The sequence below is a fragment of the Myceligenerans halotolerans genome, from assembly GCF_054782975.1.
Genome location: NZ_BAAGRL010000025.1, coordinates 57,480 through 113,376, shown reverse-complemented (window position 1 = coordinate 113,376; position 55,897 = coordinate 57,480). Strand labels below are relative to the sequence as shown.

The 55,897-nt window shown below is 71.4% G+C and carries 54 protein-coding genes and 1 pseudogene (2 of these 55 only partly in view); 21 read left to right on the top strand and 34 right to left on the bottom strand.

Features of this window, described 5'->3' with window-relative positions; all coding sequences use genetic code 11:
* Positions 1-1,873 carry the 5' portion of a DNA gyrase/topoisomerase IV subunit B gene (locus ACYVK5_RS17120; protein WP_460707159.1) on the bottom strand. 266 nt of this gene lie to the left of the window's left edge, so 1,873 of the gene's 2,139 nt are visible here — the first part of the coding sequence; its start codon is at positions 1,871-1,873; its stop codon lies beyond the left edge, outside the window.
* A 288-nt stretch (positions 1,874-2,161) separates the two neighbouring features.
* Between ACYVK5_RS17120 and ACYVK5_RS17115 the strand changes: the two genes are divergently transcribed.
* A complete protein-coding gene (locus ACYVK5_RS17115; RefSeq protein WP_460707218.1) occupies positions 2,162-2,359 on the top strand; it encodes a DUF7455 domain-containing protein in 198 nt (65 codons plus the stop codon).
* Positions 2,360-2,461: 102 nt separating this feature from the next.
* Here ACYVK5_RS17115 and ACYVK5_RS17110 read toward each other — a convergent pair whose 3' ends face one another.
* From ACYVK5_RS17110 to ACYVK5_RS17100, 3 genes are all read right to left on the bottom strand, one after another.
* A complete protein-coding gene (locus ACYVK5_RS17110; protein WP_460707158.1) occupies positions 2,462-4,183 on the bottom strand; it encodes an RNA polymerase sigma factor in 1,722 nt (573 codons plus the stop codon).
* A gap of 434 nt (positions 4,184-4,617) precedes the next feature.
* On the bottom strand, positions 4,618-4,974 hold the full coding sequence (locus tag ACYVK5_RS17105) for a universal stress protein (protein ID WP_460707157.1): 357 nt from the start codon (positions 4,972-4,974) through the stop codon (positions 4,618-4,620).
* Positions 4,975-5,130: 156 nt separating this feature from the next.
* Positions 5,131-6,351: a DUF4192 domain-containing protein gene (locus ACYVK5_RS17100; protein WP_460707156.1), complete on the bottom strand. Its 1,221-nt coding sequence runs from the start codon at positions 6,349-6,351 to the stop codon at positions 5,131-5,133.
* 141 nt (positions 6,352-6,492) lie between these two features.
* On the opposite strand from ACYVK5_RS17100, the gene ACYVK5_RS17095 reads away from it, so the two are divergent.
* Together ACYVK5_RS17095 and ACYVK5_RS17090 are read left to right on the top strand one after the other, a co-directional pair.
* Positions 6,493-7,167, top strand: coding sequence for a hypothetical protein (locus ACYVK5_RS17095; RefSeq protein ID WP_460707155.1), 675 nt, complete (start codon positions 6,493-6,495; stop codon positions 7,165-7,167).
* A gap of 9 nt (positions 7,168-7,176) precedes the next feature.
* A complete protein-coding gene (locus ACYVK5_RS17090; protein WP_460707154.1) occupies positions 7,177-8,319 on the top strand; it encodes a polyprenyl synthetase family protein in 1,143 nt (380 codons plus the stop codon).
* 136 nt (positions 8,320-8,455) lie between these two features.
* Here ACYVK5_RS17090 and ACYVK5_RS17085 read toward each other — a convergent pair whose 3' ends face one another.
* A complete protein-coding gene (locus ACYVK5_RS17085) occupies positions 8,456-8,827 on the bottom strand; it encodes an Rv2175c family DNA-binding protein (RefSeq protein WP_460707153.1) in 372 nt (123 codons plus the stop codon).
* Between the two features lie 118 nt (positions 8,828-8,945).
* On the opposite strand from ACYVK5_RS17085, the gene ACYVK5_RS17080 reads away from it, so the two are divergent.
* Positions 8,946-10,181 (top strand): protein kinase domain-containing protein, encoded by a 1,236-nt coding sequence (locus ACYVK5_RS17080; protein ID WP_460707152.1) that lies wholly within the window; start codon positions 8,946-8,948, stop codon positions 10,179-10,181.
* Positions 10,182-10,307: 126 nt separating this feature from the next.
* Here ACYVK5_RS17080 and lgt read toward each other — a convergent pair whose 3' ends face one another.
* The 4 genes from lgt to ACYVK5_RS17060 form a co-directional block, all read right to left on the bottom strand.
* Positions 10,308-11,339 carry a prolipoprotein diacylglyceryl transferase gene (gene lgt, locus ACYVK5_RS17075; RefSeq protein WP_460707151.1) on the bottom strand — a complete coding sequence of 344 codons (1,032 nt, stop codon included), beginning with the start codon at positions 11,337-11,339 and terminating at the stop codon, positions 10,308-10,310.
* Positions 11,340-11,423: 84 nt separating this feature from the next.
* The gene (locus tag ACYVK5_RS17070; protein WP_460707150.1) at positions 11,424-12,773 is read right to left on the bottom strand and encodes a class II 3-deoxy-7-phosphoheptulonate synthase; all 1,350 of its coding nucleotides are present in this window, start codon (positions 12,771-12,773) and stop codon (positions 11,424-11,426) included.
* Between the two features lie 8 nt (positions 12,774-12,781).
* Positions 12,782-14,002, bottom strand: a complete 1,221-nt coding sequence (locus ACYVK5_RS17065; protein WP_460707149.1) for a pyrophosphate--fructose-6-phosphate 1-phosphotransferase — start codon at positions 14,000-14,002, stop codon at positions 12,782-12,784.
* 169 nt (positions 14,003-14,171) lie between these two features.
* Positions 14,172-14,912: a lysophospholipid acyltransferase family protein gene (locus tag ACYVK5_RS17060; protein ID WP_460707148.1), complete on the bottom strand. Its 741-nt coding sequence runs from the start codon at positions 14,910-14,912 to the stop codon at positions 14,172-14,174.
* A gap of 67 nt (positions 14,913-14,979) precedes the next feature.
* Between ACYVK5_RS17060 and ACYVK5_RS17055 the strand changes: the two genes are divergently transcribed.
* The 3 genes from ACYVK5_RS17055 (at position 14,980) to ACYVK5_RS17045 (ending at position 16,899) form a co-directional block, all read left to right on the top strand.
* Positions 14,980-15,726, top strand: coding sequence for a hypothetical protein (locus ACYVK5_RS17055; protein WP_460707147.1), 747 nt, complete (start codon positions 14,980-14,982; stop codon positions 15,724-15,726).
* 62 nt (positions 15,727-15,788) lie between these two features.
* Positions 15,789-16,664 (top strand): hypothetical protein, encoded by an 876-nt coding sequence (locus ACYVK5_RS17050; protein ID WP_460707146.1) that lies wholly within the window; start codon positions 15,789-15,791, stop codon positions 16,662-16,664.
* 34 nt (positions 16,665-16,698) lie between these two features.
* A complete protein-coding gene (locus ACYVK5_RS17045) occupies positions 16,699-16,899 on the top strand; it encodes a hypothetical protein (protein ID WP_460707145.1) in 201 nt (66 codons plus the stop codon).
* Between the two features lie 90 nt (positions 16,900-16,989).
* Here the strand turns inward: ACYVK5_RS17045 and ACYVK5_RS17040 are convergent, their stop codons facing one another.
* Positions 16,990-18,816, bottom strand: a complete 1,827-nt coding sequence (locus ACYVK5_RS17040; RefSeq protein ID WP_460707144.1) for an AMP-dependent synthetase/ligase — start codon at positions 18,814-18,816, stop codon at positions 16,990-16,992.
* Positions 18,817-19,070: 254 nt separating this feature from the next.
* On the opposite strand from ACYVK5_RS17040, the gene ACYVK5_RS17035 reads away from it, so the two are divergent.
* Entirely contained in the window at positions 19,071-20,015 is a 945-nt protein-coding gene (locus ACYVK5_RS17035) for an ROK family glucokinase (RefSeq protein WP_460707143.1), read from the top strand.
* 125 nt (positions 20,016-20,140) lie between these two features.
* Entirely contained in the window at positions 20,141-22,039 is a 1,899-nt protein-coding gene (locus tag ACYVK5_RS17030; RefSeq protein ID WP_460707142.1) for a DEDD exonuclease domain-containing protein, read from the top strand.
* On the opposite strand, the pseudogene ACYVK5_RS17025 reads toward ACYVK5_RS17030, so the two are convergent.
* The 5 genes and pseudogenes from ACYVK5_RS17025 to ACYVK5_RS17005 all read right to left on the bottom strand — a co-directional run.
* A pseudogene (locus ACYVK5_RS17025) lies at positions 22,019-23,332 on the bottom strand (mannitol dehydrogenase family protein); the annotation flags it as partial. The gene ACYVK5_RS17030 and the pseudogene ACYVK5_RS17025 sit on opposite strands and share 21 nt — an antisense overlap.
* 38 nt (positions 23,333-23,370) lie before the next feature.
* Positions 23,371-24,249, bottom strand: a complete 879-nt coding sequence (locus ACYVK5_RS17020) for a carbohydrate ABC transporter permease (protein WP_460707141.1) — start codon at positions 24,247-24,249, stop codon at positions 23,371-23,373.
* Positions 24,246-25,133, bottom strand: a complete 888-nt coding sequence (locus ACYVK5_RS17015) for a carbohydrate ABC transporter permease (protein ID WP_460707139.1) — start codon at positions 25,131-25,133, stop codon at positions 24,246-24,248. Before ACYVK5_RS17015 ends, ACYVK5_RS17020 begins: the two co-directional genes overlap by 4 nt.
* A complete protein-coding gene (locus ACYVK5_RS17010; RefSeq protein WP_460707137.1) occupies positions 25,130-26,491 on the bottom strand; it encodes an ABC transporter substrate-binding protein in 1,362 nt (453 codons plus the stop codon). The genes ACYVK5_RS17015 and ACYVK5_RS17010 overlap by 4 nt, the downstream gene beginning before the upstream one ends.
* A gap of 598 nt (positions 26,492-27,089) precedes the next feature.
* Complete coding sequence (locus ACYVK5_RS17005) at positions 27,090-27,866, bottom strand: DeoR/GlpR family DNA-binding transcription regulator (protein ID WP_460707135.1); 777 nt, start codon at positions 27,864-27,866, stop codon at positions 27,090-27,092.
* 246 nt (positions 27,867-28,112) lie between these two features.
* On the opposite strand from ACYVK5_RS17005, the gene ACYVK5_RS17000 reads away from it, so the two are divergent.
* On the top strand, positions 28,113-28,394 hold the full coding sequence (locus ACYVK5_RS17000) for an Lrp/AsnC family transcriptional regulator (RefSeq protein ID WP_192863785.1): 282 nt from the start codon (positions 28,113-28,115) through the stop codon (positions 28,392-28,394).
* Between the two features lie 129 nt (positions 28,395-28,523).
* Here ACYVK5_RS17000 and ACYVK5_RS16995 read toward each other — a convergent pair whose 3' ends face one another.
* The 5 genes from ACYVK5_RS16995 to ctaE form a co-directional block, all read right to left on the bottom strand.
* A complete protein-coding gene (locus tag ACYVK5_RS16995; RefSeq protein ID WP_460707132.1) occupies positions 28,524-29,153 on the bottom strand; it encodes a superoxide dismutase in 630 nt (209 codons plus the stop codon).
* A gap of 97 nt (positions 29,154-29,250) precedes the next feature.
* On the bottom strand, positions 29,251-30,921 hold the full coding sequence (qcrB, locus tag ACYVK5_RS16990; RefSeq protein WP_460707217.1) for a cytochrome bc1 complex cytochrome b subunit: 1,671 nt from the start codon (positions 30,919-30,921) through the stop codon (positions 29,251-29,253).
* Between the two features lie 53 nt (positions 30,922-30,974).
* Positions 30,975-32,039 carry a cytochrome bc1 complex Rieske iron-sulfur subunit gene (gene qcrA / locus ACYVK5_RS16985; RefSeq protein WP_460707130.1) on the bottom strand — a complete coding sequence of 355 codons (1,065 nt, stop codon included), beginning with the start codon at positions 32,037-32,039 and terminating at the stop codon, positions 30,975-30,977.
* On the bottom strand, positions 32,036-32,815 hold the full coding sequence (qcrC, locus tag ACYVK5_RS16980) for a cytochrome bc1 complex diheme cytochrome c subunit (RefSeq protein ID WP_460707128.1): 780 nt from the start codon (positions 32,813-32,815) through the stop codon (positions 32,036-32,038). Before qcrC ends, qcrA begins: the two co-directional genes overlap by 4 nt.
* 112 nt (positions 32,816-32,927) lie before the next feature.
* Positions 32,928-33,581 carry an aa3-type cytochrome oxidase subunit III gene (gene ctaE, locus ACYVK5_RS16975; RefSeq protein WP_460707126.1) on the bottom strand — a complete coding sequence of 218 codons (654 nt, stop codon included), beginning with the start codon at positions 33,579-33,581 and terminating at the stop codon, positions 32,928-32,930.
* Positions 33,582-33,767: 186 nt separating this feature from the next.
* Between ctaE and ACYVK5_RS16970 the strand changes: the two genes are divergently transcribed.
* Positions 33,768-34,208 (top strand): response regulator, encoded by a 441-nt coding sequence (locus ACYVK5_RS16970; protein WP_460707124.1) that lies wholly within the window; start codon positions 33,768-33,770, stop codon positions 34,206-34,208.
* Between the two features lie 116 nt (positions 34,209-34,324).
* Positions 34,325-35,356 carry an anthranilate phosphoribosyltransferase gene (gene trpD, locus ACYVK5_RS16965; RefSeq protein ID WP_460707216.1) on the top strand — a complete coding sequence of 344 codons (1,032 nt, stop codon included), beginning with the start codon at positions 34,325-34,327 and terminating at the stop codon, positions 35,354-35,356.
* A gap of 175 nt (positions 35,357-35,531) precedes the next feature.
* Here trpD and ACYVK5_RS16960 read toward each other — a convergent pair whose 3' ends face one another.
* From ACYVK5_RS16960 to ACYVK5_RS16930, 7 genes are all read right to left on the bottom strand, one after another.
* Entirely contained in the window at positions 35,532-35,945 is a 414-nt protein-coding gene (locus tag ACYVK5_RS16960) for a cytochrome c oxidase subunit 4 (RefSeq protein ID WP_460707122.1), read from the bottom strand.
* Positions 35,942-37,771, bottom strand: coding sequence for an aa3-type cytochrome oxidase subunit I (ctaD, locus tag ACYVK5_RS16955; protein WP_460707120.1), 1,830 nt, complete (start codon positions 37,769-37,771; stop codon positions 35,942-35,944). The genes ACYVK5_RS16960 and ctaD overlap by 4 nt, the downstream gene beginning before the upstream one ends.
* On the bottom strand, positions 37,771-38,676 hold the full coding sequence (ctaC, locus tag ACYVK5_RS16950; RefSeq protein ID WP_460707118.1) for an aa3-type cytochrome oxidase subunit II: 906 nt from the start codon (positions 38,674-38,676) through the stop codon (positions 37,771-37,773). The genes ctaD and ctaC overlap by 1 nt, the downstream gene beginning before the upstream one ends.
* A gap of 196 nt (positions 38,677-38,872) precedes the next feature.
* Positions 38,873-39,322 carry a sulfurtransferase TusA family protein gene (locus ACYVK5_RS16945; protein WP_460707116.1) on the bottom strand — a complete coding sequence of 150 codons (450 nt, stop codon included), beginning with the start codon at positions 39,320-39,322 and terminating at the stop codon, positions 38,873-38,875.
* Entirely contained in the window at positions 39,319-40,458 is a 1,140-nt protein-coding gene (locus tag ACYVK5_RS16940; RefSeq protein WP_460707114.1) for a cysteine desulfurase family protein, read from the bottom strand. Before ACYVK5_RS16940 ends, ACYVK5_RS16945 begins: the two co-directional genes overlap by 4 nt.
* 256 nt (positions 40,459-40,714) lie before the next feature.
* Positions 40,715-41,068, bottom strand: coding sequence for an iron-sulfur cluster insertion protein ErpA (erpA, locus tag ACYVK5_RS16935; RefSeq protein ID WP_123813934.1), 354 nt, complete (start codon positions 41,066-41,068; stop codon positions 40,715-40,717).
* 266 nt (positions 41,069-41,334) lie between these two features.
* Positions 41,335-41,880: a hypothetical protein gene (locus tag ACYVK5_RS16930; RefSeq protein ID WP_460707112.1), complete on the bottom strand. Its 546-nt coding sequence runs from the start codon at positions 41,878-41,880 to the stop codon at positions 41,335-41,337.
* A gap of 195 nt (positions 41,881-42,075) precedes the next feature.
* On the opposite strand from ACYVK5_RS16930, the gene nadA reads away from it, so the two are divergent.
* The 3 genes from nadA to ACYVK5_RS16915 all read left to right on the top strand — a co-directional run bounded on the left by nadA (position 42,076) and on the right by ACYVK5_RS16915 (position 44,627).
* Positions 42,076-43,281 carry a quinolinate synthase NadA gene (gene nadA / locus ACYVK5_RS16925; protein ID WP_460707110.1) on the top strand — a complete coding sequence of 402 codons (1,206 nt, stop codon included), beginning with the start codon at positions 42,076-42,078 and terminating at the stop codon, positions 43,279-43,281.
* 103 nt (positions 43,282-43,384) lie between these two features.
* Complete coding sequence (locus ACYVK5_RS16920) at positions 43,385-44,035, top strand: DJ-1/PfpI family protein (RefSeq protein WP_460707108.1); 651 nt, start codon at positions 43,385-43,387, stop codon at positions 44,033-44,035.
* Positions 44,036-44,066: 31 nt separating this feature from the next.
* Entirely contained in the window at positions 44,067-44,627 is a 561-nt protein-coding gene (locus tag ACYVK5_RS16915) for an acyl-CoA thioesterase (RefSeq protein ID WP_460707106.1), read from the top strand.
* Between the two features lie 287 nt (positions 44,628-44,914).
* On the opposite strand, the gene ACYVK5_RS16910 is transcribed toward ACYVK5_RS16915, so the two are convergent.
* Positions 44,915-46,315 carry a M20/M25/M40 family metallo-hydrolase gene (locus ACYVK5_RS16910; protein WP_460707104.1) on the bottom strand — a complete coding sequence of 467 codons (1,401 nt, stop codon included), beginning with the start codon at positions 46,313-46,315 and terminating at the stop codon, positions 44,915-44,917.
* 39 nt (positions 46,316-46,354) lie between these two features.
* On the opposite strand from ACYVK5_RS16910, the gene ACYVK5_RS16905 reads away from it, so the two are divergent.
* Positions 46,355-46,966 (top strand): DUF3043 domain-containing protein, encoded by a 612-nt coding sequence (locus ACYVK5_RS16905; protein ID WP_460707102.1) that lies wholly within the window; start codon positions 46,355-46,357, stop codon positions 46,964-46,966.
* Between the two features lie 72 nt (positions 46,967-47,038).
* Here ACYVK5_RS16905 and ACYVK5_RS16900 read toward each other — a convergent pair whose 3' ends face one another.
* Positions 47,039-48,052: an aldo/keto reductase family protein gene (locus ACYVK5_RS16900; RefSeq protein WP_460707100.1), complete on the bottom strand. Its 1,014-nt coding sequence runs from the start codon at positions 48,050-48,052 to the stop codon at positions 47,039-47,041.
* A gap of 99 nt (positions 48,053-48,151) precedes the next feature.
* On the opposite strand from ACYVK5_RS16900, the gene ACYVK5_RS16895 reads away from it, so the two are divergent.
* Positions 48,152-49,207: an LLM class flavin-dependent oxidoreductase gene (locus ACYVK5_RS16895; RefSeq protein WP_460707098.1), complete on the top strand. Its 1,056-nt coding sequence runs from the start codon at positions 48,152-48,154 to the stop codon at positions 49,205-49,207.
* 190 nt (positions 49,208-49,397) lie between these two features.
* Here ACYVK5_RS16895 and yczR read toward each other — a convergent pair whose 3' ends face one another.
* Entirely contained in the window at positions 49,398-50,876 is a 1,479-nt protein-coding gene (gene yczR / locus ACYVK5_RS16890; protein ID WP_460707096.1) for a MocR-like transcription factor YczR, read from the bottom strand.
* Between the two features lie 60 nt (positions 50,877-50,936).
* On the opposite strand from yczR, the gene yczE reads away from it, so the two are divergent.
* The 3 genes from yczE to ACYVK5_RS16875 all read left to right on the top strand — a co-directional run bounded on the left by yczE (position 50,937) and on the right by ACYVK5_RS16875 (position 53,269).
* On the top strand, positions 50,937-51,611 hold the full coding sequence (gene yczE, locus ACYVK5_RS16885) for a membrane protein YczE (RefSeq protein WP_460707094.1): 675 nt from the start codon (positions 50,937-50,939) through the stop codon (positions 51,609-51,611).
* Between the two features lie 118 nt (positions 51,612-51,729).
* Positions 51,730-52,344: a flavodoxin family protein gene (locus tag ACYVK5_RS16880; protein ID WP_460707215.1), complete on the top strand. Its 615-nt coding sequence runs from the start codon at positions 51,730-51,732 to the stop codon at positions 52,342-52,344.
* A gap of 115 nt (positions 52,345-52,459) precedes the next feature.
* Positions 52,460-53,269 carry a pyridoxamine 5'-phosphate oxidase family protein gene (locus tag ACYVK5_RS16875; RefSeq protein WP_460707092.1) on the top strand — a complete coding sequence of 270 codons (810 nt, stop codon included), beginning with the start codon at positions 52,460-52,462 and terminating at the stop codon, positions 53,267-53,269.
* Between the two features lie 84 nt (positions 53,270-53,353).
* Here the strand turns inward: ACYVK5_RS16875 and ACYVK5_RS16870 are convergent, their stop codons facing one another.
* The 4 genes from ACYVK5_RS16870 to ACYVK5_RS16855 are packed head-to-tail and all read right to left on the bottom strand — an operon-like array spanning position 53,354 to position 55,528.
* The gene (locus ACYVK5_RS16870; RefSeq protein ID WP_460707090.1) at positions 53,354-53,575 is read right to left on the bottom strand and encodes a hypothetical protein; all 222 of its coding nucleotides are present in this window, start codon (positions 53,573-53,575) and stop codon (positions 53,354-53,356) included.
* Positions 53,572-54,675, bottom strand: coding sequence for a quinone-dependent dihydroorotate dehydrogenase (locus ACYVK5_RS16865; RefSeq protein WP_460707088.1), 1,104 nt, complete (start codon positions 54,673-54,675; stop codon positions 53,572-53,574). The genes ACYVK5_RS16870 and ACYVK5_RS16865 overlap by 4 nt, the downstream gene beginning before the upstream one ends.
* Entirely contained in the window at positions 54,672-55,193 is a 522-nt protein-coding gene (locus tag ACYVK5_RS16860) for a hypothetical protein (protein ID WP_460707086.1), read from the bottom strand. Before ACYVK5_RS16860 ends, ACYVK5_RS16865 begins: the two co-directional genes overlap by 4 nt.
* Complete coding sequence (locus ACYVK5_RS16855) at positions 55,169-55,528, bottom strand: hypothetical protein (RefSeq protein ID WP_460707084.1); 360 nt, start codon at positions 55,526-55,528, stop codon at positions 55,169-55,171. The genes ACYVK5_RS16860 and ACYVK5_RS16855 overlap by 25 nt, the downstream gene beginning before the upstream one ends.
* Before the next feature lie 257 nt (positions 55,529-55,785).
* Between ACYVK5_RS16855 and ACYVK5_RS16850 the strand changes: the two genes are divergently transcribed.
* Positions 55,786-55,897, top strand: the 5' portion of a protein-coding gene (locus ACYVK5_RS16850; protein WP_460707082.1) for an AfsR/SARP family transcriptional regulator. It continues 2,831 nt past the right edge of the window; only the first 112 of its 2,943 coding nucleotides appear in the window; the start codon lies at positions 55,786-55,788; its stop codon lies off the right edge, out of view.

Here is a 55,897-nt window from a genome sequence, read left to right as displayed (position 1 = left end):
GCAGCTCGGCCTCGGAGTAGGTGTAGATGTACTCCGTCTTGCGCTTCCCGCTGGCCGGCAGCTCGATCCGGTGAAGTGGCGGCACCGCCGCGAACACCCGGCCCGCTTCGATGAGCGGCTTCATGTAGCGGTAGAAGAGCGTCAGGAGGAGGGTGCGGATGTGCGCGCCGTCGACATCGGCGTCGGTCATCAGCACGATCTTGCCGTAGCGGGCCGCCTCGAGGTCGAAGGAGCGCCCGGAGCCGGCGCCGAGCACCTGGATGATGGCGGCGCACTCGGCGTTGCGCAGCATGTCGCTGATCGACGCCTTCTGGACATTGAGGATCTTGCCGCGGATGGGCAGCAGCGCCTGGAAGTCGCTCGAGCGGGCGAGCTTCGCGGTGCCGAGGGCCGAGTCGCCCTCCACGATGAACAGCTCGGACTTGTTCACGTCGTCGCTGCGGCAGTCGGCGAGCTTGGCGGGCAGGGAGGAGGTCTCCAGCGCGTTCTTGCGCCGGCTGATCTCCTTCTGCTTGCGCGCGGTGATGCGGGCGCGCATCTCGGCGACCACCTTCTCCAGGAGGAGCGCGGCCTGGGTCTTGTCGTCCCGCTTGGGGGAGGTCAGGTGCGCCTGGATCTCCTGCTCCACCACGCGGGAGACGATCTGCCGGACCGGGCCGGTGCCGAGCACCTCCTTGGTCTGACCCTCGAACTGCGGCTCCGCGAGGCGCACGGTGACCACGGCGGTGAGGCCCGCGAGGACGTCGTCCTTCTCGATCCGCTCGGCGTTCTCCTTGGTGGAGACCTTGAGCTTGCGGGCGTTGGTCTCCACCGCCTTGCGGATCACCTTGAGCAGGCCCTGGTCGAACCCGGTCTGGTGGGTGCCGCCCTTGGGGGTGGCGATGATGTTGACGAAGGAGCGCATCTCGGTCTCGTACCCGGTGCCCCACCGCAGCGCCACGTCCACCTCGCACTCGCGCTGCACCGCCTGGGGCGTCATGTGGCCCCTGTCGTCCAGCACGGGCACCGTCTCGGAGAACGTGCCCGAGCCCTGCAGGCGCCAGATCGCCGTTACCGGCGTGTCCGGGGCGAGGTGCTCGACGAAGTCGATCACGCCGCCGTCGTGCTTGAAGACCTCCTCGTGCACGCCGGACTCCCCCGGCGTGCCGGGCAGGCCCCGCTCGTCGCGGATGCGGATCTCGAGGCCCGGCACCAGGAAGCTGGTCTGCCGCGCGCGGGTGACGAGCTCGTCGTAGCTGAAGACGGCGGTCTTGGGGAAGATCTGCCGGTCCGCCCAGTACCGCACGCGCGTGCCGGTCACGCCCCGCTTCACCTTGCCGATCACGGTGAGCTCGGAATGATCGGTGAACGGCTCGAACGGCACATCCGGCCCGGCGCCCGACGGCGGGTCCGTGAACACGCCGGGCTCACCGCGGTGGAACATCATCCGGTGCGTCTTGCCGCCGCGGTCGACCTCGACGTCGAGGCGCGCGGACAGCGCGTTGACCACCGAGGCGCCCACGCCGTGCAGGCCGCCCGAGGCCGCGTACGAGCCGCCGCCGAACTTCCCGCCCGCGTGCAGTTTCGTGTAGACGACCTCCACGCCGGACAGTCCTGTCTTCGGCTCGACGTCGACCGGGATGCCGCGGCCGTCGTCCGCGACCGTCACCGACGAGTCCGCGTGCAGCACGACGTCGATCTGCGTCGCGTGCCCGCCCAGGGCCTCGTCGACGGAGTTGTCGATGATCTCCCACAGGCAGTGCATGAGACCACGGGAGTCGGTGGTCCCGATGTACATACCGGGTCGCTTGCGCACCGCCTCCAGGCCCTCCAGGACGGAGAGATGCCGGGCGGTGTAGCTGGATTCCTTCTCAGGACGGGCGGTCGCGGTCACGGGGCACAGCGTAGACGAGGAGGCCGACACGATGTGCTCGCCACGCAGGACAGACGCGAGTAGAGGTATGGCGGACGTCCCCGAGCGGCGGCGCGGCACGAGCGTGGCCGCACCCCGCGACCGCCGTCGGACACCGTGGGCATCCGCGTGACTCCGATTCATCCCTCAGCGCAATCGGGCCTCCCCGGCTACGGAAACTGTGAGGGACACCGCTATGCTCACGGCGAAAGCGGGGCTCTGAGGGGATGGGACCCGATGCACCGATGGTTGGATAGGGGCGTGACGACCATGACGACCGAACAACTCACCGCCGCCGACCGTTGCGACCGCTGCGGGGCCCAGGCCTACGTGCGAGTCGTCCTGCCCTCGGGCGAACTGCTCTTCTGCGGTCACCACGCCCGAGCACACCAGCCCGCCTACGCCGGCGTGGCCACCCACGTCCAGGACGAGACCGACCGGCTGCTCGCCGAGCACGGGCAGAACTGACCCCAGAGCCCTCACAGACCACGAGAACGGCCGGCCCCCGAAAGGGAGCCGGCCGTTCTGCTGTCCTGGGTCGCTGCGGACCCGGGCGGGCGGTACCGCGGATCAGTCGAGGTAGTCGCGCAGCACCTGGGAACGCGACGGGTGCCGCAGCTTCGACATCGTCTTGGACTCGATCTGACGGATGCGCTCACGCGTCACGCCGTAGACCTTGCCGATCTCGTCCAGCGTCTTGGGCTGGCCGTCCTGCAGGCCGAACCGCATGGACACGACGCCTGCCTCGCGCTCGCTGAGCGTGTCCAGCACCTGGTGCAGCTGCTCCTGCAGCAGCGTGAACGACACCGCGTCCGCCGGCACCACGGCCTCGGAGTCCTCGATGAGGTCACCGAACTCGCTGTCGCCGTCCTCGCCGAGCGGGGTCGCCAGGGAGATGGGCTCGCGGCCGTACTTCTGGACCTCGACCACCTTCTCCGGGGTCATGTCCAGCTCCTTGGCCAGCTCCTCCGGCGTGGGCTCGCGGCCCAGGTCCTGGAGCATCTGGCGCTGCACGCGGGCGAGCTTGTTGATGACCTCGACCATGTGCACCGGGATGCGGATGGTGCGGGCCTGGTCCGCCATGGCGCGGGTGATCGCCTGCCGGATCCACCAGGTGGCGTACGTCGAGAACTTGTAGCCCTTGGTGTAGTCGAACTTCTCGACCGCGCGGATCAGACCGAGGTTGCCCTCCTGGATCAGGTCCAGGAACAGCATGCCGCGGCCCGTGTAGCGCTTGGCGAGCGAGACCACGAGGCGCAGGTTCGCCTCGAGCAGGTGGTTCTTCGCACGCTTGCCGTCGTGCGCGATCCACTTCAGGTCGCGCTCAGTTCGGCGCTGGTCCTTGTCGTTCCGGTCGAACTCCGTGCTGGCGAGGCGCTCCTCGGCGAACAGGCCGGCCTCGATGCGCTTGGCGAGCTCGACCTCCTGCTCCGCGTTCAGCAGCGCGACCTTACCGATCTGCTTCAGGTAGTCCTTGACCGGGTCCGCGGTGGCACCGGCGGTGACGACCTGCTGCGCGGGCTGGTCCTCGTCGTCCGTGTCGGAGACGACGAAGCCGCCTCGCTCGTCGGCGATCTCGGCCTTGCGCCGCCTCGCGGTCGGCGCCGGCTCCTCCTCCTCGAGCGGTGGGGTCGAGATATCCGACAGGTCGTTCTCCACGAGCACCGGGGCGTCGTCCGCCCCCTTGCGACGCCGTGGCGTCGTCGTCTTCGCTGCCGCGGCGGTCTTCGCCGCGGGCTTCTTCGCGGCCGACCTGGCGGCCGGCTTCTTCCGCGCCGCGGGCTTCCCGGACTCGGCCTCGGGCTCGTCCGCGACGGCGTCCGTGGATGCGTCGGCGGGAGCCTCCGACTCCGCGGCCACGGTCTTCCTCGCCGTGGTCTTCCGGGTGGTGGTCGACTTCGTCGTACGACGCGTCGTCTTCCGCGCGCCGGACGTCGTGGACGACGCCGAGCCCTCGGCATCGTCCTCCACGCTGGCCTTCGCGGCGACCGCACCCGAGTGGCTCGCGGCGGCGGCGACGGTCGCCGAGGCGGGCAGCCCGACGTCGACCCCGGAGCCGGCAAGAGCCCGCAGGACGGCCTTGAGCCGCTTGGCATCGGCCACCTTCGCGGTCTCGCATGCCGTGCGGAAGTTCTCGGCATCGACTCGGCCGGCGGCCACGCCGGTGCTGAGGAGCTCTTTCAGAGCGGGATGCTCGAACTCGCGGGGCAGGTCACGCACGGGGGCGCGATCAAGAGCTGTGTCCTGGGAGTTGACGGGAGTGGGCGCCACAAACCGACCTTTCGGGGTCATCGAGGATCCGGTGGTTCCGCTGCCGGGGCCTGCACTGGACCTCGTCGTGATCGGCAACGAACAAGGGATATTGTACCGTTGGCACCCTTGCACGCCTCTGCCAACGTGGCCAGCGCAGGAAATTCGGGGCTCATCTCACAGCCTCACGCATGCGGTGCCCGCTCATGACGGGCATTTCTCCCGGGTTCTCGCTTGTTTCTTCGGGATAGATGGTCAACGAACCGGGGCGCCCGATGATTCCCGCGCGGGCCCGTGCGACACTGCGAGCCGCCGAGATCGGAGCCGCTCGTACGCACCCGGACGCACGGCTCGACCCGCGCCGCACGTCAGGCCTTCCGGCCGGCATCACGGGTGTGCGCCGCCCGTGGCATCGATGACCTGGCCGGTACGCCAGGGAGCCACGGCGTCGACCGTGATCCTGGGCCCGGCTGGGGTCAGACCTTGACCGCCAGCACCGGGCAGGGGGCTTCGATGAGGATGCGCTGGGCGCCCGATCCCAGGATCAGCTTGCCCACCGGGCTGCGGTGGCGCAGTCCGATCACCACGAGCTCGGCGCCCGTCTCCAGCGCGATCCGCACCAGGTCGTCGGCGAGGTCACCGGTACCCGGGTCCAGGCGGACCTCGATGCCGGCGGTGCCGAGCCGCGCGGTCAGCTCACCGGTGTCCCGGCCGGGCTCGCCGGGGCCGGCCACCACGACGAGCGGAGCCTTGCGCTGCTCGGCCTCGCCCGCTGCGGCGTCGAGTGCTGCTTGTCCCTCGGGGGTGGCCAAGTTGCCCACGACGATCGTCATGGACAACGACGCTACCGGAAAACAGGCCTGGTCACCCCGCCGGAACAGCACCCGGGCACCGCCGAGCCCGTGGCGTCCACGACGTGGTCGTCGTCCGCCCGGGTACCGCGTGGGTACCGCGTGGGCAACGGGTGCCGTCAGAGCCACGGCGCACCCCTACGACGCCGTCTCCAGGGCCTCCTCCCGCCCCTGCTCGCGCATCAGCTCCGCCGTCTCCCGCCGCACCCAGCCCGGTGGCAGGCCGGCGTCGAGCGCGGTCGAGACGAGCTTGGCGAGGGTGTACTCCTGGTCGATCGCGAGTGCGGCGTCGAGCCGGCCGGACGCCATCGCGCCGTCGCCGCCCCACCACGCGAGGAGGCCGAGCAGGGTGAGCGGCGCCGGCTGCCGCACCCGCGGGACGTGCGCGACGACCGCTTCCAGGACGCGTACCGCCGGCCCGACCCGCTCGTCGCCGGGGCGGGTCGCGCCGTCCGGGTCGACGATCCGGGCCATGGCCCGCCCCGCTGCGGCGTCGGTCGCGGTGTCCACCCGCCGCTGGGCGGTGCGGAGCACCGCACTGTCGTCCGCCGTGTCGTCCTCCGCCGGGCCGCCGTCCGCGGTGAGCCACAGGAGGAGGGCATCGCGCACCCATCGGTCGCCCATCGCCGCGGCGAGCCGGCCGAGCATCGCCGGTTCCAGCTCGACGCTCTCCCCTGGTTCCGCCGTGCCCGCCCGCCGCACCGCGACGCGCCACTCCTCCAGGGACCGCTCGACCCAGCCGGCGGTGGCGGCTCGCGCGTTCTCCCAGCGGCCTGCGGCCCGCCCGGCCGAGCGCCGCGTCTCGGGTGAGGCGCGAGCGATGTGCAGCCGGTCGGCACGGCTGGGCGCGACCGAACGGCCGGCGAGGACCATCGTGGCCGCGATCCGGCTGTGGATGATGTCCTCGACCGGACGCCCCTCGGCGGGGCAGCACAGCGGGTCGGTACAGTCCAGCGCGCGATAGCCGCCGGGCGTGACGATCCATGACTCCGTTCCCGGCAGCTGCGCCTCGACCCGCGCCGACGTCGCCTCGACCGCACGCCGGACCCGGGTCCCCGCATCGAGGGCGGCGGGTAGTGCCGCGCCGGTGTACCCCACCACGACGACGCGATCGGCCCCGTCCTTGGTCGCGACGCGGGCCAGCGACTCGGCCGCCACCTCGCGCGCCGCGCGCCCGTCGGTGCACCGCCCGTCGAAGGCGTCCAGGTCCAGCCGGGCGACCAGCCCGACGACCTGACGTCTCCCGCGCACGCTGACCACGACGACGGACTCGGACGGCTGGTAGCCGAGCCGGAAGGGAACGAAGGCGATGAGGTCCTGCGGGCCTCGCACCCGCACGGTGGTGACGTTCGTATTCATGAACACCATCACACGCGCACCGCCGCCGTCCCGCCGGGCCGCCGGACGGCGGTTGTCGACAACTTGCGCGATCCCCCGGCGCCGGTCGGTATCGGAGCCGCACGTTCCCGGTACGGCGGTCCGAACGGCTACCGTGTCGGGGTGCCACGAATTCTCCTGCCGGGCCGGGCGAGGCCCACGACGAGCGAACGGGACGACGGCGGCCGCCATGCCGTCGCCCGCGCGGCGGCGGTCGCCGCGGCGGGCGCGCTGCTGCTGTCCGGATGCGACGCTCGCGAGACCGCGAGCGACATCGCCGGCGAGTTCGGCAACGCGCGCCAGGTCAGCGAGGAGCCGGACCCCGCCGCGAGCGCCGCGGCGGATCCGGCGGCCACGGACGCCCCGTCCGCCTCGCCGGGCGCGAGCCCCGCGCCGCAGGCGCTGCCGAGCTTCGACGCCCGGAGTGTGGTGGGGGACTTCGCGCCGGGATTCCCGAAGGGCGTGGTGTCCGTACCGGACGGCGGGGAGCTGCTGGCGACGTCCGCCGCTCCGGTCCCGGATTCGAGCCCCGCGACCGTGCAGGTGACGCTGAATCTGTCGGCGAAGACGTCCCCGGCGAAGCTGCTCCAGCGGGTGGGTTCGATCCTGGGGAAGAACGGCTTCGAGCGGCTGGAGGCCCCGGCCGAGAGCGGCATGTCGGAGCAGGCCGCGTTCACCCGCACTACGACGGTGAAGAAGAAGAAGGTCAACGAATCGCTGCTGGTGGGCGTCCTGAAGGACGGTGACCGCTCGCTGCTCACCCTGAGCGGGACCGTAGCTGCCGGGCAGGGCGCCTAGGCTGGCTTCGTGGCACTCATCTCCTCCCCCGTACCGACCACGCCGGCCGCTCTCGTCGACGTCGAGGGGCTGCGGTCCCGGGTGGACGGGGCCCTCACGGCCCACCTGGCGTCCCTGGCCTCGGAGATCGCTGGCATCAGCGCAGCGGCCGACGGTGCCGCGACCGCGCTGACCGATCAGGCGTCCGTCCTCCTGTCCGGGGGCAAGCGGCTCCGTGCCGCGCTGTGCTGGTGGTCGTACCGCGGGCACGGTGGTGCCGCGTCGGGTCCGGTCGCCGAGGCGGTGGTTCGCACGGGTGCTGCCCTGGAGCTCTTCCAGGCCGCGGCCCTGCTGCACGACGACGTCATGGACAACTCCGACACGCGGCGTGGTGCGCCGACGGCGCACCGTTCCTTCGCCGCGCGGCATGCCGGGTCGGGTTGGTCGGGCGATTCCGCGCGGTTCGGGGAGGCGGGGGCGATCCTGCTGGGCGACCTGGTCCTGATCGCGGCGCAGCGGGAGCTGACGGCCGCGCTCGCCGGGGTGCCCGGTGTCGCGCCGGAGGTGCGTGACGCGTTCGACCGGATGCAGAGCGAGGTCGTGACGGGCCAGTACCTCGACGTGCTCGCGCAGGCCGAGTCGTGGGGTGCCGACCCCGCCGCGGACGAGGTCCGGGCGCGGACGGTGCTGCGCGCGAAGGCCGCCGGGTACTCGGTCGCGTCTCCGCTGGAGCTCGGTGCGCTGCTCGCCGGTGCCGGCCGTGAGCGGGCGGCGCAGGTCTACACCGCCGGTGTCCCGCTCGGTGAGGCGTTCCAGCTGCGTGACGACGTGCTGGGGGTGTTCGGGGACCCCGCCGTGACCGGCAAGCCCGCCGGGGACGACCTGCGCGAGGGCAAGCGCACCGTCCTGGTGGCGCGTGCGATGGCCGGGTTGCCGGCCGGCGCCGGTCGCGAACTGCTCATCGGCGCGCTCGGCGATCCCGGCCTGTCGGACGACGCCGTCCGGCGCGTGCGGGAGGTCATCATGGGGTCCGGGGCGCTGGACGGCGTCGAGCGCCTCGTTTCCGAGCTGTACGGGACGGCGACGGTGCGTCTCGACGCGGCCGACCTGACCGTGCCGGGCCGCGAGATGCTGTCCGCGATCGCGCGGGCCCTGGTCGACCGCGACGCCTGAGCCGGGACCGGGGGCGTCCGCGCCGCGCCGTGCACGGTCCGCTCACGCAGCCGGTCCCGGGCCCGCCGGGTCGGTCGCGAGGACGCGACGCAGGAGCGCCCGCAGCGGCTGAGCCCGGCGGCTCCGGAAGGCTCCGTCAGAACAGCGCCTGAGCCACCCGGCGCACCTGGGCTCGCTGACCCTGCCGCAGGGCGTCGAGCGGGCTCATACCGAGCGACTCCTCGTGCTCGTGCAGCCACGCGATGATCTCGGGATCCTTGAACCCGGCATCCGTGAGCAGCACGATCGTGCCGCGCAGGGTGCCGATGACCTCGCCGTCGTGCAGGAATCCGGCAGGGACCTGCCACACGGAACGATCACCGTGCTTGATCGCGACCACGTGCCGGTCACGCACGAGCCGGCGGGCACGACCGAAGTCGATACCGAGGGCATCGGCGAGGTCGGGCAACGTCAGCCACTCGTCGACGAGGGCGTCCAGATCCGGGCCGTCAGGCGTCGTGGTGCTCACCGGCCGATCCTATCCGGCGCCGGCGCCGTCGTGTTGTCCGGCTTCCTGCGGGCGGCGCGGTCCGCGGACAGGACATTTCATACCCGCAGGTGGCTTCGCACCCGTACACTGTCGGCCCGTGGCTCCCGTGACTCAAGACCCCCTGGTCGGGCGGACGGTCGATGACCGCTACCAGGTCACCGCGCGCGTGGCGAGCGGGGGGATGGCTACCGTGTACCGCGCCCACGACGCCCTCCTGAACCGCGAGCTCGCCCTCAAGGTGATGCATCCGCACCTCGCCAAGGGCGACCAGGCCGCCGAGTTCCTCGCCCGGTTCCAGCGCGAGGCCCGCGCGGCGGCCGGCGTCTCCCACCCCGGTGTCGTGGCCATGTACGACCAGGGGCGTGACGGCGATCTCAGCTACCTGACCATGGAGTACGTGCCGGGGACGAACCTGCGCGCGCTCGTTCGCGAGGGGAAGCTGACCGTACGCCGTACGTTCGCGCTGCTCGACCAGGTGCTCTCCGCGCTGGCCGCCGCGCACGACCGAGGCGTCGTGCACCGTGACATCAAGCCCGAGAACGTCCTGCTGGGCGAGAGCGGGAAGCACGCCAAGGTCGCCGACTTCGGCCTGGCCCGGGCGGTCACGGAGATGACGCAGACCACCACGGGCACCGTGTTCGGCACCGTGGCGTACATGGCTCCCGAGGTCATCTCGACCGGGAGGTGCGACGTCCGGGCCGACGTCTACGCGGTGGGCATCATGGCCTTCGAGATGCTCACCGGGAAGCAGCCGTTCGCCGGGGACACGCCGATCCAGGTCGCGTACGCGCACGTGAACAACGACATTCCCGCGCCGTCGACCGTCGTGGAAGGGCTCGGCGGGGCCGTCGAGCACCTCGTGCGCACGCTCGCCGCACGTCACCCCGCCGGACGCCCTGCCGACGGCCGGGCGGCACTGCGACTGCTCCGCGCGGTCTGGAAGGCGCTGCCCGCGGAGGTGCTCGACTCCACGCCGGGCGAGCTCGGGACGGCGGACGCGGCGAGCCCGTCGCCCACGGCCCCGACGATGCCGGCCCGTCCCGACGCGACGACGGGCATCCCCCAGACGCTGCTGCCCGCGCTCGGTCCGCGCCGGGCGAGCGGTTCGCAGCACGCCGCCGCCGTGCCGATCACCAGGCCGCGCCGCCGGGAACGCGTGGGTCCCCTGATCACCGTCGCGATCCTGCTCCTGCTGCTCCTGATCGGGCTCGCCTGGATGGACGGCGACGACAAGTTCGACTGGGTGCCGCAGCGGCTGGGTCCGGTGTCGCCCGTGGCCGCGCTCGCCGACGCCGCGCGGGGGCCCAGCTCGAGCACGAGCCTTCCGGCGTAGGAACGAGGCTCCCGGCGACTCCCCTCACGCGATGCGCGGAAACCTCGTGGGAGCGCCGGCAACCTCGTTCCGAACTCAGCCGTCCGACGACGTCAGCCCTCCGACGGCGTCAGCCGTCCGACAAGGTCAGCTGTCCGACGACGACTCGGCCGAGGCCGCGTCTTCCTCGCCGGCGCGGGCGTTGTCGCCGGCGTTCTTCTCTGCGTCTCCCTCGCCGGCGCGGGCGTCGGCGGCGGCGTCCTTCTCCGCGGCGTCCGTGCCCTTCTCCTCGTCGCCGGCGCCGTCGTCGCCAGCGCCGTCGTCGTTCGTGTCCGGCTCACGGCCGGGGATGAACACCGACGCCTCCCGCTCCGGGTGCTGCCGCCCCCGGAGCACGAACAGCGCGATGCCGAGCAGGGCCACCACGATGGCCACCGCCGAGTTCGCGGGAAGGCCCAGGTAGGTGTCGCTGGTCGGATCGATCCGCAGCAGCTCCAGCCATGCCCGGCCCACCCCGTACCAGACCATGTAGAGCGCGAACAGGCGCCCCCATCGCAGGTGGAGCCGCCGGTCCAGCGCCAGCAGCAGCCCGGCACCGACCAGGTTCCACACCGCCTCGTACAGGAACAGCGGATGGAACAGCGTGCCGGCCGCCGCACCGGCGGGGAACATCGCCGCTGCCGGGTCGATCTCCAGGCCCCAGGGCAGGGTCGTCGGGTTGCCGAACAGCTCGTGGTTCCACCAGTTGCCGCCGCGCCCGATCGCCTGCGCGATCAGCATCGCGGGCGCGAGCGCGTCCGCGAACGACCAGAATCGGATGCCTGCCCTCCGGCAGGCGATCCACGCACCGACGCCCCCGCCGATCAGCGCCCCGAAGATCGCGTTGCCACCGTCCCAGATGCGCACCACGTCCCACGGGTCGGCGCCCGCGTAGAAGTAGTCCTGCGTGTGGGTGAGCACGTGGTAGATGCGCGCTCCGACGATGCCGAGCGGCACCGCCCAGAGCACGATGTCGAGCACGACGTCGGACGGCGCACCTCGCCGGGTCAGCCGCCACTGCGTGAGGTACGCGGCGGCGGCGATCCCCGCGAGCAGCCACAGCGCGTAGACGTGGATCGTCAGCGGGCCCAGGGTGATGGCGTTCCACTCCAGGGGCGGGCTGGGGATCGCGTAGAGCACGGATCAACTGCCTCTCTTGTCGAAGCTGGCGTGCGAGCACTCCCACCTGCGATGCGGACGATACCCGCGACGCCGTGGGGCAGACTACTGGCGGATCATCTCCGCTACCTGGAAGGCGAGCTCCAGGGACTGCTGGTGGTTGAGCCGTGGGTCCACGAGCGTCTCGTAGCGCAGCGCCAGGCCCGCGTCCGAGATCTTCTCCGCGCCGCCCAGCACCTCGGTGACGTCGTCTCCCGTGAGTTCCACGTGCAGGCCACCGGGCACCGTGCCCAGCGCCTGATGCACCTCGAAGAATCCCGCGACCTCGTCGAGCACGTCCGACAGACGGCGGGTCTTGTACCCGGAGTCCGAGGTGATCGTGTTCCCGTGCATCGGGTCCGTCACCCAGGTGACGTTCACCCCCGCCCAGGTGACCGCCTCGACCAGCGAGGGCAGTACGTCCCGGATCTTCCCGGCGCCCATCCGCGTGATGAAGGTGAGGCGCCCGGGCTCGTTGTCCGGGTTCAGCCGCTCGGCCAGCGCGAGCGCATCCTGCGGTGCCGTCGTCGGGCCGAGCTTCACCCCGATCGGGTTCGACACGCGCGACAGGAAGTCCACGTGGGCACCGTCCAGCTGCCGGGTCCGCTCCCCGATCCACAGGAAGTGGCCGCTCGTGTCGTACGCGCGGCCCGTCCGCTGGTCGTAGCGCGTCAGCGCCCGCTCGTAGTCCAGGATGAGCGCCTCGTGGCTGACGAAGAATTCGACCGACCGCAGCGCGTCGAAGTCCGCGCCACACGCGTCCATGAACCGCATCGCGCGGTCGATCTCGTCCGCGGTCCGCTCGTAGCGCGCGTAGGCCGGGTTCGTCATGAAGCCGCGGTTCCACTCGTGCACCTGACGCAGGTCGGCGAAACCGCCGGTGGTGAACGCGCGCACCACGTTCGCCGTCGCCGACGAGATCCGGTACGCCTGCTCCAGCCGCACCGGGTCCGGGACGCGCGACTCCTTGGTGAACGCGTGCCCGTTGACCATGTCCCCGCGGTAGGCGGGCAGCGTGATGCCGTCCCGCGTCTCCTCGTTGCTGGACCGGGGCTTGGCGTACTGCCCGGCCATCCGCCCCATCTTCACCACGGGCGTCGACGCGGAGTGCGTGAGGATCACGGCCATCTGCAGGATGGTGCGGACCTTGTTGCGGATGCGGTCCGCGTGCGCGTCCGCGAACGACTCGGCGCAGTCCCCGCCCTGCAGCAGGAACGCCTCGCCCCGCCCGGCGGCGGCAAGGCGTTCCCTGAGGGTGTCGGCGTCGGCCGGAGCCGCCAGCGGCGCGGCGTGCTCGAGGCGCGTCGTCACCGCCGCCAGCGCGGCCGGGTCGGGCCAGACCGGCTGCTGACGGGCCTCGAGCGTACGGAAGTGATCGAGCCCTGCGGCCAGGGCGTCATCGGCGACGGTGCTCATCGACCCGGTCAGTGCGCCGCCGCGGGCACCAGCGGCTGGCCGAGGTCGGAGAGCATCTCGCCGAACCACGGCGCCGAGGTGTCGAACGCCTTGCCGCCCGCGATCCGCGGGAACGGGATGGCCTTGAGGCGGTCGCCGTCCGTCTCGTCGTGCCCGATCACGCCCGACTCGGAGCGCAGCGCGCACTCGACGGCCAGGTCCGTCATCGACTTGATGAGGCGCAGGTCCTCGGCGTTCGCGGCCGCGGCGCGCGAGTAGTAGCCGGACTTCTGCACCATCACCTTCTCGGCGCCCAGCTTCTCGGCGAACTGCTTGGCGAACCACTGGCCCGGGTTCACGAAGTCGAGCTTCACGTGCCCGAACGGGTCGCGCTGCACCTCCTCGCCGGCGGCCTCGAGCTGCGCGACGATCTCGTTCAGGCCCGCACCCTCCGACAGGAAGATGTTGACGTTGCCCTGCTCGTCCATGACGGTGCGCAGGCGCTTGGCCTCCGCGTCGATGTCGATCTCCAGCTCCGGCAGGAACACCGCGTGCACGTCCCAGCGCTCACGGCTCAGGCCGAGGCTCGGCACCCACTCCTGGGCGTCCAGCCACTTGCGGTACTCCGCGGCGGTGGCGGCGGTCAGCCACCCGCAGTGGCGGCCCATGACCTCGTGGATGATCAGCATGCGCGGGCCCACGCGGTTCTCGCCGATGACGTTCGCCGCGAACTTCGCGCCCTCCTCGGCGGCGGTCCACGCGCCCAGCGACTGCCGGATCGGCACCACGTCGTTGTCGATGGTCTTGGGCAGGCCCACCACCGTCAGGTCGTAGTCGTTCTCGTGCAGGTAGGCCGCCAGATCCGCGGCCGTCGTGTTCGTGTCGTCGCCACCGATGGTGTGCAACACGTCCACGCCGTCGGCCTTCAGCCGCTCCGCGGCGACGTGCAGGGGGTTCTGCCCCTCCTGCACGAGCCCGCGCTTCACGCAGTCCTTGACGTTCGTGAGCTTCACGCGCGAGTTGCCGATCGGCGATCCGCCGAAGCGGTGCAGCACGCCCGCCCTCTTCCGCGCCTCGTCGTCGACGACGATCTTGGTACCCGTCAGCAGGCCGTGGTAACCGTGCTGGTAGGCGATGATCTCGATCGTGGGATCGAGCTCCGTGTAGCGCTCGATCAGTCCACCGACCGCGGACGACAGGCAAGGGGCGAAGCCCCCGGCGGTCAGCAGAGCCACGCGACGAACAGCCATCGCAGATACACCTCTCGGTTAGGGGAGTTCCTGCGGGCCGGCGCGCCTGTCCGGCGGCGCCCGCCCTGTCCTCGCCATCCTACTGACGCACCCCGGTGCGGGCCTTGTGCTTGTCCACAGATCGATCAGGGCCGCCGGTCACGTCCCCGCCACTTTCCGGTGCGAGCCGTCAGTCACGCCGCGGCGGGCGCCGCGTCGGCAGGTACCGCGTCGCTTGCGTCGGCGCGCGGCCCGCCGCCGTACTCGCCTTCTCGGTCGCCGCGTAGACGTCGACGTACTCCTGGTCCGACAGCGCCAGGATCGCCTCCATGATCTCGTCGGCGACCCGGCGCAGCGTCGCGTGGTCCGTGGACTTGTGCCTCAGGTGGGAGAAGTCGAGCGGTTCACCGATGCGCGCGCCGAGCGGCATGAACTTCGGCACGACGCGGCCCACGGGCTGTGCCTCGTCGGTGCCGACCATCACGACCGGGATCACCGGGACGCCCGACTCCAGCGCCATCCGCGCCACGCCCGTCTTCGCCTTGTACAGCCGCCCGTCGGGACTGCGGGTGCCCTCCGGGTAGATGCCCAGCAGGTCGCCGTCGGCCAGGACGCGCAGACCGGTGCTGATCGCAGCCTCGCTCGCGGCTCCCCCGGACCGGTCGATCGGGATCGTGCCGATCCCCGTCATGAACCACGCGGTGAGCCTGCCCTTGATGCCGCGGCCGGTGAAGTAGTCCGACTTGCCGAGGAACTTGACCTGCCGCGGCAGCATCAGCGGGAGGATGAACGAGTCGATCACCGCGAGGTGGTTCCCGGCCAGGATCGCCGCGCCGCGGCGGGGAACGTTCTTCCTGCCCTCGACCCACGGACGGTACGCCAACCGCAGCAGCGGCCCGACCACGACATGCTTCATCACCCAGTAGAACAAGAGTCCTCCTCGCACTGCGTCGTGGCGGAGTCCGTCCCGGCCCGACATCCAAATTAGAGTGTGCCTCATGGCCGCTTCGAACACGGACGACCGCGACGACGACCAGCCCGACGAGCCGACACCTCCCGCAGACCGTAGCGAAGACGCCGGGCCGGGGACGAACGAGCGCGCGCCGGAACCCGACGAGCTGGCGGACGAGACCGTCGACGCGCGGTTCGCCGACCTCGTGGCCTCGCTGGGTGACCTCGGCGCGGGCACGGCCGGGTCCGCGACACGCACCTCGGTCCCGGAGACGCCCGACCCGCCGGGCGGACTGCGCCGGGCCGACGCCCGCCCCGACGGGGCCGACGCCGACCGCGCCACGACCGGTCCCGCCGACGACGATCGTGGTGACGGCTCGTCGCCCGGCGCGCTGCCGCCGGACGACGACCGGCCGTTCGGCGCGCAGGGCGAGATACCCGACGGGCGGTCGTTACCTCCCGGCGTCGGGCGCGCGTCCGGCCCGCGCGACTGGCCCGTCACGCCCGGGGTGGAAGCGCTGGAGGAGGCGGACACCCACTTCACGCCGCCCGAGCCCGAGCCGCTGCTGAGCGACAAGGACCCGCTGCTCACGATGGCGTGGATCGCCGTGGCGGGCATCCCGATCCTCGCCCTGGTGAGCGTCATCATCGTGGCCGCGATCCCCACCTTCACCATCCCGGCCCTGGTGGGACAGGTCGCCCTCGGACTGTTCGTCGCCGGTCTGGGCGTCCTGCTCTGGCGCATGCCGCACCACCGCGACCCGGAGGACGACGACCCCGGAGCGGTCGTGTGAACCAGCGGGGCCCCACCCGGCGAACCCACCAGCATGTCCGATATGCGCGCTAAGCTGTCGAGGTGGCAGGCCCTGTTGCAACGATCGCCCGCTATGCGGACCCCGTACTCATCATCGGCGTGCTGCTGTCCGTCGGGCTCTCGATCGTGCTCGACCTCACCGATGCGACGACCACCGGCGAGTCGATCCTCATCGGTCTTGTCGGCACAACGCTGACCACGGTGGTCGATACGACCGTCCGGGCCGAGCGGCGCTTCCGGTGGCGCGCCCTGGCGGAGCGTGATGCGGCCGCCGACCTGCAGGTGGAGCGGCTCCTCGAACGCGCGGCACATGTCGTCGTGGAACACCCTGGAACGCTTGTCGAGCGCGAGGTCGCCGCGCGGTTCGGCGCGCTCGCGGCGGATCTGGTCCAGATGGGTGAGGGCCGGGTCCTGACCGCGCGGAGCGACGCGGGAGCGCTACTCGACCGCACCCGCGCGGCGCGGCGCGAGATCGTGGCGGTCACCAACATCCACACCCCGGACCCTCACGACTCCGCCTGGTGGTCCGACACCGTCGGGGAGCAGTACTGGCGGGCGAACCTCGACGCGCTCGAGCGGGGCGTCGAGGTGACGCGCATCTTCGTGTACAGCGCGATGACCGACGAGCTGCGAGCGCTCATCGCCCAGCACCGCGAAGCCGGCGTCCAGGTCGGCGTCGTGCACCGTGGCCGGATCGCCCCTGGCCTCGCGATGAACCTCGTGCTGTGGGACCGGAAGGCCGGGTGGGAGGCCCGCACCAACGCTCACGGCGACGTGGTGGGCAACTGCTTCACGATCAACACCGGGGATCTCGACCGGCTGCGGCGCACCTTCGACGAGTGTCGCCGTACCGCCGACTTCGCCACGCGGATGACCGAGGAGCCCGCCGCGGGCGCGCCGTCGTCCGACCTGCCGTGACCCTGCTGACCTGCGCGCTTCTCACCCTGACCGTATGGTCGATCGGCCTCGTACGCTCGCCCCGGATCCAGGTATTCGTCTACAGCCTCCCGCACTGGCGGCGTTCCTGACGGGATATGCGCTGACGCAGCACCACTCGGTGGTGCTCGCCCTCGCGACGGGCTGGGCGGCGCACCTGACCGTGACCGCGGCGCTGCAGGTCACGTTCCGCGAACTGCGCACCGCTGTGCGGTGATGTTCCCCCGCCTCCGGCACGGCTCCGGGGCCCGGGGTGCCCGCCGCGGAACGCGGAAGGCACCCCGGACCGCCGTCGCGCGGTGACCGGTCAGCCGATCAGGTGCAGCGAGTCCTTGTTCTTGTCCGCGTACAGGCGCTCCACCTCGGAGTCGAAGTCCTTGAGGACCACCGCGCGGCGGACCGACTGCTTCGGCGTGAGGTAGCCGTTCTCGATCGTCAGGTCGCCCGGGATGACCGTGTACTTGCGGATCGACTCCGCCTTGGACACGGCGTCGTTCGCGCGCTGGATCGCCTGGTCCAGGGTGGCCAGGACGTCCGGGTCGGTGCGCGCCTCGTCGGTGCTCATCGCCGGCTTGCCGTGCATCTTCAGCCAGCCCGGCAGGCCCTCCGCGTCGAGCGTGATCATCGCGCCGATGAACGGCTTGTTGTCGCCGACGACGACGCACTGGCTGACCAGGGGGTGCGCGCGGATGCGGTCCTCCAGCACCGACGGCGCCACGTTCTTGCCGCCCGCCGTGACGATGATCTCCTTCTTGCGGCCCGTGATGGTGAGGAAGCCGCGGTCGTCGATCTCGCCGAGGTCACCGGTGCGGAACCAGCCGTCGGCGGTGAACGACTCGGCGGTGGCCTCCACGTTGTTGTGATAGGCGCCGAACACGCCGTGCCCCTTGAGCAGCACCTCGCCGTCGTCGGCGATCGCCAGGCCGCAGCCCGGCAGCGCGAGGCCGACGGACCCGATCTTCTGGTCGTCCGTCTTGTTCACGGTGGCGGGCGCGGTGGACTCGGTGAGGCCGTAGCCCTCGAGAATGGTGAGGCCGAGGCCGCGGTAGAAGTGCCCGAGGCGCTCGCCGAGCGGGCCGCCGCCCGAGACCGCGTGCTTCGCGTGGCCGCCGAGCCGCGCGCGCAGCTTGGAGAACACGAGTCTGTCGGCGACCTTGTGCTGGATCTTCAGGCCGAGGCCGGGGCCCGACGGCGTGTCGAGCGCCCGCGAGTAGGCGATGCCCGTGCGCGCCGCCCAGTGGAAGATCTTCACCTTGCCGCCGGCGGCCGCGGTCTGCTCGGCGGTGTTGTACACCTTCTCGAACACGCGGGGGACCGCGAGGATGAAGGTCGGCTTGAAGCTGCCGAACTGGTCGACGAGCGTCGTCGTGTCGCTCCAGTGGCCGGCCGTCGTCCCCGCGGCGACGGCGAGCACGTGGACGAACCGCGCGAAGACGTGCGCCATGGGGATGAACAGGAGGGTGCGGCCGCCCTCGGCGAACACCTCCGGGTTGTCCTTGACGGCGTTGACGGTGAGTGACGTGAAGTTGCGGTGAGTCAGCTCGACGCCCTTCGGGCGGCCCGTCGTGCCCGAGGTGTAGATAATGGTGGCGAGGTCGTCCAGGCCGGCGAGCCTACGCCGGCGCTCGATCTCGGCGTCCTCGACGCCGGCGCCGTCGGCGACGAGTGTGTCGATGGCGCCGTCTGTGATCACGAGGATCTCGCGCAGATCGCCGAGCGCGTCGTGCACCTCGCTGACGGTCTCCGCGTGCTCGGGCGTCTCGGCGACCACGAGTGTCACCTTCGAGTCACCGCAGATCCATTCGACCTGCTCGGCGCTCGAGGTCTCGTAGATCGGCACGGTGACGGCGCCGGCGGCCCAGATCGCGAAGTCCAGCAGCGCCCATTCGTACCGGGTGGCCGACATGATCGCGACGCTGTCGCCCGGCTGGACGCCGCGGGCGACGAGGCCCTTCGCGACGGCGACCACCTGGGCGTCGAACTCGCTCGCGGTGACGGGAATCCAGCCACCCGCGCCGTCAGGCCGCTCCATCAGGTGCTTGGCCGGATCGGCGGCGACCCGGTCGGCAAGCAGCTCGCTGGTGTTGTAAGTGGGGGGCAGCTCGACGAGCTGCGGTGCGTGGACCTCGTTCATGCTGACTCCAGTGGCAGTAAAGATCGTGGCAGCCAAGATACCGGGAAACGACGCGCGGAGATACACCGAGTCTCAGGTAGTTATGAGATCGCGTCTCAACGGCGGTCGAGCCCGGGCGCAGCCACCACGCGGACGGGGTGTCTCCGTGTCGCGGGCGACGGATACCCTGGTGTCCCGCGCCCGTGTGTCGGCCCTCTCGGGCCGGGCCACGGGCGCTCGTCACGAGGATCCCTGCGACAGTGAAGGACGACGTCATGCACGCCATCGGAGTCGACATCGGCGGCACGAAGATCGCCGTGGGCGTGGTCGACGAGGACGGGCGGATCCTCGCCCAGGTGCGGCGCGAGACGGCGGCCGACGACGTGGCCGACATCGACCGGGCCATCGCCGATGCCGTGACCGAGCTGACCAAGGAGCACGACGTCGGTGCGATCGGCCTGGCCGCGGCGGGCTTCGTGAGCCCCGACCGCCGGGGCGTGAACTTCGCGCCGAACATCGCGTGGCGCGAGTACCCGCTCGCGGAGAAGGTCGCCGCGCTGATCGACTCCGACGCGCCGATCGTCGTGGAGAACGACGCGAACGCCGCGGGCTGGGCCGAGTTCCGGTTCGGCGCGGGCAGGGCGGCCACCGACATGATCATGCTCACCGTCGGCACCGGCCTGGGGGGTGCCGTCATCGTGGGCGGGGAACTGGTGCGCGGCAAGTGGGGCGTCGCGGCCGAGGTGGGGCACATGCGGGTCGTCCCGGAGGGGCACTACTGCGGCTGCGGGCACGAGGGCTGCTGGGAGCAGTACGCCTCCGGCACCGCGCTGGTCCGTGACGCGCAGCACGCCGCCGTCGCCGACCCGGAGCGCGCGACGCGGCTCCTGGAGCTGGCCGGGGGCTCCCCGGCGGAGATCCGCGGACCGCAGGTCACCCGGGCCGCGAAGGAGGGCGACGAGCTCGCGATCGAGCTGCTCGCGACGCTGGGCCGCTGGATCGGCGAGGGCGCGGCGTCGGTGGCGGCGCTGCTCGATCCGGAGATCTTCGTGATCGGCGGCGGCGTCGGCGCGGCCGGCGAACTCCTGCTCGGGCCCGTGCGGCGCGGCTACGAGGCACAGCTCTCGGCGCTCGGTCACCGGCCCGTGGCGCAGATCGAGCTCGCCCGGCACGGCAACGAGGCGGGCATCGTCGGCGCGGCCGACCTGGCGCGGCGCTGAGCATCTCCCGCGGCGTCGGCCCGACGCGAACGCGACGGAGGGCCCGGCGCGGAGGGCAGACGAGTCGGTTCGCGCTCCGCGCGGCCGAACCGCCGTGTCAGTGACCCGTACTAGTGTTCGGGCCCGTGAACACCACCGGGTATCAGGCCACGTTCGAGGAGCTGGGGACGCCCCTGCGGGACGTCACGTTCGTCGTGGTCGACCTCGAGACCACCGGGACCCGTGCGAGCGAGGGCGGGATCACGGAGATCGGGGCCGTGAAGGTGCGCGGCGGGCAGAAGCTGGGCGAGTTCCAGTCCCTGGTCAATCCCGGGCAGCCGGTCCCTGCCTTCGTCGCGCGGCTGACCGGGATCACGAACGCCATGGTCGCCACGGCGCCGGACCTCGAAAAGGTGCTGCCGAGCTTCCTGGAGTTCGCGCACGACTCGGTGCTGGTGGCACACAATGCGCCGTTCGACGTCGGCTTCCTCAAGGCCGCGTGCGAGCGGCTGGACTATCCCTGGCCGGGCTTCCCGGTGGTCGACACGGTGCCGCTGGCCCGGAAGGTGGTCACGCGGGACGAGGCGCCCAACCACAAGCTGGCCACGCTCGCGCGCCTCTTCCGCGCGGAGGTGACGCCGGACCACCGCGCGCTGTCGGACGCGCGCGCCACGGTCGACGTCCTGCACGCGCTCTTCGACCGCATGGGTCCGATGGGCATCACCCACCTGGAGGATCTGCGGACCGCCGCCGATCCGGTCCCGCCGGACGTCCGGGCCAAGCGGCACCTGGCCGACGGCCTGCCCCAGGCGCCCGGCGTCTACCTGTTCCGGGGGCCGGGCGACGAGGTGCTGTACGTCGGGACCAGCACGAACATCCACAAGCGGGTGCGCTCGTACTTCACCGCCGCGGAGAAGCGGCGCCGGGTCACGGAGATGGTGCGGATCGCGGAGCGTGTCACGCCGGTGGTGTGCGCGACGCCGCTGGAGGCCCAGGTGCGCGAGCTGCGGCTGATCGCCGAGCACGAGCCGCGGTACAACCGGCGCTCCAAGCACCCGGAGCGTGCCGTGTGGGTGCGGCTCACCGACGAGCCGTACCCGCGCCTGTCGGTGGTGCGGGACACCACCTCGGGCATCGCCCACATCGGGCCGTTCGGCGGGTCACGGGCCGCGAAGGAGGCGGTGGCGGCCCTGCACGACGCGCTGCCGCTGCGCCAGTGCACGGCGCGGATCGCCCGCGTCCCGCGGCAGCCGGGCAGTCCGTGCGCGCTGGCCGGGATGGGGCGCTGCTCGGCGCCGTGCGTGGCGACCAGCCCGGACGAGGCGTACGACGGCGTGTCGGCGGTCGCCCGCGCCGTCCTCGACGGCGACCCGTCGCCCGTGGTGGAGGCGCTGTCCGCCCGCATCGCGCGGCTGGCCGCGCAGGAGCGCTTCGAGGAGGCCGGCGAGGTGACGCGGCGCCTGCGGACCTTCGTGCACGGCGCACGGCGTGCTCAGCGCCTGGACCCGCTGGCCCGGTGCGCCGAGCTCGTCGCGGCGCGGCCCGCGGGCCTGGCAGGGGCGCCGGGCGAGCCGGGCGGCTGGGAGGTGGTGGTCGTACGGCACGGGCGTCTGGCCGGGACCGCCGTCAGTGCGCGCGGCCAGGACCCGCTGGAGGTGGTCTCCGCCGTCAGGGCGACGGCCGAATCCGTCGCGGCACCGATCGCGCCGGCACCGGCGAGCCACCCGGAGGAGGCCGACCTGATCCTCGGCTGGCTGGACCAGCCCGGCGTGCGGCTCGTCGTCGTCGAAGGCGAGCTGACGTGCCCCGTGCGCGGCGCCGCCGCCCACGCGGATCTCGCGTGGGCGGCGGACAGGGTGCGGGAGGAGGTCACGGTCTCCCCGGCCGGATCACTCCCCGACCAGCCGCTTGAGGGTGGCGGCGGCACCGATCGTGTGGAGCTTGCCCAGCACATCGAGGTAGGGCTCCGTGAACCGGGGCTCGTCGACGAGATCACCGAACAGGCTGGGATCCCGCAGGAACGCGAGCGGATCGGACCGCTGTGACCGCGCGCGCGACACCAGGATGTCGGCCAGCCGGTCGTTGACGTCGATCGGCCGCCCGTCCTCGTCCACGCCCTCCGCGTAGCGCGCCCAGCTCGCCACGACCGCCGCCGACAGCCGCACGTCCCCGCCCGCCGCCAGGCGCTCCCGGATGACCGGCACGAGCCACTTCGGGATACGGTCCGACGACTCCATGCACAGCCGGGCGAGCGTGTCCCGCACCTCGGGGTTCCCGAAGCGGGCCAGCAGGGTGGCGCGGTAGTCGTACAGGTCGATCCCCGGCACGGGCTGCAGCGTCGGGGTCGCCTCGGCCTCCATGTAGGCGAGCAGCAGCGCCGCGATCGCCGGGTCCGCGGTCGCCTCGTGGGCGTACCGATGCCCGGCCAGGTAGCCGAAGTAGGCCATCGCCTGATGCGACGCGTTGAGCAGGCGGAGCTTCATCAGCTCGTACGGCTCGACGTCGTCGACCAGTTGCACGCCGGCGTCCGCCCACTCCGGGCGGCCGAGCGGGAACACGTCCTCCAGCACCCACTGGAAGAACGGCTCGGCGACCACCGGCCAGCGGTCCTCGACGCCGATGCGTTCCTTCACCAGCTCCCGGTCCGCGTCGGTGGTGACCGGCGTGATCCGGTCCACCATCGAGTTCGGGAACGCGACCTCCGTGCGGACCCAGTCCGCGAGCCCTGCGTCCCGCAGGCCGGCGAACGCCGAGAACACCGCGCGGGCCTTCGCACCGTTCCCCTGCACGTTGTCGCACGACATCACCGTGAACGGCGCCATGCCGCGCTCGCGGCGCCGCGCCAGCGCCTCCACCACGTACCCGAAGACGGTCGTGGGGACGGCTCCGGGCGCGGCGTCGGCGACGACGGCGGGGTCGGTCGTGTCGAACTCGCCGGTGACCTGGTCGAAGTTGTACCCGCCCTCGGTGATCGTGAGGGACACGATCCGCGTGGCCGGGTCGGCCAGGCGCTCGAGGACCGCCTCGGGATCGTCCGGCGCGAGCAGGTACTCCACGATGCTGCCGACCGTGCGGTGCTCCAGCGCCCCGTTCGGGTGCTTGATCACCAGCGTGTACAGGTTGTCCTGGGCAGCCAGGGCGTCTCGCATGCGGGCGTCGCCCGGCAGCAGCCCGACGCCGCTGATGCCCCAGTCCCGGTGCCCTCCGTGACGCAGCAGGTCGTCGACCACCACGGCCTGGTGCGCGCGGTGGAACCCGCCGACCCCGATGTGCACGATCCCGGGGGTGATCCCGGACCGGTCGTACGGGGCCTCGAGGGCCGCCAGGTCTGCTGTCATCGATCGGTCCTCGCTGTCCTCGCCCACTCGTTCACGTGTCACTTGATGGCACCCATCGCGAGCCCCCGCACCAGCTGTTTCTGCGCGACCCAGCCCGCGATCACGACGGGCACGATCGCGATCGTGGACGCCGCGGACAGCACCGACAGGAACTGTCCTCGGCCGTCCACGAAGCTCCCGAGCACGGGTGGCGTCGTCCGGGCCACCTGCGTGGTCAGCAGGTTGGCCAGGAAGAACTCGTTCCAGGCGAAGATGAAGCAGATCAGGCCGGCCGCGGCGACGCCGGGCAGGACGATCGGCAGCACCACGCGGAAGATCTCCGTACGCAGGCCCGCGCCGTCGATCTGCGCGGCCTCGATGATCTCGCGCGGCACCTCGGCCAGGAACGACCGCATCATCCAGACCGCGATCGGCAGGTTGACGCCGACGTACATGATCGTCAGCCACGTGATGTTGTCGAGCCCGCCCACGGCCTGCAGGAGCAGGTACACGGGGATGATCGACGCCGCCACGGGCATGAACTTCGTCGAGATGAGGAAGAACAGCGGGTCACGCACGTTCTTGACGGGCCGGATGCTCAGCGCGTACGCCGCCGGGACGGCGAGCGTCAGGACGAGCAGGGTGGATCCGATGCTCGCGCTGGCCGAGTTGATCAGGTACGGCAGCATGTCCCGGGCGAACACGGCCTCGAAACGGTCGAGCGTCAGGTCCGGGGTGAACGTGGGCGGCAGGGTCGCCGCCTGGCTCTCCGGCTTGAAGGCGGTGAACACCATCCACACGACCGGGAAGAAGAACACGAGCACCGCGATCCACGTCACGGTGGTGAGCGCGATCCCGCGCACGCGGCGGGACGCCCATCTGGCGGGCTTGCGGGGCGGTGCCTTCGTGACGGGAAGGCCGAGCGTGGTCGTAGTCATCGGTTCATCAGCCCTTCCTCCGAGAAGACCTTGAAGAGCGTGCGCAGCGCCACCGTGGCCACGATGATCGTGACGATCACCGTCATGACGCCGTAGGCGGCGGCCTCACCGACCTCGAGGCCGATGAACGCCCGCTCGTAGAGCAGGTACGACAGGGTCTTGCTGCCGCCCGTACCCCTGGTCATGATCGCCACCGGGTCGAAGACCTGGAGCAGCAGGATCGTCGCGAGCAGCACCGTGATCTCGACGTACTGGCGCAGGTGCGGCAGCGTGATCGCCGTGAACGTGCGGAACGGGCCCGCGCCGTCCACGCCGGCCGCCTCCAGGACCTCGCGGGACTGCGACTGCAGCCCCGCGAGGAGGATGAGCATCGCGAACGGCGTGTACTGCCAGATCAGCACCATGATCACGGTCGCGGCCGGCATCTCCGTGTTCCATGCCACCGGCGGGAGGCCCACCAGCGACAGGCCCCAGTTGGCCATGCCGGTCGTGAAGTCGAGGATCGACCACTTCCAGATCAGTGCCGCCGCGGCGGGCATGATCAGGAACGGCGTGATCATCAGGGTGCGGGCGATGCTCTGGCCCAGGAACTTGCGGTCCATCAGCACGGCGAACAGCAGCCCGAGCAGGGTGGCCCCCACCACGGACGAGCCCGTCACCACCACGGTGTTTCCGAGCGAGGACAGGAACGAGCCGTCGGAGAGGACCTTCGCGTAGTTGTCGAACCCGACGAACCCGCGCTGCCCCGGCCGCAGCAGGTTCCACTCCTGGAAGGAGTAGTAGAGCGTCGCCACCAGGGGGATCTGCGTGAGCAGGATGGCGACGATCAGCGCCGGCCACAGCAGCGCACGGGAGATCGCCAGGCCGCGGCGCCCTCCGGTCACTGTGCGTCCCCGGCTTCCTGCGCGAGCTCCTGACCGCGGTCGAGGACGGGACCGAGCTCGGCACGCCCGGCGAACACGTCGGACAGGTCCTGGGACACCTGGTTGCCCAGGTCCTGGAACTCGGGGATCGTCACGTACTGGATGCCGGTCCAGGACTGCTCGTACAGGCCCGGCTGCGTCGGGTCGACGGCCAGCATGATGTCCTGCGTGATCGGCGCGAACGACTCGGCGGCCTCCACGTACTCCGGGATCTCGTAGGTCGACTGGCGCGCGCCCGGGGGCACGCGGGTCCAGCCGAGCTCCTCACCGACCAGCTGGTGGTACTCCTTGCTGGTCGCCCACTTGATGAACTCGATGGCGGCGTCCTGGTTCTGCGTGGTCTCCGGGATCGCGAGGTTCCAGGACCACAGCCAGCCGGACTCCTCGGTCTCCTTCACCGGGGCGTGGGCGTAGCCCATCTTGCCCGCGACCTCGGAGGCCTCCGGGTCCTCGAGCATGCCGGCGGCGACGGTGGCGTCGACCCACATGGCGGCCTGGCCCTGGGTCATCGTGTTGAGGCACTCGGTGAAGCCGGTCGAGACCGGGTCGGCGGGGCCGGCGTCCTCCACGAGGTCGACGTAGAACTGCACGGCCTCGTTGAACTCCGGGTCGTTGACGTGGGCGTTCCAGTCCTCGTCGAACCAGGTGCCGCCGAAGGTCTGGACCACGGTGGTCAGCGGGGCGAACAGCTCACCCCAGCCGGGCTTGCCGCGCAGGCAGATGCCGGTCACGTCGTCGGAGTGCACCTCGCGGGCCGCCGCGGCGACCTCGTCCCAGGTGGGGTTCTCCGAGAGGGTGACGCCGGCCGCGTCGAGGATCTCCTTGTTGTACATGAGCATCGACGACTCGCCGTAGAACGGCACCGCGTACAGGCTGTCGTCGACGGAGACGACGTCCTTGACCGGCGCGAACAGGTCGTCGACGTCGTACTCCGCGTCCGAGGTGAGCGGTTCCGTCAGGTCGGCGAGCCACTCGTTCCCGGCCCAGATCGGCACCTCGTACGAACCGATCGTCACGATGTCGTACTGGCCGCCGCCGGTGGCGATGTCCTTGGTCACGGCGTCGCGCAGATCGTTCTCCTCCATCTGCACGAAGTTCACCGTGATGTCGGGGTGGGACTCCTCGAATTCGCCCTTGAGCTCCTCCATGTCCTTCATCTGCGGGTTGTTCACGGTGGCGAGCGTCAGCTCGACGGGACCGTCCCCGCCGTCGCCCGTTCCGCCGCCACCGCCGGCACCCGCGCAGCCTGCCGTCACCAGCGCGCCGGCAGCCAGCACTGCCGGGACCGCGGCCCGGCGCATCCTCGTCGTGAGCGTCATCGCTCTTCTCCTCGTCGTTGCGTGTCGTGACGACGTCCTCGGGTGCCGCCCCCCGGATCATCCGGTGCCGCGTCCCTCGTCGGCCGTCATATGGCCCGCCTGGTCGTGGCGGACCTTGGTCAACACGGCCATGCTGGGGCCGCCCCGCAACACGGTCAAAGGACGGCATCGCGAACCGGTCAGGGTCCCCGCGAGAACGGGCACGGCGTCCGGTCAGGCCGTGACCGCGATCACACGCCGGTGCCAGATTTGTGCCGCTCGACCCCACAACGACACCCCGAGAACACGCACGAACCGGAAGCGACGCCGCCCGAACCGGTCAACATGCAGGTCACGCTGAGATCACGCACACGTCACGCCAAGGTCTCGCCTCCGCCCGCCACCCCACCCCGCCCCCAGGGCCGGCGCTCGCGCGCTTGGCACACTTTTATCTCGACCACGAGGTTGCTTGCACTGAACGGCGGTTTGGCGTAAGCAACCTCGTGGTCGGCGGGCGGTCGGCGGGCGGCTGGCGGCGGTGGGCGGCTGGCGGCGGCGGGCTGCGGGCGGGCGGGCGGCCGCCCGCCGTCAGCCATCGCGCCCCCGCGAGCGGCGTGCGTCAGACCTGGACGACGTGCGCGCCCGCCTCGCTGAACACGCGGGCTCGCGCGGCGGGCAGCTCCACGCCGGTGATCACCACTTCGAAGTCGGTCAGTTCGGCGAAGCGCACGAAGCTCGTCACGCCGAACTTATGGTGCGCCCCCACGAAGATCTTCCGATGGCTCGACGCGATCGCCGCGGCCTTCACGTGCGCGACCGCCGGGTCCGGCGTCGTGAGCCCGTCGGACACGGTCACGCCGTTCGCCCCGATGAACGCCAGGTCCATACGGAAGCCCCGCAGCATGTCGGTCGCCCAGCCGTCGACGACGCCGAGCGTGTTCCCCCGCACCCGGCCGCCCACGATGATCACCTGGAGGTTGTCCCGGGCGGACAGCTCCGACGCGATCGGGAGGGACGTCGTCACGATCGTCAGGTCGCGGTCGTCCGGCATCGAGCGGGCCAGGAGGAGCGACTGGAACCCCTCGTCGATGAAGATGGTGCGGGCCTCCCCGACACGCCGGGCACCCTCCTCCGCGATCCGCGCCTTCTCCTCCGGGAAGTTCTGCGTGCGCTCCGCCAGCGCCGTCTCGAAGGTGCTGGACTCCACGGGGAAGGCCAGCCCGTAGCTGCGCCGGATCAGGCCCTGCGCCTCGAGCTTGCGCAGCTCGCGGCGCACGGTCTCCTGGGACACCCCCAGCAGGCGGGCGGACTCGCTGACCTCGATCCGCCCCTGCCCGCGCACCAGACCGAGCAGTTCCTTCGCCCGCGACGACGTGCGTTCCGTGACATCGCTCATGCCGCACCTCCGCGTCGGTCACACCACGTCGTCAGGTTCCGCATCATGACACCCCATCGTGCCAAGCCCGGAGCCAGGAGTCCACGTGCGCCGTGGCCCCAGTGACAGGAACACCGGCCCGACGCCGGACCGGTCCCGATCCCGTCGCGACAGCTCCCCCCGGGTTCCACGGCGGACGGGTGGCTCGTTCCTCACCCTTCGTCCGCCGCCCACACGCGCTGCCCCTGAGATGATTACGATGGCGCCATGCTGACCGCGATCGTCCTCATCGACGCCGAGACCTCCCGTATCCCCGAGGTCGCCGAGGCCGTCACCGACATCCCCGGCGTGACCGAGGTCTTCTCCGTGACCGGGAAGGTCGACCTCGTCGCCATCGTGCGCGTGCACGAGCACGAGGAGCTCGCCGGGGTGGTGTCCGACGCCGTGAACAAGGTCCCGGGCGTCACCCGCACCGAGACCCTCATCGCCTTCCGCGCCTACTCCAGCAAGGACCTCGAGCAGGCGTTCGCCCTGGGCCTCGACGACTGACCCAGGGCACACCGGCGAACGACGACGGCGGTCCGGGGCCCCTTCAGCGCGGAAGGGACCACGGACCGCCGTCGTCCACGGGCGCGGCGCGAAGAGGCGCCGCCTCGTGGAGCTACTGCCGGATCAGGATCAGGCCGTCGGGATGATCAGGCCCGACGTCTGGGCCTTCGCGCGCGCCAGGCGCTCGGAGGCGTCGGCCCAGTTGACGATGTTCCACCAGGCCTTGATGTAGTCCGGGCGGACGTTGAGGTAGTCCAGGTAGTAGGCGTGCTCCCAGCAGTCGAGCAGCACGATCGGCGTGAGGCCCATCGGGATGTTGCCCTGCTGGTCGAAGAGCTGGACGACGACGAGCTTCTCGCCGAGCGAGTCCCACGCCAGGATGGCCCAGCCGGAGCCCTGCACGGTCGTGGCAACGGCCGTGAAGTGGGCCTTGAACTTCTCGAACGACCCGAAGTGCTCGTCGATGGCCGTGCCGATCTCGCCGGTCGGCTCGCCACCACCCTCCGGGGACATGTTGGTCCAGAAGGCGGAGTGGTTGACGTGACCGCCGAGATTGAACGCCAGGTTCTTCTCGAGCTGGTTGATCGAGCTCAGGTCGCCCTTGTCGCGCGCGTCGGCGAGCTTCTCCAGCGTCTCGTTGGCGACCTTGACGTAGGTCGCGTGGTGCTTGGAGTGGTGCAGCTCCATCACCTTCGCCGAGATGTGCGGCTCCAGAGCCCCGTAGTCGTAGCTCAGGTCAGGGAGCTTGTACTCAGCCATAGTGCGTAGTTCCTCCTCGGTGAGACGACGATGGCCCGACTCCCCCGCCCGCCGAGCGGGTGAGGAGCCGGGCCGTCGCTTGGGTTCCGCAGGTTGCTCAGTGCTCCTGCGAGTCTGTGCGGTCCGTGCGGCCGGAGCCGACGGCGGCCGGAGCGCCGTGTTCGGCGGCCTCGATCGCGTCGTGTTCGCCGTGGGCGTGTGCCGCCGCGAACTCCGCCGGCGTCACGGGCTCCACGCGGTCCTCGTAGAAGAACCGGGAAAGACCCTGCCAGCGCTTGTCCGCGCCGTAGCCCTTGCGCTTCACGCCGCGCGCGTCCATCTTCGGCTCGATCTCCAGCGGTGCCGGGGCGTCGTAGTTGACGCGCATCCAGCGTTCCTGGTCGTCCAGCGGCGTGTGGACCTCGATGTACTCGCCGTTGGCGTACCGCACGACGCGCCCGGACTCGTTCCCGTGCAGCACCAGTTCCCGGTCCTTGCGCTGCAGGCCGAGGCAGATGCGTTTGGTGATCACGAACGCCACCACCGGCAGCACGAAGAACAGGATCCGGAACGCCCAGGTGATCTGGTTGAGCGACATCCCGAAGTGCGTGGCGATGAGGTCGTTCGAGCCGGCGGCCGCCAGCAGGATGAACTCCGCGAGGAACGCGACGCCGAGGGCGGTGCGCACCGGGACGTTGCGCGGCCGGTCGAGCACGTGGTGCTCGCGCTTGTCGCCGGTGACCCGGGCCTCGAGGAACGGGTACACGATGAGGAACGTGAACAGGATACCGGGCACGATGACGGCCGGGACCAGGACGTTCATCGACAGCGTGTAGCCGAAGATCTCCCACTCGAAGCCCGGCCCCGGCATGAGCCGTAGCGAGCCCTCGAGGAACAGCATGTACCAGTCGGGCTGGGCGCCGGCGGACACCGGGGACGGATCGTACGGACCGTAGTTCCACACGTTGTTGATCGCCATCGTGGCGCCCATGAGCACCAGCACGCCGAAGACGATGAAGAAGTTGCCCGTCATCTTCGCCACGTAGACCGGGAGGGCCGGGTAGCCGACGACGTTCTTGTCGGTGCGGCCGCCGCCGGGGAACTGCGTGTGCTTGTGCAGCACCATGAGGAACAGGTGCAGCGCGATGAGTGCGACGATCAGCGCCGGGACGATGAGGATGTGCACCGTGAACAGGCGCGGGATGATGTGCTCACCCGGGAACTCGCCGCCGAAGATCATGTACGACATGTACGAGCCGACCACCGGGATCGACTTCACCACGCCGTCGGTGATGCGCAGGCCGTTGCCGGAGAGCACGTCGTCGGGCAGCGAGTAGCCGGAGAAGCCGGCCGCCAGGCCGAGGATCAGCAGGGTGAAGCCGACGAGCCAGTTCAGCTCGCGCGGCTTGCGGAACGCGCCGGTGAAGAACACGCGCATCATGTGCACGACGATCGCCGCCATGAAGATCAGCGCCGACCAGTGGTGGATCTGGCGCATCAGGAGGCCGCCGCGCACCTCGAACGACATCTCGACCGTGGAGGCGTACGCGACGGACACCGTCTGGCCGTGCGCCGAGGCCGGGTGCTCGCCGTGGTACTCGGTGAGCGCCATCGACGGCTCGAAGAACATCGTCAGGAAGACGCCCGAGATGAGCAGGGCGACGAAGCTGAACAGCGCGATCTCGCCGAGCATGAAGGACCAGTGGTCCGGGAAGACCTTGCGCGCGAACTCCTTGACCGCGCCACCGATGCTGGTGCGCTGGTCCAGGTAGTCCGCGGCCTTGCCCATGCGTGTCGTCGGCTCGGGAGCGGCCCCGGCCGTCGCGGTGTCGTGTGGGGTACTCACTTCAGACGCTCCCAGAAGCTCGGGCCGATGGGCTCGGCGAAGTCGTCCTGTGCCACGAGGTAGCCCTCGTCGTCGACGGTGATCGGCAGCTGCGGCAGCGGGCGCTTCGCCGGGCCGAACACCACCTTCGCACTGTCGGCCACGTCGAACGTGGACTGGTGACAGGGGCACAGCAGGTGGTGGGTCTGCTGCTCGTACAGCGCCACAGGGCAGCCGACGTGCGTGCAGATCTTGGAGTAGGCCACGATGCCGTCGTACGACCACTGCTCGCCCTCGGGCGACTGGTCCGACCTCAGTTCCTCCGGACGCACCCGCACCATGAGCACCACGGCCTTGGACTTCTCCGTGATCCACTCGTGAGTCTCACGGTACTCCTCCGTGGTCTCCGGGATCACGTGGAAGGCCGAGCCGATGTTCACGTCGCTCGCCTTGATGGGGCGGCCCGACGGGTCGATCGCGAGGCGGGTGCCCTTCTTCCACATCGTGTGCTTCAGCTTCGACACGTTCCAGTCACCGCCCACCGAGCCGATCAGCGGCACGGCGATGGTCAGCGGGAAGAGTGCCAGCGCCGAGAAGGCGGCGCCCTTGAGGAGGCCACGACGTCCGACGACGCCCGAGTCCTCCATGCCTTCGTTCAGGTCGCGCACCGCGTCCGAGCGAACCGCGTCGGAGCTGCGGATCGGGTGCCGGTCCTGGACCATCTCGGCGTCACCCATGAGGGCCTTGGCCCAGTGGATGCCCGCGATGCCGATGCCCAGCAGCGAGACGGCCATGCCGAGGCCGAGCAGCAGCGTCGACAGCCGCACGCTCTCGGTGGTCCCCTCCGGGGGCACCGCGACGTACGCCACGATCGTGCCGACGGCACCGAGGCAGGACAGCACGAACAGGAAGGTGATGATCCGCTCGTTGCGCTTGGCCGACCTCGGGTCGATGTCGGTGAGGCGCGGCTTGTGCGCCGGGACGCCGGGGTCCGTGAACTTGTCCGACGGGACGACCTCGGTGCTCGCGCCGGCCGTGGTCACCTCGGTCGAGGCGTCGTTGGGGTGGTTCTTGTCGCTCACGAGGACTTCGCTCCGATCCAGACTGCCGCTCCGATCAGCAGGCCCAGGCCGACGACCCAGGCCCACACGCCTTCGCTGACCGGGCCGAGGGCGCCGAGCGAGGCACCACCGGCGGAACCGTCGCGCTGCTCGACCAGGAAGGCGATGATGTCGCGCTTCTCGTCGGGGGTGATGTTGGCGTCGTTGAAGACCGGCATCGACTGCGGGCCGGTCTGCATCGCCTGGTAGATGTTGCGCTCACTGGTGTCGAACAGCGCCGGGGCGAACTTGCCCTCGCTCAGGGCACCGCCGGCCCCGATCGCGTTGTGACACATCGCGCAGTTGGTGCGGAACAGCGCCATGCCGTTCGAGGCGTCCCCGAGCTCGGCGTCGACCTGCTCGTCCGTCGGGATCGCCGGGCCGGGACCGAGCGAGGAGATGTAGGCGGCGAGCGCGGCGGTCTGCTCCTCGCCGAACTGCGGCGGCTTGGCCGGGGCCTGCGGGCCGCTCGCCTGCATCGGCATGCGGCCGGTCGACACCTGGAAGTCCACGGCGGCGGCGCCGACGCCGATCAGGGACGGCACGCCGTCCGAGCCCTCGGCGTTCGGGCCGTGACAGGTGGCGCAGTTCGCCTGGAAGAGCTTCTTGCCCGTCTCGATGTCCTCGGTGCTGACGGTCTCTGCCTGCGCCTCAGTGGGCGCCAGAGCGGCGTACACGCCGCCGGTGACCAGCAGCGCCATCAGCAGGAGCACGACCGGCGCCAGCCGGTGATGCCTGCGGGCGGCGAGTGCCTTCACGGATTGATCCTCGTCTCGTGCGTGAGTACTTGCATCTTCTCTTATGACGCCGTAGCGGCCCGCGATGTGACGTCCCGTGTCGGCACGACCGCGGCCGGGAGGGCGGCCAGGCCTACTGCAGGATGTAGATCACGAAGAACAGCGCGATCCACACCACGTCGACGAAGTGCCAGTAGTACGACACGACGATCGCGGTGGTGGCCTCGTGGTGCCCGAAACGTCGAGCGGCGAACGAGCGGCCGAGCAGGAACAGGAAGGCGATCAGACCGCCCACCACGTGAAGTCCGTGGAAGCCCGTGGTCAGGTAGAAGACCGAGCCGTACGGGCTGGACGAGATGGTGAGGCCGGCGTGCACCAGCTCCGCGTACTCCAGCACCTGGCCACCGATGAAGAACGCGCCCATGAGGTAGGTCAGCGCCATCCACTCGTGCATGCCCCAGGACCAGAACGCCCAGATGCTGCCCTTCCGCCGCGGCTGGAAGCGCTCTGCGGCGAGCACGCCCATCTGGCAGGTCACCGAGGAGAGCACCAGCACCGTGGTGTTGACCGCGGAGAAGGGGATGTTGAGCATGTCGGCCTGTGCCGCCCACTCCTCGGGCGGCAGGACCTGCCGCACCGTGAAGTACATCGCGAACAGTGCCGCGAAGAACATGAGCTCGCTCGCGAGCCAGACAATGGTCCCGACCGACACGGGGTTCGGGCGGTTCACTGTCACATGCTGATGGGTATGAGTGGCTGCAGCCGTTGCGGTCGACACGTCAGCCATTATGGCCGACATGGACCCCCGGTGATGACCGAGTGGGCCACCGAGCACGCGAAGAATGTCACAAAGCCATCACTTGGTGACGCGGGGAAGCACAGTGCCATGAAAACGTGGGTGGACCACCCTGCCGCCGAGGCATCCGATGTGCCACGATGCCGGGGGACCTGACCCGCGAGAGGATTCCCTTCGATGACTGACGTGACCACAGCTCCCTCCCCCGCGTCCGGGACGACGGCGGGCCGTACGACGCCGTCCGGCCCGGCTCCCCGGATCCTGCTGTACAGCGACGACCGCAGCGTGCGCGAGCAGGTGCGCCTCGCCGTCGGCCCCCGGATCTCCGCCGGCGCGCCGGAGATCGTCTGGCACGAGGTCGCCACCCCGGCCGCCGTCGTCGACTCCGCCGACCCCGGCCAGTGGGACCTGCTCGTGCTCGACGGCGAGGCCGACAAGGCCGGCGGCATGGGGTTGTGCCGCCAGGTGAAGAACGAGTGGTACGAGTGCCCGCCGGTGCTCGTGCTGACGGGGCGGCCCCAGGACTCGTGGCTGGCCTCCTGGTCGCAGGCCGACGCCACCGTGACCCGCCCGCTCGACCCCGTCACGGTGCAGGCCGCCGTGGCGAACCTGCTGTGAGCCAGGACAGCGCGATGACCGGCACGACGCCCGGGCCGGCGACCGAACCGACAACCCCCGCGACGACCAGCAAGGTGGCCGAGAAAGTGACCGACACAGCGACCGGCGAACCGACGATGGCGAGCCTGCTGGCCTCCCTGATGGCCGGTGAGGACCTGGGCAGGGAACGCGCGGCCTGGGCGATGGACCAGGTGATGACCGGTGAAGTCTCCCCCGTGCAGCTGGCCGGGTTCCTCGTGGCCCTGCGCGTCAAGGGCGAGACAGTCGACGAGCTCGGCGGACTCGTGGATTCCATGCTCGCGCACGCCACCCGCATCGAGGTGCCGGGGCCCACGGTCGACCTCGTCGGCACGGGCGGCGACCGCGCGCACACCGTCAACATCTCGACGATGGCGGCCGTGGTGCTCGCCGGGTGCGGGATCCGCGTGGTGAAGCACGGCAACCGGGCGGCGACGTCGTCGTCGGGGGCGGCGGACGTGCTGGAGCAGCTCGGCATCCGGCTGGACCACACGCCGGAGCGGGTGGCGCAGATCGCCCAGGAGGCGGGCATCACGTTCTGCTTCGCGATGGTGTTCCACCCGTCGATGCGGCATGCCGGCATCGCCCGCAAGGAGCTCGGCGTCCCCACGGCGTTCAACTTCCTGGGGCCGCTGACGAACCCCGCCCAGCCGCGCGCGACGGCGGTCGGCTGCGCGGACGCACGTATGGCGCCCCTCATGGCCGGTGTGTTCGCCGAGCGGGGCACGAACGCCCTGGTGTTCCGGGGCGACGAGGGCCTGGACGAGCTGGCCGCCACGGCCGGCACCACGATCTGGGAGGTGCGCAGCGGAGAGGTCCGGGAGCAGCGCCTGGACGCCGCGGCGGACCTGGGCATGACCCCCATCAAGATCGAGGACCTGCGCGGGGCGGACGCCGCCTACAACGCGGAGGTCGCCCGCCGGGTGTTCTCCGGCGAGGACGACGGCCCGGTCCGCGAGACCGTCCTGCTCAACGCGGCGGCCGCCCTGGTGGCCGACGGCACCCTGGAGGGCACGGCGTCGGGCTCCCTGACGGATCGCCTGAGGGCCGGCCTGGACCACGCGGCCCGCTCGATCGACACGGGCGCCACCCAGCGTGCCCTGGCCCGCTGGATCGAGGCGGCCCGGTAGCTCGCCGTCCTCGTACGGGCCGCGTGTGGTCGGTCTCTGCGTGAATGATCGGCAGATCGACGTGCCGATCATTCACGCAAGGACCGATCACGCCGGTGGCCGGCCGCGAGACCCGGTCCGGACGCGCGGAACCCCCACGAGCTCGCCGGCTCGTGGGGGTTCGGCTTACTACGGGTCAGTGCGCGTGCTGGCCGCGGGAGAACTCGAAGACCCAGCCCACCAGGGCGATGATGCCCAACGGGACCGCGATGCCCATGATCCACCAGCCCACGGCCATCGCGAGGAAGGCGAGCGCCGCGGAGGCGGCGATGGCCAGCGGCCACCAGCTCCACGGGGCGAACACGCCCTGGTCCCCGGCGCCGTCCTCGATCTCGGCGTTCCCCGAGTCCTCCGGGCGCTCGTCGATCCGCTTCGCCGTCAGCATCAGGTAGAAGCCGACCATGAAGACCATCGCGGCCACGAGGAGGATGCACAGCGTGCCGACGGGCTCCCAGCCCTCGGGCGTGTTGTACGTCCAGAACGCGTACACGGCGGCGGCCAGGAGGAACAGCGGTGCTCCGGCGATGAACAGCCTGGTCTCGATCTTCACTTGCCGTCCTCCTCGTCGCGCTTCTCGGCATCGCTGTCCTCGACGATGATCATCGTACTCTTCTCGGGCACGCCCGTTCCGGACAGCTTGCGCTCCTGGGCCTGGACGTCCTGGCCCCGCCGGTCCGCCTCGCCGTAGATGTTCATCAGCAGGCTGCGTTGGTACTCCGGGTGCTCCATCGCCGCGACCTCCGGGTGGTGCAGGTCGAAGGCCGGCGACTCGCTGCGGATGCGGGGCAGCGACGTGAAGTTGTGGCGCGGCACCGGGCAGGCCGTGGCCCACTCCAGCGAGCGGCCGTAGCCCCACGGGTCGTCCACGGTGACCTTGGGCGCGTTGCGCGCCGTCGTGTACACGTTCCAGAGGAACGGCAGAGTCGAGGCCGCCAGGATGAACGCGCCGATCGTGGACACCTGGTTCGCGATCGTGAAGCCCTCCTCCGGCATGTAGTCCGCGTAACGGCGCGGCATGCCCCATACACCCAGCCAGTGCTGGATGAGGAACGTCATGTGGAAGCCGACGAACAGCATCCAGAAGTGCAGCTTGCCGAGGCGCTCCGACAGCATCTTGCCCGTCATCTTGGGCCACCAGAAGTAGAAGCCCGCGAACATCGCGAAGACCACCGTGCCGAACACCACGTAGTGGAAGTGCGCCACGACGAAGTACGAGTCGGACAGCGAGAAGTCCAGTGCCGGGCTCGACAGGATGATGCCCGTCAGGCCGCCGAAGAGGAACGTCACGAGGAACCCGATGCTCCACAGCATCGGTGTCTCGAACGTGAGTTTCCCTCGCCACAGCGTGCCGATCCAGTTGAAGAACTTCACGCCCGTCGGGACGGCGATGAGCATCGTCATGAACGCGAAGAACGGCAGCAGTACCGCACCCGTCACGTACATGTGGTGCGCCCACACGGTCACGGACAGCGCGGCGATCGCGATGGTCGCGTAGACCAGGCCGACGTAGCCGAAGATCGGCTTCCGGGAGAAGACCGGGAGGATCTCCGAGACGATGCCGAAGAACGGCAGGGCGATGATGTACACCTCGGGGTGCCCGAAGAACCAGAACAGGTGCTGCCACAGCAGAGCGCCGCCGTTCTCCGGGTTGAACACCTGCGCGCCGAGGCGGCGGTCGGCACCGAGCGCGAACAGCGCGGCGGCCAGCGGCGGGAACGCCATCAGCACCAGGAGGCTGGTGACCAGCGTGTTCCAGGTGAAGATCGGCATCCGGAACATCGTCATGCCCGGCGCGCGCATCGTGATGATCGTGGTGATGAAGTTGACGGCGCCGAGGATGGTGCCGAAACCGGCGAGCGCGAGCCCGAAGACCCACAAGTCTCCACCGAGCCCCGGACTGAAGGTCGTCGACGACAACGGCGCGTAGGCGAACCAGCCGAACGAGGCGGCACCCTGCGGAGTGAAGAACCCGGCCGAGGCGATGAGGCCGCCGAACAGGAACAGCCAGTACGCGAACATGTTCAGCCGCGGGAACGCGACGTCGGGGGCGCCGATCTGCAGCGGCATGATGACGTTCGCGAAGCCCGCGAACAGCGGGGTGGCGAACAGCAGCAGCATGATCGTGCCGTGCATGGTGAAGAGCTGGTTGTACTGCTCCTTGCTCTGCACCAGCTGGATTCCCGGCTCGTACAGCTCGGCGCGGATGATCAGTGCCATCAGGCCGCCGAGGCAGAAGAACAGGAACGACGTGATCAGGTACATGTACCCGATCGTCTTGTGGTCGGTGGACGTGACCCAGCTGATCACGACCTTGCCGAAGGACTGCCGGTCCTCGCGCAGACCGGGGACCGCGTCCGCGTGGGTTGCGGTGGCCATCAGTGCTCAGCCTCCTCGGCGTCGATGGGACCCTGCTCACGGACGAGGTCGAGCCCGAGCTCGCCCTCCTGGCCCGCGGCGCGCAGCTCGTCCATGTGCGCGTCGAACTCCGCCTCGGAGACGACCTTGACGTTGAAGAGCATGCCGGAGTGGAACTCACCGCAGAGCTCGGCGCACTTGCCGGCGTACGTGCCCTCACGCGTGGGGGTCACCTGGTAGTAGTTGGTGTGGTGCGGGATCATGTCCTCCTTGTAGAGGAACGCGGGGATCCAGAAGGAGTGGTTCACGTCCCGCGAGTCGAGGCGGAACTCGACCGTCCTGCCCACCGGCAGGTACAGCGTGGGCGCGTCGACGTCGGTGCCGGGCTCGCCGTCGACCAGCTTGTCCTCGGTCACGCTGCCCGGGTCGTCCTCGTGCTCGCCGTACTCGTAGACGCCCTCGTCCAGGTAGTTGAAGTCCCAGCTCCACTGCTTGCCGATGACACCGATGTGCACCTCGGCCTCGGTCTCGGGCTCCGTGATCGTCGTCATGACACGGTCGGTGTGCCAGAACAGCGCCAGGACCATCAGGGTCGGCACCACGGTGTACATGATCTCGAGCGGCATGTGGTAGCGGGTCTGCACCGGCAGGCGATGGTCGTCGCGGCGCTTGCGGTACGCGGCGATGCACCACAGCATCAGGCCCCACGTGATCACGCCCACGGCGAGGGCAGCCACCCACGAGCCCACCCACAACTGGGTGATGTCGGCGGTCTGGTTCGTCACCTCCCCGCCCTCATAGCCGGGAAGATAACCGCGCTGCACGGTTTCACTGGCGCAACCGGTGGCCAGCCCCGCGACGACGACGGCGAGTGCCGACGCACGCAGAGCGGCCCGCCTGGTGCGGGTCGAGGGCTTCGAGTGCAAGGGTGGCCTTTCACGTCTCGTCCGGCGGTGCGTACCGGCGCACGACCACGACGTGCACCCGGGCTCCACGCAGAACCATCTGATACGTCGCAGCCTAGCGCGCCGAGAGTGCTCGCGATGACTCACAGGGCCCGGGGCAAGTGTGACGAGTCACGCACTCGGAGGGCCCGGCCCTCGCCGTTCGGACACACATGCTTCACGTGTCAGAACGTCGCGGTCGGCGCAGCCGCACCGTCAGCGTCCAGACGCCGTCGGACTCGGTCACCGAGACCGTTTCGTGGCCCCGCATCCGCGCCCAGGCGGGCACGTCGTGCTGTGCGGCGGGGTCCGTCGAGAGCACCGAGACCTCCGTCCCGGCCGGGAGTTCCTTCGCCCGCGCGGCCAGCCGGATCACGGGCAGCGGACAGCGCAGCCCGCGAGCGTCGACGATCTCCTGCGCGACGTCCGCACCGCCGCCGTCGGCACGCCCGCCACGGTCCGGCGTCGACCCCTGACCGCCTGGTGTTCCCGGACCGTCCGGCGTAGTCCCCCGGCCGTCCGGTGTCCCCGGATCGCCTGGCGCCTTCAGCCCGTCCGGCGTCGTCCCCGGACCGTCCGGCGACGCCGGACCCGCACCACCCGGTACCGGCACGTCCCCTGCGCTCACAGCCCCCGCACCCCCAGCGCGTCGCGCACGCGTTCCACCGCCGGTGCCAGCGCGGCGAGGAATCGTTCGACGTCCGCCTCCGACGTGCCGCGGTCCAGCGCGATCCGCACGTTGCCGTGCGTGAGCACCCCCATCGCCGCGAGCACGTGCGACGGCTCGAGCGTGCTCGCCGTGCAGGCCGAGCCGGAGCCGACGGCGAAGCCCTGCCGGTCCAGCTCCGTGACCAGCGCCTCGCCGTCGACGTAGAGGAAGGAGAACGTGACGACGTGCGGGAGGCGGCTGTCGGGGTCGCCCACGACCTCTACGTCGGGCACGCGGGCGACGGCCGCGCGGATCCGGTCCACCAGTTCCCGGCGGCGCGCACCGGCGGCGGCGAGGTCCGCCTGGACCGCCTCCAGCGCAACCGCCGACGCGAACGCGAGCGGCACGCTCACCCCGCCAGGAGCCCAGGGCTCAGGGTCCTCCGGGCCGACGTCGGGCAGCCGCACCCGTCCGCGCGCGGCCAGCACGCCGACGCCGGCCGGGCCACCCCAGTCGGCGGGGTCGGCCGCGAGCAGGTCCCACGTGCCGGGCACGCGCGTGTGCCCGAGGCTCGCTCCGGCGTCGACCAGCAGGGGGACGCCGGCCGCGCGGGCGGCGTCGTGCACCTGCTCGACCGGCTGGACCGTGCCGACCTCCCCGTTGGCGTGCTGGAGCACGGCCAGCGCGACGCCGGGGCGGCGCACCGCCGCGGCGAAGGCGTCCGCGTCCGCGCGGCCGAGCCGGTCGACGGCGACGGTCTCGCGCTCCCCCGCGGCGTCGGCGGCGTGCAGCACCGCCGCGCGCTCGGTCGCGCCCACGACGATCCGGTTCCCGGTACGACGCCGGCCCGCCGCGCCCGCGGTGACGGCACGGTGCAGGGCCGCCGTATGACCGTGCGTGAAGCGGACCTCCTCCGTGCGCGCCCCGAGTACGGCGGCGACCGCCTCGCGGGCTCCGTCGAGCAGCCGTGCCGCCCGGCGCCCCTCGGCGTGCAGGCGGCGGGGGTCGGCCCAGCCGTCCTCGAGCGCCTGGAGCAGCGCCTCACGGGCGAGCGGGTGCCAGGGCGCCCGGCCTCCGTTGTCGAGGTGGACGCGGGGTGGTGCGGGGCTGTCCATACGGCCATCCTCCCTGACTGCGCTCCCGCCCTGTGCGGTCGGACGGTCCCTTGTCGGATGATCGACTCCCCGAGCGGCCGGCTGCTCGACGAAGAGCCCACCACCCGACAACGGGTTGCCGGCGCGCACGCGTCGCCCTGCGCGACGGGTGACACGTCGGACGGACGACGACGGCGGCCGCCGGTTCCCGGAGGAACCCGCGACCGCCGTCGTGCGAAGAGTGCGGCTGTCGGATCTCAGCCCTCGAATCGCCTCGTCAGCTGAACGAACCGCCGCACGCGCAGGCGCTGCCGGCGTTCGGGTTGTCGATCGTGAAGCCCTGCTTCTCGATGGTGTCCGCGAAGTCGATGGTGGCGCCCTCGAGGTAGGGGACGCTCATCTTGTCGACGACGACCTCGACACCGTTGTAGTCGCGCAGCGCGTCCGCCTCGAGCAGACGCTCGTCGAAGTACAGCTGGTAGATCAGGCCGGAACAGCCACCGGGCTGCACGGCCACGCGGAGACGCAGGTCGTCGCGTCCCTCCTGCTCGAGCAGACTGCGCACCTTGTCGGCCGCGAAGTCGGTGAGGTTCACGCCGTGGGTGGCGATTTCGGAGGCGGTCTCGGTCATCTCTGCTCCAGCTCCTGCTCTGGCGCGCGGGTGCGCAGCCTTGGCGGTCTTCTCGTGGGCTCGTAACACCGGCCCGTCTCGTTCTGTTCCCGATCCTACGCCGGGATCCGCGGGGCCTCCGTGACGGGTGTCACTTCCGCCGGCCGGGACCGGCGGCCGGTCGCCGAGCGGCCCGCCCCTCCTCGCCGGGAGGTCCGTGGGTGGCGTCCGGCCGACCGGCCCCCGCTCCGACGCCGAACGGTGCCGTGCCGGACGGGTCTCGGCCGTCATGCCCATCCCGGCGTCCACGACCGGGCGACGCGCGCGACGTCCGATCCCGCGATCTCGTGGGCGCCGCTGATCCCGGCCGACGCCAGTTCCCGGCGTGTCACCTCCACCCGCTCCGCGAGCGCCACGACCGGGACGCCGTGCGGCCCGGCCGAGGCGGCGGCTTCGGCGACCGGGCCGGTCCGGAGACTGCCGGCGTCGAGCACGGCGACGTGTGCGGCGACGACGTCGGCCATGGCCGCGATCTCGGAGAGCCTGGCCGCCTCACCGGCTGGTAGGGCGGAGCGCGGGGCGGGCGGGCCCGGTGGCTCGGGCTGCGGGACGCCGACGCCGAGTCGGGCACCGGCGACGACGACGGGCGCCGGGTGCTCGCCACCAGGCCCGGGGCGGCCGTCGGGCGAGGTGCCCGGGTGTATCTCGTTCGGCATGACCGGCGCGACGCCGACTCCGTGCGCCTCGGCGGTCGCCCCCGGCACCGCGCGGCACCATGCCTCGGCCAGGTCCCTGGCCCGGTCCGCCCCCTCGGCGATCACCACAACATGCATGCCCTGAGGCTATCCCCGGCTGCCCCCTCGCAGTTCGCCGTGTGGTCGGTGGTTCGTCGTGTGATCGGCAGTCCGGACTGCCGGTCACACGACGAACCACCGACCACACGGCGAACTGCCGATCACGCGAGCGGCCGTCCGGACAGGCTGTGGGTAACGGGCCGGGAGTGGTTGGGGCTGTGTGATCATGGATTCGTGAGCACCCTGCTGGAGAACTTCCGCGAGCCCGCGTCCTCCCCGCTCCTGCTGCTGGGGCAGGGGCGGGACCTGAGTTCGGAGCGCGGTGTCGAGTGTCCCGGCGATCTGCCGGCACCGAGCGACCCCGATCTCGTCGAGCGCGCCCGCGCGGCGCGCGCCGCCCTCGGCCAGAGGGCGTTCGTCCTGGGCCACCACTACCAGCGTGACGAGGTCATCGACTTCGCCGACGTCACCGGCGACTCCTTCAAGCTCGCGCGCGAGGCGGCGGTACGCCCCGAGGCCGAGTACATCGTGTTCTGCGGCGTGCACTTCATGGCGGAGAGCGCGGACATCCTCACCTCGGACGCGCAGCAGGTCGTGCTGCCGGACCTGGCGGCGGGCTGTTCCATGGCGGACATGGCGGAGATCGGTCAGGTCGAGGAGGCCTGGGCCGTGCTGCAGGACCTGGGCGTGGCCGGGGACACGATTCCCGTGACCTACATGAACTCCTCGGCCGCGATCAAGGCGTTCACCGGGCGGCACGGCGGCACGGTGTGCACGTCGTCGAACGCGGAGGTGGCGCTGCGCTGGGCGTTCGACCAGGTGGGCGGCACGAAGGGCGTCGACGGCACGGGCAAGGTGCTGTTCCTGCCGGACCAGCACCTGGGGCGCAACACCGCGGTGCAGCAGCTGGGCCTGTCTCTGGAGGACTGCGTCGTCTTCGACCCGCGCAAGCCCGACGGCGGCCTGACGGCGCAGGAGCTCCGCGACGCGCGGATGATCCTGTGGCGTGGCCACTGCTCGGTGCACGGGCGGTTCTCGGAGCAGAACGTGACGGACATCCGGGCACAGGTGCCGGGCGTCAACGTGCTGGTGCACCCGGAGTGCAAGAACGAGGTCGTCACGGCCGCCGACCACGTGGGCTCCACGGAGTACATCATCAGGATGCTGGACGCGGCCGAGCCCGGCTCTTCCTGGGCCGTCGGCACGGAACTCAACCTCGTGCGCCGGGTGGCGCGCGAGCATCCCGACCTCCAGGTGCACTACCTCGACAAGACGGTGTGCTTCTGCTCCACTATGAATCGGATCGACCTCCCGCACCTGGTGTGGGCGATGGAGTCGCTGGCGGCGGGCCGGATGGTGAACCGGATCGTGGTCGACGCCGACGACGCGCACTGGGCACGGGTGGCGCTCGATCAGATGCTGGCGCTGCCGGGGAGCTGATCCGGACCCGGGTCCGCCCGTGTCGGGCGGGACACAACACCACAGACGGCGGCCGCCGGGCGCCCGGCGGCCACGGAACTCCGACGAGGAAGTGCGGGATGCGATGAGCAGCAACGGCGGGCTGCGGGTCGGGATCTTCGTTTTCGACGGCGCGGAGGAGCTGGACGTCGTCGGCCCCTTCGAGGTGCTCTCGGTCTGGGCGGACCACTCCGGTCTGCGGCCGACGGTGTCGACGTTCTCGTGGGACGGCAACGGCGTGCGGCTGGCCCGCGGCCTGCGGGTCGTCCCCTCTCGTTCGGCCGACGACGTCGGGCCGCTGCACCTGCTCGTCTATCCGGGCGGCATCGGCACCCGGGAGCTCGTCGATCAGCCGCACCACCTGGACTGGCTGCGCGCGATGCGGAAGCAGACGGCGGTGGTCGCCGGCGTGTGCACCGGCGCGCTCCCCCTGGCCGCGGCGGGAATCCTCGCCGGGCGGGTGGCCACGACGCACCACGACAGCTTCGACGAGCTGGTGCAGCTCGACCCGAGCATCATGATCGACACGGAGGCCCGGTTCGTGGACGACGGCGACGTCGTCACCTCGGCGGGCGTGGCCGCCGGGATCGACATGGCGCTGCACCTGGTCTCCCGTCTGGAGACGCCGGCCGTCGCGCAGGCGGTGCGGCGCGTCATCCAGTACGAAGGGGCGGCCGAGCCGTGGTTCGGCGGGACGCCGGGTCCACGCGGGACGCTCGGCACCGGAAGTACCTAGTACTGGTGGTGCTGGGTATAGCCTCCTTCCTATGACTCGGATGTTGCAGCTCGCGTGGACCGGGATCTTTCCCCGGAAGCAGGTTCCCGGCCGCTCGCTCCTGGACCCGTCCGTCTGCACGATGCGCGTCCTGCCGCAGGACCTCGACCTGCTGATGCATGTCAACAACGGCTCGTACCTGCAGCTCATGGACGTGGCCCGGTTCCGGCACGTGGCCGAGATGGGCGGGGCGGTGCTGGGCCGCGAGAAGAAGTTCGGCGCCGTCGTGGCGGCGTCGACCATGAAGTACCGGCGGTCGCTGAAGCTGTTCGACAGGTTCGAGCTCACCACCCGCGTGCTCGGCTGGGACGAGCGCTGCTTCTACATGGAGCAGGTGTTCACGCGGCGGGAGAAGCTCTGCGCGCGGGGCATCGTCGCCACGCGGTTCCTGCACTCGCGGACGAACGACCGCATCGCGCCGGCGACGGTGGTCGAGTGGCTGGCGGAGGCGTACGGCCTGGCGAGCCCGCCGGAGAGCCCGGCACTGCCCGACGACGTCGCCGCGTGGGCCCGCGTCATCGACGTGGCCCCCCGCGGGCAGGTCACCGCCTGACCCAGCAGCCCGGCCGCGCCCGGGGGCCGGCCCGCCCCGTTTCAGCCTGGCCAGCTCCCGGAGGCCCACCGCGGCCGGTCCGGCGAGGCCTTCCCGAACCGCCGGGCCGCGCCCGCCGGCCCCACCGCGCCGCCCATGGGGTGGTGGATCCATGAGGCTGCCTTCAGACCATGAGGCTGCTTACGCCCCAGGCCTCTGAAGCGTAAGCAGCCTCATGGTCGTCGGCAGCCGGCGTCGGCAGCCGGCAGCTGGCGGTCGGCAGCCGGCGTCGGCAGCCGATCGGCGGGTCAGAGGCCCTTGGCGACGTTGCTCAGGAGCAAGGCCTCCGCCAGGACCACCTTCTCGAGCTCGCCGAGGTGGACCGACTCGTTCGCGCCGTGCGCGCGCGAGTCCGGGTCCTCGACGCCGGTGACGAGGATCGCCGCGTCCGGGAAGACCTCGAGCAGGTCGGCGATGAACGGGATCGAGCCGCCCACGCCGATGTCGACCGGCTCGGTCCCCCACGCCGTCGCGAACGCGTCGCGCGCCGCGCGCATCGCGGCCGAGTCGCCCGGGGCGAGGAACGGCTTGCCCGTCTCCTTCAGGGTCCACATCACCTTCGCGCCGAACGGCGCGTTCGCGAGGATGTGCTTCTCGAGCGCCTGCGCGGCGGCGTCCGGGTCCTGTCCCGGCGCGAGCCGCAGCGACACCTTGGCGCGTGCGCTCGGCGTGATGGTGTTCGACGCCTGGCCCACCGGCGTCGCATCGATGCCGAGGACCGCGAGCGCCGGCTTGCACCACAGCCGCCCGGCGATCGAGCCGGTCCCGGCGAGCTCGACGCCCGGCAGCAGTGACGAGTCCGCGCGGAAGTCGTCCTCGGAGTAGTCGACCGCGGGCTCGGGCGCGCTCACCAGGCCCTCGATGGCCACGTTCCCGGCGTCGTCGTGGAACGTCGCGACGACGCGGCTCAGCAGCGTGAGGGCGTCCAGCACCGGGCCGCCGAACATGCCGGAGTGCACGGCGTGCTCCAGGACCTCGACCTCGACGTACCCGTCGACCAGGCCCCGCAGCGACGTCGTCAGCGCCGGGACGCCGATCTTCCAGTTCATCGAGTCGGCCACGACGATCACGTCGGCGGCGAGCAGGTCCCGGTACTCCTCCAGGAACGCACGGAACGACGGCGACCCGTCCTCCTCCTCGCCCTCGACGAACACGGTGACGCCGCAGGCGAGGTCCTCGCCGAGGGTGCGCAGGGCGCCGAGGTGGGCGATGAGCCCGGCCTTGTCGTCGGCGGCGCCGCGGCCGTACAGGCGCTCGCCCACCCGGGTGGGTTCGAACGGTTCGGTGTCCCAGGTCGCCGCGTCGCCCGGGGGCTGGACGTCGTGGTGCGCGTACAGCAGCACCGTGGGTGCGTCCTCGGGGGCGGGGCGGCGCGCCACGACGGCGGGGGCGCCGTCGGACCCGTCCGGCTTGCGGGCGCGCAGGATCCGCACGTCCGGCAGGCCGGCGTCCCGCAGCAGTGCGGCGACGGCGTCGGCCGATGCCGCGACGTGGGCCTGGTCGAAGCCCGAGAACGCGACGCTCGGGATGCGTACGAGCGACTCGAGGTCGGTCCGCAGTGCGGGGAACAGGTCGGCGACGCGCTCGCGCAGCGCGGTGGCGTCGGCGGGCGCGGTGGAAGGGGTGATCGGTTCAGTCACGCGGCCCACGGTACCCGCGGCGGGTCCGACAGCGACTACGATTGTTCGGTGTTCTCCCGCAGCAAGTCCACCAACTCTGACGTGACCCCGGTCGGCGAGACCCCGGACGAGGTGACCGGCCGGCCGGCGTCGGGCAAGGGCCGCGCCACGCCGAAGCGCAAGGAGGCGGAGGCCGCGAACAAGCGCCCGCTGGTACCGGACGACCGCAAGGCGGCGCGCCAGGCCGCGCGGGAGAAGGACCGCAAGGCCCGCGACCTCGCGATGGCCGCCATGCAGAACCCGGCCGACGCGAAGATGGCGAAGCACCTGCCGCCCCGGGACCAGGGACAGGTCAAGGCCTACGCGCGCGAGCACGTCGACGCGCGCTGGAACCTCGGCGAGTTCTTCCTGCCGGTCGCGATCGTCATGCTGCTGGGCTCGTTCCTCGCGAGCCAGCTGGCCGAGCTCACCATCGTGCTGTTCGTCGGGATGTACGGCTTCCTGTTCCTCACCATCGCCGACGCGGTGGTCATGTGGCGGGGCCTGAAGAAGCGCCTGCTGGCGAAGTTCGGCGAGGTACCGGGCGGGACGATGATGTACGCGGTCTCCCGCTCCTACCAGATCCGCCGCTCCCGCCTGCCCCGGCCCCTCCACAAGAAGCACGGAAACTTCCCGAGCTGACGCCCCGGGGGCGGGAGCCGGGCGGCCGTCCCTCAGGGCGGCGCTGCCCGGCCCGCCGCCGAGGCAGCCCCGTCAGGCGACCCGCTGCTGCGGGGCGCCCTCCGCCGTCCGGGCCGGGTCGCGCTCCACGACTCCGTCCAGGGCCTCGTCGATCTTCTTCATCAGCTCGGCCGGGATCTGCACACCCGACGCCTTGACGTTCTCCGCGACCTGCTCCGGGCGGGAAGCGCCCACGAGCGCCGCCGCCACGTTGTCGTTCTGCAGCACCCACGCCACGGCGAGCTGTGCCATGGTCAGGTCCAGCTCGTCCGCGATCGGCCTGAGGTTCTGCACGGCGGCCAGGACGTCGTCCTTCATGAAGCGCGAGATCATCCTGGCCCCGCCCTTCTCGTCCGTCGCGCGCGAGCCGGCCGGCGGCTCCTGGCCCGGCACGTACTTGCCGGACAGCACGCCCTGCGCGATGGGCGACCAGACGATCTGGGAGATGCCGTTCTCCTCCGACGCCGGGACCACCTCGTCCTCGATGACCCGCCACAGCATGGAGTACTGCGGCTGGGACGAGATGAGCTGGAAGCCCAGGTCCTTCGCCAGCGCCGCACCCGCGCGGATCTGGTCCGCCGTCCACTCCGAGACGCCGATGTACAGCGCCTTGCCCTGCCGGACGATGTCCGCGAACGCCTGCATCGTCTCCTCGAGCGGCGTCTCGGTGTCGTAGCGGTGGGCCTGGTAGAGGTCCACGTAGTCCGTGCCGAGCCGGGTGAGGGACCCGTTGACGGACTCCATGATGTGCTTGCGCGACAGGCCCGTGTCGTTGGGGCCGCCCGGGCCGGTGGGCCAGTAGACCTTCGTGAAGATCTCCAGTGACTCGCGGCGCTCGCCCTTCAGGGCGTCGCCGAGGACCTGCTCCGCTTTCGTGTTGGCGTACACGTCGGCGGTGTCGAACGTGGAGATGCCGGCGTCGAGCGCGGCGCGCACGCACTGCGTCGCGATGTCGTTCTCCACCTGCGAACCGTGGGTGAGCCAGTTTCCGTACGTGATCTCCGTGATCTTGAGACCGCTGTTTCCGAGGTACCGGTAGTTGACCATGCCAGCACCCTATGACCACCCCACGGCCCTGCTCGAATCGAATCGACGCGGTTGCGCGTCAAGGGAACACACCCCCCGCCCGGCCGGTTGTCCACAGCGATGAGCACCCACACGTCCCCGCAGCTCTCCGTCCTCGACCTGGTCCCGGTGCGCACCGGCCAGAGCAGCGCCGAGGCGCTCGCCGCGTCCCTCGACCTGGTCACGCTCGCGGACCGGCTCGGCATGACCCGCTACTGGTTCGCGGAGCACCACAACATGCCGGGCGTGGCGGCCTCCTCCCCGCCGGTCATGATCGCCGCCGCGGCCGCCCGCACGGAGCGCGTCCGCGTCGGCTCGGGCGGCGTGATGCTGCCGAACCACGCGCCGCTCGTCGTCGCCGAGCAGTTCGCGGCGCTCGAGGCGCTCGCCCCCGGCAGGATCGACCTCGGTCTCGGCCGCGCGCCCGGCAGCGACCCGGTGGTCTCGTCCCTGCTGCGCTCCTCGGGTCCGACGGCGGACGTGGAGCAGTTCCCGCAGCACGTGACGGACATCCTGACGATGATGCGGCCCGACGGCGCGCGCCTGCGCCTCACGTCCGGGAACCTCTACGACGTGCGCGCCACCCCGGCCGCCGCCGGCTCCCCCGACGTCTGGCTGCTCGGGTCCAGCGACTACTCGGCGCGGCTCGCCGCCGAGCTCGGCCTGCCCTACGTCTTCGCCAACCACTTCGCCGGCCAGGGCATGGAGCAGACCGTGCGGCTCTACCGGGAGAACTACACGCCCAGCGAGGCGCACCCCGTCCCGCGCACCTTCCTCACGATCAACGCCGTCGTCGCGGACACCGCCGACGAGGCCCGCGAGCGCGCACTCCCGCAGCTGCGCGCCTTCGCCCGGATGCGCACCGGCCGCGCCATGCGCCCCGTCGAGACCGTCGAGGAAGCCCTGGCCGACAGCCCGGACCACGTCATGGCACGCACCATCGAGGCGTTGTCCGAGCGCTGGCTCATCGGGGACGCCGCCTCGGCGGCCACCGAACTGCGCCGCCTCGCCGCGGCCCACGGCGTGGACGAGGTGATGGTCGTCCCGGCCGCCGGGTCCCGCAAGTCCGAACCCCTGGACACCACCCCGGGCCGCGCCCGCACCCTGGAACTCCTGTCCAAGACCCTCGCCGCCTGACCGCAGCCCCGGCCCAGACCCAGGCCCAAGCCCAAGCCCAAGCCCAAGCCCAAGCCCAGACCATCCCACTGAGGGCAGTTCAGCAGGGCTTCGAATCCATTCAAGAGGCGCCGAAAGGTCCGCGCGACCCTGCTGAACCAGGATCAGCACTTGGCTGAGAGAGCCGGCCGGTGCCTGCCTGCCGGCCCGGTCAGCGGAGCCGGTGCCAGGCTCGCACCAGGCGCGGGACCGCCTCGTCCAGGACGTCCGGGGTGTGGGGGAAGGTGAGGCGGATCCGGTCCCGGGAGGAACCGTCCGGCGTGAAGGTCGGACCGGCGTTCACCATCACCCCCTCCGCCGCGGCGGCCGCCGCGAAGGCGTGCGCCACCGGTCTGCCCAGGTCCGCCCAGACGAACTGACCGCCCCCGGGCAGCGGCACCTCCCACGGCAGCTCCGCGCGCAGCGCCCGCACCATCTGGTTCCGGCGCTCACGGATCCACACGCGCCGCCCGGGCAGGATCTCGTCGCGGAGCCCGATCAGGTCCGCCGCGACGAGCTGCTCCATCACGGCGGTCGCGATGTCCGTGCTCTGCCTCGTGCGCACCAGCCGCGCGACGACGTCCGGGTGCGCCCGGATCCAGCCGATCCGCAGCCCGCCCCAGAACGCCTTTGACGTCGACCCCACCGTGATCAGGCGCGACGAGCTCCCGTCGCCGTCGAACGCGGGATTCGCGTCCGGCGGCCCGGACAGCGCCAGGTCCGTCAGCGTCTCGTCCGCGAGGACGGTCACCCCCGTCCGCTCGGCGATCTCCCGCACCGCGACCCGTTCCGCGGCCGACAGGGAGGTCCCGGTGGGGTTGTGGTGGTCCGGGATGAGGAACACCAGCCGCGCCCCGGTACGCCGCACCGCGGACTCCAGCAGCTCTACGTCCAGGCCGTCGTACCCGGCGGGGACACCGACCAGCCGGGCCCCGGCCTCGCGCAGCGTGTCCAGCGCGTGGAAGTACGTCGGCGACTGCACGACGGCGGTGTCCGCCCGCTTCAGCACGGTGCGGACCACCAGGGAGATCGCGTTCTGCGCGCCGGTCGTCACGAGCACCTGGTCCGGCGTGGTCGGCACCCCGCGCTCGCGGTACCGCGCGGCCACGGCCTCCCGCAGGGGCGCGAGGCCGTACGGCGCGTACCCGCCGTGCGCGAGATGCTCGGGCAGCGCGGCCAGGGCCCGCTCGAACGCGGGCCCCACCTCCGGCACGGCGGGCGCCGTCGCCTGGTTCAGCAGGATCAGGCGTCCGACGCCGGACGGCACGCCCGGGCCTGCTCCCCTGCGCGGGGCCAGCGGGTCGCCGAGCGTGGCGGCGGCATCGGGCACGGCGACGTCGCCACCCGCCGGCGCCTCGGCGAAGCTGGGCATCAGCGTCACCGTGCCGGAGCCGACCCTGCTGGTGGCGAACCCGAGATCACGAAGCCGGCGGTACGCGGCCGCCGTCGTCGTCCGGGAGACGCCCAGGATCGGGGCGAGCTCACGTTCCGACGGCAGCCGCGTCAGCGGCGCGATCGTTCCGGCCAGGACGGCGGCGCGCAGGGCGTCGGACAGGGCGGTGTACGCGGGGCCACCCGCGTGCCAGGTACCGAGCAGCCGTGCGGTGGCGGCGGCAGAGAGGTGCCGGTGTGCGGCCGGTGCGATCGACATGGGGCCACTCTCCCCTGATTGGCTATGGAGTACAAGACCAATTTGACGGAAGCTGAGCACATGACTGAACGAACCACCCTCCCCGGGCCGCCGCGGGCCGCCGAGACCGGGGCCTGGGCCGGCACACCGCGCTTCGGACCCGTCCGGCGCGCCACGCAGCTCGTGCTGGGGCTGGGCCTGTTCACCTTCTCGATGGCGATGATCATCCACTCCGGGCAGGGCAACACCCCCTGGGACGTGCTGCACGAAGGGCTCGTGCAGGTCACCGGGCTGTCGTTCGGCTGGATCGTCCTGATCGTGAGCGTCGCGGTGCTGGCCTGCTGGATCCCGCTGCGCCAGAGGCCCGGGATCGGCACGATCGCGAACGCCCTGATCATCTCGCTGGCGATCGACCCGTCGCTGGCACTCCTGGACCGGCTGGCGCCCGACCCCGGCCTGCTCGCCGCCGTGCTGCTCGCGCTCTCGGGGATCGTGCTCAACGGCGTCGCGACGGCCGCGTACATCGGCGTGCGGCTCGGCCCGGGCACCCGTGACGGCCTGATGACCGGGCTCGTGGGGCGGACGGGATGGCCGGTCTGGCGGATCCGGACGGGGATCGAGACCGTCGTGGTGATCACCGGGATCCTGCTCGGCGGCACGTTCGGCTGGTCGACGGTCCTGTTCGCCCTGGCGATCGGGCCTGTGGTGCAGTGGTCCTCCTGGAAGTGGCTGGCGCCGCGCGGGCTGGTGGGCTGAACCCGGGCGCGCTCCACGCCCCCCCCGGCGCGTGCCCGACGGCAGTGGCAGTGGGCGCCGGGCCGCCGCCGGGAAGAATCGGCCGACGCGCGCGGTTGCGCACGTCATGACCGTGGAGATGTTGCAAGGCCCGCCGCCGGCCGCTGACCGCAGAATCCTGTTCGTCCTGGGCAGCGCGCGCCAGGGCGGGAACTCGGAGGCGCTCGCGCGGCACGCCGCGGCCGGCCTGCACCCGGACGTGCGGCAGGAGTGGATCCGGCTCAGCGACCTCGACATCCCGCACTTCGAGGACGTCCGCCACTCCGGCGACGGCACGTATCCCGAGCCCGTCGGCGACGTCGCCACCCTCTGGGAGGAGACGCTGGCGGCGACCGATCTCGTCGTCGTCAGCCCGCTGTACTGGTACAGCGTGTCGGCGAGCGTGAAGCTGTACCTGGATCACTGGTCCGCCTGGATGCGCGTGCCCGGCAGCGACTTCGAGGGCACGATGAGCGGCAAGCGGATGTGGGCCGTCACCGCGTACGCGTCCGACGACGTCACCCTGGTCGACCCGCTGCTCGGCACCCTGCGCAACAGCGCCGGCCGCCTGCGCATGCACTGGGGCGGGGCGCTGCTGGCCAACGGCTCGAAGCCGGGTCAGGCCCTGGACGACCCCGGAACGCTGGAGCGCGCCGCGGAGTTCTTCGCCTCGTCGGACGTCCCGCGCGAGGCGCCGGTCCGCGTCGGCCCGTAGTCGCCACGGGAGACCTCGTCGCCACACGAGGCCGCGCCGCCGGTCACGACCGGCCTGATCGACCGGCGCCGAACTGGACCGCTGACCGGACCAGATGGTCGGTAGCGTCCGGGACATGACGCACGTGACCCGTTCCCAGCCTGAGACCCACGACACCTCGGACCGCGGCGGTACGGCGATCCGGGGTGCGGCGGATCCGGCGTCGGGCGACGAGGGCGCGCCGTCGATGACCGTGCGTCGCCTGCGGCAGCGGCAGGAGCACGATCCGGCCGTGCTGCGCGAGATCCTGGCCGACGGGATGTTCGCGCACGTCGCCGTCGTGCGCGACGGCCTGCCCGTGGTGCTGCCGTTCCTGTACGGCGTGGGCGACCTGGGGCGGGGGCCCGAGCTGCTGCTGCACGGGTCGACGGGCGGCGGACTCTTCCTCGACGCCGGGGACGACGGCGTGCCGGTGTCCGTCGCGGTCACCCACGTCGACGGGCTGGTGTACGCGAGGTCGCTGTTCGACAGCTCGGCCAACTACCGCAGCGCGATGATCTTCGGCAGGGCGACACCCGTCCCCGCGGACCTGCAGGCGGAGGCCCTCCAGATCGTGGGCGACCACCTCATGCCGGGCCGCCGGGCAGAGGTCCGCGACACGACGCGCAAGGAACGGACGGCCACGCACGTGCTGCGCGTGCCGCTGGACCGCGCGAGCGTCAAGGTCCGGTTCGCCGGCACCGGCGACGACCCGGACGGCGGCGCGGACACCGCCGTCTGGGCGGGTGTGCTCCCCCTGGCCCTCCGCCCGGACGCCCCCCTGGCCGACCCGTCCACCGCCGAGGCCACCCCGGTCCCGCCGTCGGTCACGTCGCTGGCGGGCCACCTGACGACGCGCGCCGCGACCCGCCGCGCCGCCCTGGCGCGCGCACTCCGCAGCCGCTGAGGACCGTTCAGCAGGGCCTCGCAGACCCTTCAGGGCCGAGTAAATGGATTCGAAACCCTGTTGAACCTCAGTCAGGACGAGGCGTCAGGACAGGAGGAAGTCCACGCGGGGGCCGACCGGGTCGCCCTCGTGGTGGAGCTGCGCCGACGTCACGCCGGTCTCGGCCAGGGAACGCCAGTGCTCGCCCAGCCACTGCTCGGCGTCGAACTGGCTGGTGAAGACCGGGGTGACGGGCTCGGGGAGGCGCGTACCGTCGTCGTCGTCGTACAGCGCCCACTCCCAGCGGGGGCGGATTGGTGTGGTCATCCCTGCCTCCCGCTGCCGACCGAGCCTGCGGACCGGGTCAGGGCCCGGTTGATCCGCGACGCCCAGAACGGGCCCTCGTAGACGAACGAGGTGTACCCCTGGGTGAGGTCGGCGCCGGCGTGCAGGTAGGCGCGGACGTCGTCGGCGGACGTGATGCCGCCGACGCCGATGATGACCGGCCCCTGGCCGAGCCGCTTGCGCAGGCGCGCCACGACCTCGACGCCACGCGCGCGCAGGATCGGACCGGACAGGCCTCCCGGACCGCGGTCGTGACCGATCGTGGTGTTCACCGCCACGATGCCGTCGAGCTTGAGCTCCAGGGCGAGGTCGGCGACCGCCTCGACGTCCTCGTCGGCGAGGTCGGGGGCGATCTTGACGAGCAGCGGGACCTTGCGCGGGCCGACCCGGCCGCCGCGGGCGGACAGGGCGGCCGTGGCCTCGTCGGCGGCCTCGCGCACGGCGGTCAGGATGGGGCGCAACGATTCGGTGGCCTGGAGGTCGCGCAGCCCGGGGGTGTTCGGGGAGGAGACGTTGACCACGAGGTAGTCGGCCCACGGCGCGAGCAGCCGCGCGGAATGGGCGTAGTCCTCGGCCGCCAGGTCGGGCCGTGTCCTCTTCGTCTTGCCGATGTTGGCGCCGACGACGATCGCCCGGCCGGCCTTCGTGGCGCGCAGCGCCCGGAGACGCTCCGCGGCCGCGGCGGCGCCGTCGTTGTTGAAGCCCATCCGGTTGCGCACGCCGCGCAGGTCGAGCTCGCGCCACAGCCGCGGGCGCTCGTTGCCCGGCTGGCCGTGCGCGGTCACCGTACCGATCTCGACGAAGCCGAAGCCGAGCGCGGTCAGGCCGCGGATCGCCCGGCCGTTCTTGTCGAAGCCGCCCGCCAGCCCGAACGGCGCGGCCACGGTGCGCCCGAACGCGCGGACACTGCCGGGACCCCCGATCCCGCGGCCGAGGTACGGGGCGACCGCGCCCTGCACGACGTCGGCCACCACGGGCACCCTGCCCAGCAGCTCGATCCCCCGGAACGCCAGCTCGTGAGCGCGTTCCGGGTCCATCCGCCTGAAGACGGTGTTGAAGAGCAGTGAGTAAGGGAAGCTCATGCCGTGGTCTCCTCCGATCCGTCCGACAGGTCCCGGCCCGGGAGGTCCCGGCCCGAGGCCCCGTGCGCGGCAGGCCCGCGCGTACGCCACAACCACCACAGGCCGACGAAGGGCAGGACGAGCGGGACATAACCGTACCCCTGCCCGTACAGGCTCCACACCGTGGACTCACCGAACACGTCCCGGCTCGCGAGCGACGCCGAGCCGACGGCCAGCACGCCCACCGCCTCCACGCCGACGGCACCCCAGGCCACTCGCCGCCACCGGGGCGACCTGCCGAGCGCGAGCGCCACCGTGGCCACCACGTACACGACGGCGGCCAGCGCGGACAGCGAGTAGGCGACGGGCGCCTCGGTGAACTTGGTGACCAGCTCGTAGGACGAGCGGCCCAGCGCGGCGAACGCCAGGATGCCGTAGACCGTCACCAGCACCCGGCCGAACCCGGTGCCGGTGGAACGGGCGGCGGCGCGTCCCGTGCCGCTGCCGGGCCCGCTCACGCGCCCGTCCAGATCTGCCACAGGCGGTAGTCGAGGAAGGCGACGGTCAGCGCCGCGACGAGCAGCACCACCGACGACCACTTGGTCCGCTCCGCGAACGCCCAGACGGCGGCGATGGGCAGGATCACGAGGGCGGTGGCCATGTACCCCCAGAACAGGAGGGGGTCCGACGGCGGCGCTTCGGTGGCGCTGCGGATCGCCGCCGTGATGGCCTGCGCGATGAGCACGCCCTCCACGATCGCCCCGCCCCAGAGCTGGTTGAGGATGACCGCACGATCCTTGACGACGAACCAGGCGGCCCACCCGCCGAGCGCCACGCAGAGCGCCACCAGCAGGATCAGGAGGGGTAACAGCACGGTGGAAGACTACCGGCGCCACAGGGCGCGATGAAATCGCGCGCCACGTGTCGCTCCTCTCACCGGCCGAGACGCCGCCGTCGGGCGGGACGACGGCGAGCGCCCGGCACGGCGCCGCCACCGCACCCGAATGCGGCAGTTCTCGGCACAAATCCGGCGCCACGAAGTAGCCTGTCGGACGCCGGCACCTCATCCGGTGGGCCGACGGCGACGTTCCGCGCGCCCTCGGTCCGCAGCCGCCTTCCAGGGGGTCCGTCATGGTCGAGTTCGCAGTGCTGGGGTCGATCAAGATCGGCGACGTCGCCGTGCGGGGCCGGATGCAGCGCACGCTGCTGTCCGTCCTGCTGAACCGTGCCAACGAGTCCGTGT

Bases quoted from the DNA above. Each gene is read 5' to 3' on its own strand.
- ACYVK5_RS16895 (WP_460707098.1), top strand. From the start codon at position 48,152: ATGAGCACCCACACGTCCCCGCAGCTCTCCGTCCTCGACCTGGTCCCG.
- ACYVK5_RS16865 (WP_460707088.1), bottom strand. From the start codon at position 54,675: ATGAGCTTCCCTTACTCACTGCTCTTCAACACCGTCTTCAGGCGGATG.
- ACYVK5_RS17115 (WP_460707218.1), top strand. From the start codon at position 2,162: ATGACGACCGAACAACTCACCGCCGCCGACCGTTGCGACCGCTGCGGG.
- ACYVK5_RS16870 (WP_460707090.1), bottom strand. From the start codon at position 53,575: ATGACCACACCAATCCGCCCCCGCTGGGAGTGGGCGCTGTACGACGAC.
- ACYVK5_RS16920 (WP_460707108.1), top strand. From the start codon at position 43,385: ATGAGCAGCAACGGCGGGCTGCGGGTCGGGATCTTCGTTTTCGACGGC.
- ACYVK5_RS17055 (WP_460707147.1), top strand. From the start codon at position 14,980: ATGGCCGCTTCGAACACGGACGACCGCGACGACGACCAGCCCGACGAG.
- ACYVK5_RS17005 (WP_460707135.1), bottom strand. From the start codon at position 27,866: ATGAGCGATGTCACGGAACGCACGTCGTCGCGGGCGAAGGAACTGCTC.
- ACYVK5_RS17040 (WP_460707144.1), bottom strand. From the start codon at position 18,816: ATGAACGAGGTCCACGCACCGCAGCTCGTCGAGCTGCCCCCCACTTAC.
- ACYVK5_RS17110 (WP_460707158.1), bottom strand. From the start codon at position 4,183: ATGACCCCGAAAGGTCGGTTTGTGGCGCCCACTCCCGTCAACTCCCAG.
- ACYVK5_RS16970 (WP_460707124.1), top strand. From the start codon at position 33,768: ATGACTGACGTGACCACAGCTCCCTCCCCCGCGTCCGGGACGACGGCG.
- ACYVK5_RS17065 (WP_460707149.1), bottom strand. From the start codon at position 14,002: ATGGCTGTTCGTCGCGTGGCTCTGCTGACCGCCGGGGGCTTCGCCCCT.
- ACYVK5_RS16875 (WP_460707092.1), top strand. From the start codon at position 52,460: ATGACGCACGTGACCCGTTCCCAGCCTGAGACCCACGACACCTCGGAC.
- ACYVK5_RS17105 (WP_460707157.1), bottom strand. From the start codon at position 4,974: ATGACGATCGTCGTGGGCAACTTGGCCACCCCCGAGGGACAAGCAGCA.
- ACYVK5_RS16900 (WP_460707100.1), bottom strand. From the start codon at position 48,052: ATGGTCAACTACCGGTACCTCGGAAACAGCGGTCTCAAGATCACGGAG.
- ACYVK5_RS17000 (WP_192863785.1), top strand. From the start codon at position 28,113: ATGCTGACCGCGATCGTCCTCATCGACGCCGAGACCTCCCGTATCCCC.
- qcrB (WP_460707217.1), bottom strand. From the start codon at position 30,921: ATGGGCAAGGCCGCGGACTACCTGGACCAGCGCACCAGCATCGGTGGC.
- ctaE (WP_460707126.1), bottom strand. From the start codon at position 33,581: ATGGCTGACGTGTCGACCGCAACGGCTGCAGCCACTCATACCCATCAG.
- ACYVK5_RS17100 (WP_460707156.1), bottom strand. From the start codon at position 6,351: ATGAATACGAACGTCACCACCGTGCGGGTGCGAGGCCCGCAGGACCTC.
- ACYVK5_RS17020 (WP_460707141.1), bottom strand. From the start codon at position 24,249: ATGACTACGACCACGCTCGGCCTTCCCGTCACGAAGGCACCGCCCCGC.
- ACYVK5_RS16940 (WP_460707114.1), bottom strand. From the start codon at position 40,458: ATGGACAGCCCCGCACCACCCCGCGTCCACCTCGACAACGGAGGCCGG.
- trpD (WP_460707216.1), top strand. From the start codon at position 34,325: ATGGCGAGCCTGCTGGCCTCCCTGATGGCCGGTGAGGACCTGGGCAGG.
- ACYVK5_RS16930 (WP_460707112.1), bottom strand. From the start codon at position 41,880: ATGCATGTTGTGGTGATCGCCGAGGGGGCGGACCGGGCCAGGGACCTG.
- ACYVK5_RS17035 (WP_460707143.1), top strand. From the start codon at position 19,071: ATGCACGCCATCGGAGTCGACATCGGCGGCACGAAGATCGCCGTGGGC.
- yczE (WP_460707094.1), top strand. From the start codon at position 50,937: ATGACTGAACGAACCACCCTCCCCGGGCCGCCGCGGGCCGCCGAGACC.
- ACYVK5_RS17010 (WP_460707137.1), bottom strand. From the start codon at position 26,491: ATGACGCTCACGACGAGGATGCGCCGGGCCGCGGTCCCGGCAGTGCTG.
- ctaD (WP_460707120.1), bottom strand. From the start codon at position 37,771: ATGGCCACCGCAACCCACGCGGACGCGGTCCCCGGTCTGCGCGAGGAC.
- erpA (WP_123813934.1), bottom strand. From the start codon at position 41,068: ATGACCGAGACCGCCTCCGAAATCGCCACCCACGGCGTGAACCTCACC.
- ACYVK5_RS17070 (WP_460707150.1), bottom strand. From the start codon at position 12,773: ATGAGCACCGTCGCCGATGACGCCCTGGCCGCAGGGCTCGATCACTTC.
- ACYVK5_RS16915 (WP_460707106.1), top strand. From the start codon at position 44,067: ATGACTCGGATGTTGCAGCTCGCGTGGACCGGGATCTTTCCCCGGAAG.
- ACYVK5_RS16995 (WP_460707132.1), bottom strand. From the start codon at position 29,153: ATGGCTGAGTACAAGCTCCCTGACCTGAGCTACGACTACGGGGCTCTG.
- ACYVK5_RS16880 (WP_460707215.1), top strand. From the start codon at position 51,730: ATGTTGCAAGGCCCGCCGCCGGCCGCTGACCGCAGAATCCTGTTCGTC.
- ACYVK5_RS17045 (WP_460707145.1), top strand. From the start codon at position 16,699: ATGGTCGATCGGCCTCGTACGCTCGCCCCGGATCCAGGTATTCGTCTA.
- yczR (WP_460707096.1), bottom strand. From the start codon at position 50,876: ATGTCGATCGCACCGGCCGCACACCGGCACCTCTCTGCCGCCGCCACC.